This window comes from Planctomonas deserti (assembly GCF_003067705.1).
GTDB classification, from domain to species: domain Bacteria; phylum Actinomycetota; class Actinomycetes; order Actinomycetales; family Microbacteriaceae; genus Planctomonas; species Planctomonas deserti.
The window spans coordinates 628,927-686,134 of record NZ_QANL01000002.1; the positions used below are offsets into that span (position 1 = coordinate 628,927).

At 70.7% G+C, this 57,208-nt stretch carries 51 protein-coding genes and 2 riboswitches (2 of these 53 running past the window's edge); of the genes, 31 read left to right on the forward strand and 20 right to left on the reverse strand.

Features of this window, described 5'->3' with window-relative positions; all coding sequences use genetic code 11:
• The 4 genes from DAI20_RS09100 to DAI20_RS09115 all read left to right on the forward strand — a co-directional run.
• Positions 1-372, forward strand: the 3' portion of a protein-coding gene (locus DAI20_RS09100; protein ID WP_108250238.1) for a hypothetical protein. It extends 186 nt beyond the left edge of the window; the window shows 372 of its 558 coding nt (coding positions 187-558); the start codon falls outside the window, past its left edge; it ends in the stop codon at positions 370-372.
• Between the two features lie 2 nt (positions 373-374).
• Entirely contained in the window at positions 375-980 is a 606-nt protein-coding gene (locus DAI20_RS09105) for a TetR/AcrR family transcriptional regulator (RefSeq protein WP_108250239.1), read from the forward strand.
• A 44-nt stretch (positions 981-1,024) separates the two neighbouring features.
• Entirely contained in the window at positions 1,025-1,768 is a 744-nt protein-coding gene (locus tag DAI20_RS09110; protein ID WP_205781401.1) for a formylglycine-generating enzyme family protein, read from the forward strand.
• Between the two features lie 92 nt (positions 1,769-1,860).
• Complete coding sequence (locus DAI20_RS09115) at positions 1,861-2,361, forward strand: cupin domain-containing protein (RefSeq protein ID WP_108250240.1); 501 nt, start codon at positions 1,861-1,863, stop codon at positions 2,359-2,361.
• 82 nt (positions 2,362-2,443) lie between these two features.
• On the opposite strand, the gene DAI20_RS09120 is transcribed toward DAI20_RS09115, so the two are convergent.
• The gene (locus DAI20_RS09120; RefSeq protein ID WP_108250241.1) at positions 2,444-2,785 is read right to left on the reverse strand and encodes a biopolymer transporter Tol; all 342 of its coding nucleotides are present in this window, start codon (positions 2,783-2,785) and stop codon (positions 2,444-2,446) included.
• 110 nt (positions 2,786-2,895) lie between these two features.
• On the opposite strand from DAI20_RS09120, the gene DAI20_RS09125 reads away from it, so the two are divergent.
• Both DAI20_RS09125 and DAI20_RS09130 read left to right on the forward strand, forming a co-directional pair.
• Positions 2,896-3,552 (forward strand): hypothetical protein, encoded by a 657-nt coding sequence (locus DAI20_RS09125; protein WP_159084982.1) that lies wholly within the window; start codon positions 2,896-2,898, stop codon positions 3,550-3,552.
• 91 nt (positions 3,553-3,643) lie between these two features.
• Positions 3,644-4,297: a putative glycolipid-binding domain-containing protein gene (locus DAI20_RS09130; RefSeq protein ID WP_205781402.1), complete on the forward strand. Its 654-nt coding sequence runs from the start codon at positions 3,644-3,646 to the stop codon at positions 4,295-4,297.
• A 255-nt stretch (positions 4,298-4,552) separates the two neighbouring features.
• Here the strand turns inward: DAI20_RS09130 and DAI20_RS09135 are convergent, their stop codons facing one another.
• The 3 genes from DAI20_RS09135 to DAI20_RS09145 form a co-directional block, all read right to left on the reverse strand.
• The gene (locus DAI20_RS09135) at positions 4,553-5,281 is read right to left on the reverse strand and encodes an alpha/beta hydrolase family protein (protein WP_108250619.1); all 729 of its coding nucleotides are present in this window, start codon (positions 5,279-5,281) and stop codon (positions 4,553-4,555) included.
• A gap of 81 nt (positions 5,282-5,362) precedes the next feature.
• Positions 5,363-6,118 (reverse strand): GntR family transcriptional regulator, encoded by a 756-nt coding sequence (locus tag DAI20_RS09140; RefSeq protein ID WP_108250243.1) that lies wholly within the window; start codon positions 6,116-6,118, stop codon positions 5,363-5,365.
• Between the two features lie 279 nt (positions 6,119-6,397).
• Positions 6,398-6,970 carry a GNAT family N-acetyltransferase gene (locus DAI20_RS09145; RefSeq protein ID WP_108250621.1) on the reverse strand — a complete coding sequence of 191 codons (573 nt, stop codon included), beginning with the start codon at positions 6,968-6,970 and terminating at the stop codon, positions 6,398-6,400.
• A 136-nt stretch (positions 6,971-7,106) separates the two neighbouring features.
• Between DAI20_RS09145 and DAI20_RS09150 the strand changes: the two genes are divergently transcribed.
• The 7 genes from DAI20_RS09150 to DAI20_RS09180 all read left to right on the forward strand — a co-directional run bounded on the left by DAI20_RS09150 (position 7,107) and on the right by DAI20_RS09180 (position 16,458).
• Entirely contained in the window at positions 7,107-7,367 is a 261-nt protein-coding gene (locus tag DAI20_RS09150; protein WP_159084983.1) for a hypothetical protein, read from the forward strand.
• A gap of 84 nt (positions 7,368-7,451) precedes the next feature.
• Positions 7,452-8,462, forward strand: coding sequence for a LacI family DNA-binding transcriptional regulator (locus tag DAI20_RS09155; RefSeq protein WP_108250245.1), 1,011 nt, complete (start codon positions 7,452-7,454; stop codon positions 8,460-8,462).
• A 255-nt stretch (positions 8,463-8,717) separates the two neighbouring features.
• A complete protein-coding gene (gene yicI / locus DAI20_RS09160) occupies positions 8,718-11,063 on the forward strand; it encodes an alpha-xylosidase (protein WP_108250246.1) in 2,346 nt (781 codons plus the stop codon).
• Positions 11,064-11,176: 113 nt separating this feature from the next.
• Entirely contained in the window at positions 11,177-12,469 is a 1,293-nt protein-coding gene (locus DAI20_RS09165; RefSeq protein WP_108250247.1) for an ABC transporter substrate-binding protein, read from the forward strand.
• A gap of 130 nt (positions 12,470-12,599) precedes the next feature.
• Positions 12,600-13,577 carry a carbohydrate ABC transporter permease gene (locus tag DAI20_RS09170; protein ID WP_240605992.1) on the forward strand — a complete coding sequence of 326 codons (978 nt, stop codon included), beginning with the start codon at positions 12,600-12,602 and terminating at the stop codon, positions 13,575-13,577.
• Positions 13,574-14,461, forward strand: a complete 888-nt coding sequence (locus DAI20_RS09175; RefSeq protein WP_108250248.1) for a carbohydrate ABC transporter permease — start codon at positions 13,574-13,576, stop codon at positions 14,459-14,461. Before DAI20_RS09170 ends, DAI20_RS09175 begins: the two co-directional genes overlap by 4 nt.
• Entirely contained in the window at positions 14,458-16,458 is a 2,001-nt protein-coding gene (locus DAI20_RS09180) for a beta-galactosidase (protein ID WP_108250249.1), read from the forward strand. Before DAI20_RS09175 ends, DAI20_RS09180 begins: the two co-directional genes overlap by 4 nt.
• A 30-nt stretch (positions 16,459-16,488) precedes the next feature.
• Here DAI20_RS09180 and DAI20_RS09185 read toward each other — a convergent pair whose 3' ends face one another.
• Both DAI20_RS09185 and DAI20_RS09190 read right to left on the reverse strand, forming a co-directional pair.
• A complete protein-coding gene (locus tag DAI20_RS09185; protein WP_306766470.1) occupies positions 16,489-16,890 on the reverse strand; it encodes a hypothetical protein in 402 nt (133 codons plus the stop codon).
• Entirely contained in the window at positions 16,887-17,477 is a 591-nt protein-coding gene (locus DAI20_RS09190; protein ID WP_108250251.1) for a PadR family transcriptional regulator, read from the reverse strand. Before DAI20_RS09190 ends, DAI20_RS09185 begins: the two co-directional genes overlap by 4 nt.
• A gap of 112 nt (positions 17,478-17,589) precedes the next feature.
• Between DAI20_RS09190 and DAI20_RS09195 the strand changes: the two genes are divergently transcribed.
• Positions 17,590-18,681 carry a S1C family serine protease gene (locus tag DAI20_RS09195; RefSeq protein WP_240605993.1) on the forward strand — a complete coding sequence of 364 codons (1,092 nt, stop codon included), beginning with the start codon at positions 17,590-17,592 and terminating at the stop codon, positions 18,679-18,681.
• Between the two features lie 79 nt (positions 18,682-18,760).
• Here DAI20_RS09195 and DAI20_RS09200 read toward each other — a convergent pair whose 3' ends face one another.
• Both DAI20_RS09200 and DAI20_RS09205 read right to left on the reverse strand, forming a co-directional pair.
• Complete coding sequence (locus DAI20_RS09200) at positions 18,761-19,642, reverse strand: SGNH/GDSL hydrolase family protein (protein WP_108250253.1); 882 nt, start codon at positions 19,640-19,642, stop codon at positions 18,761-18,763.
• A 262-nt stretch (positions 19,643-19,904) separates the two neighbouring features.
• Positions 19,905-20,903, reverse strand: coding sequence for a LacI family DNA-binding transcriptional regulator (locus DAI20_RS09205; protein WP_108250254.1), 999 nt, complete (start codon positions 20,901-20,903; stop codon positions 19,905-19,907).
• A gap of 230 nt (positions 20,904-21,133) precedes the next feature.
• Between DAI20_RS09205 and DAI20_RS09210 the strand changes: the two genes are divergently transcribed.
• Both DAI20_RS09210 and DAI20_RS09215 read left to right on the forward strand, forming a co-directional pair.
• Positions 21,134-21,898, forward strand: a complete 765-nt coding sequence (locus tag DAI20_RS09210) for an HAD family hydrolase (protein ID WP_240605994.1) — start codon at positions 21,134-21,136, stop codon at positions 21,896-21,898.
• Positions 21,895-24,426 (forward strand): glycoside hydrolase family 65 protein, encoded by a 2,532-nt coding sequence (locus tag DAI20_RS09215; RefSeq protein ID WP_108250256.1) that lies wholly within the window; start codon positions 21,895-21,897, stop codon positions 24,424-24,426. The genes DAI20_RS09210 and DAI20_RS09215 overlap by 4 nt, the downstream gene beginning before the upstream one ends.
• A 204-nt stretch (positions 24,427-24,630) precedes the next feature.
• Here the strand turns inward: DAI20_RS09215 and DAI20_RS09220 are convergent, their stop codons facing one another.
• Complete coding sequence (locus tag DAI20_RS09220) at positions 24,631-24,822, reverse strand: hypothetical protein (RefSeq protein WP_108250257.1); 192 nt, start codon at positions 24,820-24,822, stop codon at positions 24,631-24,633.
• 311 nt (positions 24,823-25,133) lie between these two features.
• Here DAI20_RS09220 and DAI20_RS09225 point away from each other — a divergent pair, with 311 nt between their 5' ends.
• From DAI20_RS09225 to gcvP, 5 genes are all read left to right on the forward strand, one after another.
• Positions 25,134-25,613 (forward strand): MarR family winged helix-turn-helix transcriptional regulator, encoded by a 480-nt coding sequence (locus DAI20_RS09225; RefSeq protein WP_108250258.1) that lies wholly within the window; start codon positions 25,134-25,136, stop codon positions 25,611-25,613.
• 148 nt (positions 25,614-25,761) lie between these two features.
• Positions 25,762-26,505, forward strand: coding sequence for a copper resistance CopC family protein (locus tag DAI20_RS09230; protein ID WP_108250259.1), 744 nt, complete (start codon positions 25,762-25,764; stop codon positions 26,503-26,505).
• Positions 26,506-26,609: 104 nt separating this feature from the next.
• Positions 26,610-26,698, forward strand: a riboswitch (glycine riboswitch).
• Position 26,699: 1 nt separating this feature from the next.
• Positions 26,700-26,800, forward strand: a riboswitch (glycine riboswitch).
• Positions 26,801-26,855: 55 nt separating this feature from the next.
• Positions 26,856-28,031 carry a glycine cleavage system aminomethyltransferase GcvT gene (gene gcvT / locus DAI20_RS09235; RefSeq protein WP_240605995.1) on the forward strand — a complete coding sequence of 392 codons (1,176 nt, stop codon included), beginning with the start codon at positions 26,856-26,858 and terminating at the stop codon, positions 28,029-28,031.
• 70 nt (positions 28,032-28,101) lie between these two features.
• Positions 28,102-28,473, forward strand: coding sequence for a glycine cleavage system protein GcvH (gcvH, locus tag DAI20_RS09240; RefSeq protein ID WP_108250261.1), 372 nt, complete (start codon positions 28,102-28,104; stop codon positions 28,471-28,473).
• Positions 28,473-31,436, forward strand: a complete 2,964-nt coding sequence (gene gcvP / locus DAI20_RS09245; protein WP_108250262.1) for an aminomethyl-transferring glycine dehydrogenase — start codon at positions 28,473-28,475, stop codon at positions 31,434-31,436. The genes gcvH and gcvP overlap by 1 nt, the downstream gene beginning before the upstream one ends.
• A 105-nt stretch (positions 31,437-31,541) precedes the next feature.
• On the opposite strand, the gene DAI20_RS09250 is transcribed toward gcvP, so the two are convergent.
• The 3 genes from DAI20_RS09250 to DAI20_RS09260 form a co-directional block, all read right to left on the reverse strand.
• On the reverse strand, positions 31,542-33,131 hold the full coding sequence (locus DAI20_RS09250) for a monocarboxylic acid transporter (protein ID WP_108250263.1): 1,590 nt from the start codon (positions 33,129-33,131) through the stop codon (positions 31,542-31,544).
• A complete protein-coding gene (locus tag DAI20_RS09255; RefSeq protein WP_108250264.1) occupies positions 33,128-33,583 on the reverse strand; it encodes a DUF485 domain-containing protein in 456 nt (151 codons plus the stop codon). The genes DAI20_RS09250 and DAI20_RS09255 overlap by 4 nt, the downstream gene beginning before the upstream one ends.
• A 141-nt stretch (positions 33,584-33,724) precedes the next feature.
• Positions 33,725-34,600, reverse strand: coding sequence for a CPBP family intramembrane glutamic endopeptidase (locus DAI20_RS09260; protein WP_108250265.1), 876 nt, complete (start codon positions 34,598-34,600; stop codon positions 33,725-33,727).
• A 331-nt stretch (positions 34,601-34,931) separates the two neighbouring features.
• Here DAI20_RS09260 and DAI20_RS09265 point away from each other — a divergent pair, with 331 nt between their 5' ends.
• The 4 genes from DAI20_RS09265 to DAI20_RS09280 all read left to right on the forward strand — a co-directional run bounded on the left by DAI20_RS09265 (position 34,932) and on the right by DAI20_RS09280 (position 40,340).
• Positions 34,932-36,566, forward strand: coding sequence for a peptide ABC transporter substrate-binding protein (locus DAI20_RS09265; protein ID WP_108250266.1), 1,635 nt, complete (start codon positions 34,932-34,934; stop codon positions 36,564-36,566).
• 156 nt (positions 36,567-36,722) lie between these two features.
• The gene (locus DAI20_RS09270; RefSeq protein ID WP_108250267.1) at positions 36,723-37,652 is read left to right on the forward strand and encodes an ABC transporter permease; all 930 of its coding nucleotides are present in this window, start codon (positions 36,723-36,725) and stop codon (positions 37,650-37,652) included.
• Complete coding sequence (locus tag DAI20_RS09275; protein ID WP_108250268.1) at positions 37,642-38,592, forward strand: ABC transporter permease; 951 nt, start codon at positions 37,642-37,644, stop codon at positions 38,590-38,592. The genes DAI20_RS09270 and DAI20_RS09275 overlap by 11 nt, the downstream gene beginning before the upstream one ends.
• Complete coding sequence (locus DAI20_RS09280) at positions 38,589-40,340, forward strand: dipeptide ABC transporter ATP-binding protein (protein ID WP_108250269.1); 1,752 nt, start codon at positions 38,589-38,591, stop codon at positions 40,338-40,340. The genes DAI20_RS09275 and DAI20_RS09280 overlap by 4 nt, the downstream gene beginning before the upstream one ends.
• A gap of 173 nt (positions 40,341-40,513) precedes the next feature.
• Here the strand turns inward: DAI20_RS09280 and DAI20_RS09285 are convergent, their stop codons facing one another.
• Positions 40,514-41,365 carry an ABC transporter permease gene (locus DAI20_RS09285; protein ID WP_108250270.1) on the reverse strand — a complete coding sequence of 284 codons (852 nt, stop codon included), beginning with the start codon at positions 41,363-41,365 and terminating at the stop codon, positions 40,514-40,516.
• Entirely contained in the window at positions 41,362-42,306 is a 945-nt protein-coding gene (locus tag DAI20_RS09290) for an ATP-binding cassette domain-containing protein (protein WP_108250271.1), read from the reverse strand. The genes DAI20_RS09285 and DAI20_RS09290 overlap by 4 nt, the downstream gene beginning before the upstream one ends.
• A gap of 361 nt (positions 42,307-42,667) precedes the next feature.
• Here DAI20_RS09290 and DAI20_RS09295 point away from each other — a divergent pair, with 361 nt between their 5' ends.
• Positions 42,668-44,050, forward strand: a complete 1,383-nt coding sequence (locus DAI20_RS09295; protein WP_108250272.1) for an HNH endonuclease signature motif containing protein — start codon at positions 42,668-42,670, stop codon at positions 44,048-44,050.
• 624 nt (positions 44,051-44,674) lie between these two features.
• Here the strand turns inward: DAI20_RS09295 and DAI20_RS09300 are convergent.
• The 4 genes from DAI20_RS09300 to DAI20_RS09315 all read right to left on the reverse strand — a co-directional run bounded on the left by DAI20_RS09300 (position 44,675) and on the right by DAI20_RS09315 (position 49,525).
• Positions 44,675-45,379 carry a PH domain-containing protein gene (locus tag DAI20_RS09300; RefSeq protein ID WP_108250273.1) on the reverse strand — a complete coding sequence of 235 codons (705 nt, stop codon included), beginning with the start codon at positions 45,377-45,379 and terminating at the stop codon, positions 44,675-44,677.
• A 161-nt stretch (positions 45,380-45,540) separates the two neighbouring features.
• Complete coding sequence (locus tag DAI20_RS09305) at positions 45,541-47,622, reverse strand: dipeptide ABC transporter ATP-binding protein (RefSeq protein ID WP_108250274.1); 2,082 nt, start codon at positions 47,620-47,622, stop codon at positions 45,541-45,543.
• A complete protein-coding gene (locus tag DAI20_RS09310) occupies positions 47,615-48,538 on the reverse strand; it encodes an ABC transporter permease (protein WP_108250275.1) in 924 nt (307 codons plus the stop codon). The genes DAI20_RS09305 and DAI20_RS09310 overlap by 8 nt, the downstream gene beginning before the upstream one ends.
• 3 nt (positions 48,539-48,541) lie before the next feature.
• Positions 48,542-49,525 carry an ABC transporter permease gene (locus DAI20_RS09315; protein ID WP_108250276.1) on the reverse strand — a complete coding sequence of 328 codons (984 nt, stop codon included), beginning with the start codon at positions 49,523-49,525 and terminating at the stop codon, positions 48,542-48,544.
• 353 nt (positions 49,526-49,878) lie between these two features.
• On the opposite strand from DAI20_RS09315, the gene DAI20_RS09320 reads away from it, so the two are divergent.
• Both DAI20_RS09320 and typA read left to right on the forward strand, forming a co-directional pair.
• A complete protein-coding gene (locus tag DAI20_RS09320; RefSeq protein ID WP_108250277.1) occupies positions 49,879-51,591 on the forward strand; it encodes an ABC transporter family substrate-binding protein in 1,713 nt (570 codons plus the stop codon).
• 266 nt (positions 51,592-51,857) lie between these two features.
• Positions 51,858-53,765: a translational GTPase TypA gene (typA, locus tag DAI20_RS09325; RefSeq protein WP_108250278.1), complete on the forward strand. Its 1,908-nt coding sequence runs from the start codon at positions 51,858-51,860 to the stop codon at positions 53,763-53,765.
• A gap of 164 nt (positions 53,766-53,929) precedes the next feature.
• Here typA and DAI20_RS09330 read toward each other — a convergent pair whose 3' ends face one another.
• Positions 53,930-54,226 (reverse strand): MmcQ/YjbR family DNA-binding protein, encoded by a 297-nt coding sequence (locus DAI20_RS09330; RefSeq protein ID WP_108250279.1) that lies wholly within the window; start codon positions 54,224-54,226, stop codon positions 53,930-53,932.
• A gap of 78 nt (positions 54,227-54,304) precedes the next feature.
• On the opposite strand from DAI20_RS09330, the gene DAI20_RS09335 reads away from it, so the two are divergent.
• The 3 genes from DAI20_RS09335 to DAI20_RS18950 all read left to right on the forward strand — a co-directional run bounded on the left by DAI20_RS09335 (position 54,305) and on the right by DAI20_RS18950 (position 56,874).
• Positions 54,305-56,332 carry a prolyl oligopeptidase family serine peptidase gene (locus tag DAI20_RS09335; protein ID WP_108250280.1) on the forward strand — a complete coding sequence of 676 codons (2,028 nt, stop codon included), beginning with the start codon at positions 54,305-54,307 and terminating at the stop codon, positions 56,330-56,332.
• Positions 56,329-56,649, forward strand: a complete 321-nt coding sequence (locus DAI20_RS18945; RefSeq protein WP_240605996.1) for a P-loop nucleotide/nucleoside kinase family protein — start codon at positions 56,329-56,331, stop codon at positions 56,647-56,649. Before DAI20_RS09335 ends, DAI20_RS18945 begins: the two co-directional genes overlap by 4 nt.
• A 75-nt stretch (positions 56,650-56,724) precedes the next feature.
• Positions 56,725-56,874 carry a hypothetical protein gene (locus tag DAI20_RS18950; RefSeq protein WP_240605997.1) on the forward strand — a complete coding sequence of 50 codons (150 nt, stop codon included), beginning with the start codon at positions 56,725-56,727 and terminating at the stop codon, positions 56,872-56,874.
• On the opposite strand, the gene DAI20_RS09345 is transcribed toward DAI20_RS18950, so the two are convergent.
• A protein-coding gene (locus DAI20_RS09345; RefSeq protein WP_108250281.1) for a VOC family protein crosses the window boundary here: on the reverse strand, positions 56,871-57,208 show its 3' portion. The gene runs 205 nt beyond the window's last position; the window shows 338 of its 543 coding nt (coding positions 206-543); the start codon falls outside the window, past its right edge; the stop codon is at positions 56,871-56,873. The two genes, DAI20_RS18950 and DAI20_RS09345, sit on opposite strands and share 4 nt — an antisense overlap.

Below are 57,208 nucleotides of genomic sequence, written 5' to 3' on the forward strand. Positions count from 1 at the left end.
GTGCATCACGGCATCGCCGCCCTCTACATCGGCGTCTCCGTCGCGTACGGGCACCGGATGATCGCGTGGGCCGACGCGCGCTTCCAGCATCGGTTCGGTGATGGTCCAGCACCCGAGGTGCTGACCGGGCGGGCCTACACGGCGAAGTGCTGGAAGGACGTGGCCCGCACGGCGCTCGCCGCGGTCATCGCGGCCGGAATTCTCGCGGCGCTCATCGCGCTCGTGAACAGCCCGGCTCGTACGCAGGACCTCACGGGCTTCTTCCCGATCCTCGGATTCATCGTGGCCATCGAGATCCTCTGGGCCGCGAGCTACACCGTCTGGCCGAAGAAGGGGCGGGTCCACGCCTACCGGGCCGCGGAGAGTCGATAGTCGTGCCGAAGCTCATCGACCATGACGAACGTAACCGGGAGATCGCCGAGGCGTCGCTCCGGGTGCTCGATCGGGACGGCCTCGAAGCCCTCTCGGTGCGGCGGGTCGCGGAGGAGGCGGGCATCGCCCCGGCCTCGCTGCGGCGCTCGTTCCCCACGCAGCACGCGCTGCGCGAGCACTGTCTCGCCCTCATCCAGGAGCGGGTGGCGAGGAGGATCATCGCGCAGACGTCCTCGGGGCGGGCCTGGGCTTCCGATGTGCTCGCGCAGTTGCTGCCGCTCGACGCCGACCGCCGGCTGGAGCTCGTCGCGCAGACGCAGCTCGGGGTTCTCGCGCTGACGGATCCGGCCCTCCGACCCGCCGCGGTGCAACTGACGGGCGGCGTCGCCCAGGTGTGCGCCGCCGCCATCGATGCGCTGGATTCCGCGGGAGAGCTCGGCGCCGGGCGTGACCGGGTACATGAGGCGAGGATCCTGCACGCGGTCCTGGACGGGGCGGCGCTGCACGCGCTGTGGAGCCCCGGCGAGTTCCCCCGTACGCAGGCTCAGGCGCTGATCGAGCGCCACCTCGACGGGCTGCGGGAGGACGCTGTCCCACATCGCGAGTGACCGGCCCGGGACTCTCGGGCGGCGGGATGTGGAACACTTCCGGAGTGATCGACGTCGAGCTTGCGAGCATCCCGGCCGGGACGGTGGCGATGCACGACGCCCGGCGGAAGCGGAAGTGGACCGTCGAGCTCGAGCCCTTCGAGATCGCGGTGTTCGCCGTCACGGAGGAGCTGTACGCGGAGCACGCGGATGCGCCATCGCGTCATCCCCGGCGGCCCGCGACGGACATGAGCTGGTTCGCCGCGATCCGCTTCTGCAACGCGCTGTCGGAGTGGGAGGGCTACGACCCGGCGTACCGGTTCGACGGGGTGGACGTCGTGTGGGACGTGACCTCCGACGGCTACCGACTGCCGACCGAGGCCGAGTGGGAGTACGCGTGCCGGGCGGGATCGACGAGCGCGACGTACGGGCCGCTCGGCGAGGTCGCCTGGACCTCCGCGGACGGGGTGAGCACGCCGCAGAACGTCGGCGGGAAGCTGCCCAACCTCAACGGGCTCTTCGACACCCTCGGCAACGCGTGGGAGTGGTGCTGGGACCTGCTCGACCCGGCCCGCTACGGCGAGTACCGGGTGTTCCGCGGCGGCGGCTTCGCGGACGACGCCTGGAGCGTGCGCGCCTCGACGCGCCGCGGGGGCGAGCCGCGCATGCACCACGATGACGTCGGGTTCCGCGTCGCACGGGGCGGCTTCGACGCCGAGGGGGAGGCTCAGGGCTGGTCCTTGCTCGCGGACCGAGAACGGGCCGCGTACGACGGACCTCTTCCGCCCGGCTGGACCCCGCGGCGGTGACGCCGGCCGCGGTCCCGTCCCATTGACGGCGTCGTTTCTGCCTCCGTACGGTGTGCAGCACGGCACCCGATCACCGGTGATGGAGGCGCGTCATGTCCGCAACAATCGTGGGACCGAAGGACGGCAAGTTCGGCGATCTCGGCACGCTCGGTGTCCGCTTCATGCTCTGGTCCGAGCAGTCCGGCGGCACGGTCTCGATCGTCGAGCATCCGATGCCGCCGAAGGCCCTGGCGGCCCCGCTACACCGCCACTCGCGGGAGGACGAGTACTCCTTCGTGCTCGAAGGATCCACGGGCGCGCAGTTGGGTTCGGACATCGTCACTGCGCACGTCGGCGACCTGGTCTTCTTGCCGCGCAACGAGTGGCACACGTTCTGGAACCCCGCCGACGAGCCGTGCCGCATCCTCGAGATCATCTCGCCAGGGGGGTTCGAGCTCTTCTTCGAGGAGCTCGTGGACTTCGAGGGCGTGCCGGATCCGGTGTTCCTGGCCGACCTCGGCACCCGGTACGGCATCGAGTTCGATTTCGAGAGCATCCCCGATCTGTGCGCGACGCACGGCCTCTGGTACCCCGAGGACGAGATGCTGGTGTAGCGAGGGGTGAGGGCGCCGACGGCCCTGTGCTCAGCCGAGCGGCGGATCAGTCTGGCCGCTACACGGGGATGCCCTGGCCGGCTTAGAGCGCGTCAAGCTGGCGGAGTGCCTCGTGAGCCCGAGCGAGGCGCACGTCCTCCGGGTCGTCCCACCAGTAGGGGCCGCGCTCGCCGAGACCGTGCTTCGCGAGGCCGACGCGGGTGCGCGCCGCGGCGACCGCGTCCTCGTCTCCGGCGCGCTTGGCCACCCGCACTCCCGACCGGCCCCGGCCGAGGTGCGACTTCAGTGCCTGGACGACGTCCTCGGGCAGTGAGGGATCCGTGCGGCGCCACCGGCGCCTGTCGACGATGAGCCACCGTTCGTCGTCTGACGCTTCGTCGTCCGGATCGGAGTCGCCGGGCGCGGTGTCGTCGGGCTCGGTCATCCCTCGACCGTACAACTGAGGGGCGCGGGGGAGTGGGTCCCGGTTCGGGCGCAGCGTGGGTCCACGACGGGGTGCACGGGCGGTCGCACCGCTGCTTCTAGGGTGGGTGCGTGAGCATCGCGCGTCCCCCGGAGCCGATCGAAAGCGCTCGTACCCGAGACCACATCCCCCTCAGCGCGACGTGGTGGGTGCTCGGAGGCGCCATCTCAGCGCTGATGATGGTCGTCACCATTGTGTTCCTGTTGCGGGAGGTGCTGCACAGCGGATGCAGCATGCCGCCGCCGGGCAGCGAGGGCGCGGGCACCTGGATCTGCGGGGACGGCCTCAGCCTCGTCCAGCCCGTCGTGGAGTCCGGCGCGATGACGATCGCGGTGGCCGTGATTGGGGTGCTGGTCGCTGCCCGGCTGCGCAATGACCGCGCGGCGCGGATCGCGCTGACCGCGCTCGCCGTGGGCGCGGTCACCTCGATGCTGCTGTGGACCTGGGATGCCGCGGCCCGGGTGTACGAGACGGTGCCGGTCGGTGTCCATCCGCAGCACTACTGGTTCTCGGCCGTCGGCCCGGCCGCGGTGGTCGCGGTGCCCGCGATGGTCGTCGCGGTCGTCGGCGCACTGCTTCCGGGCAGGGTCGCCCGCGTTCTGTTGCTGGTCGGGATCGCCGGACTGGGAGTCGCGACCGTGCTCCAGGTGGGGCTGGCCGCGTCGACGCTCCTCGCGATGGGCCTCCTCGCCAGCGCGAGGACGCGAATGGGACGCGGGGCTTCGTGATCGCCCTCGGGGGCTAGACAGATCTGCCCTCCTCGTTTGGCAGGGGACGGCATCCTTCACCGAGCGTCGTCGCGAGGCGCAGGATGGTGCCGTGTCCGATGCAGCCGACGCAACTCGTGAACCGCTGCCTGCGGTGCTGATGTGGCTGCGCACCGACGTTCCTGGCTGGGAGGTCGTCGTGGTGGACGACCGGAGCGGGTTGCGGGCGCGGGGGTCGCAGCACGCCGTCGATCCCGTGCCGTACGCGCTGAGCTACGAGCTGTGGACCGACGCCCGGTGGGCCACGACGCGGCTGGTTGCGCACGCGGAGGGCGCTGGCTGGACTCGGGACCTCGAGCTGACCCGGAACGGGAACGAGTGGACGTCGGTGTCGGCTGCGGCGGGCGAGGCCGATATCGCGTCCTTCGACGGCAGCGGCGTTCGAGCCCCCGCACCACCCGGCATCGCTGATCCGGAGGCGCTGCGTGGCGCGGTCGACGTGGACATCGGCGGCTCGCCCCTGACGAACGCGCTGCCGGTGCGGCGGCTTGGGCTGCTCGCCACGGAGCCGGGATCCGTGGTTCGGCTCGGCAGTGCGTGGGTGCTGCCACCGACGCTTGAGGTCGTCGCGTCGGCGCAGACCTACGAGGTCCTGTCGGGCGACCGCATCCGCTACGGGGATGCCGGGAACGGCGCCGTCATCGAGTACGACGCCGACGGCTGGGTGCGCGACTACGAGGGCCTCGCCCGGCGCGTGGCCGGCTGAGCGCGTTCAGGCCAGCCGGTCGGCGTCCTCGCCGGCGAAATACCAGCACCCGTTCCGCTGCCGCAGCTCCGCGGATCCCGTTCCGGATTCAGGCTGTGCTGCGACACGCCGCGTTTGGACCCCGTCGAAACGCGGCGTGTCGCAGCTGGGCCTGAATTGCGAACGGTGACGGGGAGGGGGGATCGGGACCGCGGCGCGGACGAGGAGGGGGAGCCGGAGTGCAGAGGGAGGCGGGCCGGCGAGCGGGGTCGGCGGCTATCGGACGAGGTCGAGCACGAACGCCGCCGTGGTCTCGACCACGAGGTCGGCGATGCCGCGGGCGGTGAGCGGCGAACCCTTCAGCGCCTTGAGGCCGTGGTCGGCGCCGGCCACCTCCACCACGCGAATCCGTTCGGTGGCGGATCCGCCAGCGTCGGCACCCTGCTCCGCCTGTTCCGCGGCGGCAGAGTACTCACGGGCGTGCGCGGCGGCCTCGGCCACCTCCGCCCGCACCATCGCGGCGGAGCCGAAGGCGTCGCGATCGCCCTGCAGCACGAGCACCGGCACCGCAGGCGACAGGAGCTCGCCGAGGCGGGACTTCTCCGGGCCGCTGCCCGGCGGGTGCAGCGGGAACGACAGGCAGACGACGGCGGACGCGCCGACCGCAGCCGCGGTGCGGCACGCCACGCGGGCACCGGCGCTGCGGCCGCCAATCACGAGGGGGAGCCCGGGCGTGAGCTCCGCGACGGCCGCGGCGGCCTCGAGCCAGGCGACGTCGAGCGTCGCGGGCCGCGCCGCCACCCTCTTGCCCGCCGTGCGCCACGGCTGCTCGTAGCGCAGCACCGTGATGCCGAGGGCGGGCAGGCGCGCCGCCAGTGCGGCGAGGTCGACCGCGTTCACGCCGCCGCCGGCGCCGTGACCCAGCCACAGCGCGGCGCGCGCGGCGGGCGCCTCGTCCACCACGAGGCGGGAGGGTCCGACGGACGTGGGAAGGGCGACATCCACGATCGGCACGCTACTCCGAGCCGCCGCCCTCGCCGAGACCGTCGCGCCGGGCGTCAGCGCTTGCTGCTCGCCGCGGCGGGATCACTTGTCTACGAGGGTGACCTCGAACGAGTACAGGTCTGGGCGGTAGCAGTGGTGCCCGAACTCGACCGCTCGGCCGGAGTTGTCGAACGCCGTCCGGTCCATGGTGAGCACGGCCCCATGCCCGATCTCGAGCAGGCGGCCCTCCTCGGCGGTGGCGGTGCGCGCCCCGATCTTCTGGTGGGCGACGCGGATCGTGACGTTGCGGGCCCGGAGCACCTGGTAGAGCCCCGACGTCTCGAGCTCGGCCGCGGTGATCGTGGTGAAGGTCTCGGGCAGGAAGTTCTCGAGCACGCCGATGGGCACGCCGTCCGCGTAGCGGAGCCGGCGCACGTGCAGCACGGGCGACTCGAGGGGCACGTCGAGGATCTCGGCCATCCGCTCGTCGGCACCGACGACCTGGTGGGTGAGGAGCTTCGTGGAGGGCTGCTTATTGCTGCGGGCGAGGTCCTCGTAGAGGCTCGTCAGCTCGACCTTGCGGCTGAGCTGGCCGTGCACGACCTGGGTGCCGACTCCGCGCCTGCGCACGAGGAGGCCTTTATCCACCACGTCCTGGATGGCGCGCCGGATCGTGGGCCGCGAGAGCCCCAGCCGCTGGCTGAGCGCGATCTCGTTCTCCAGCCGCGCGCCCGCGGGCAGGGAGCCGTTCAGGATCGCCGACTCGATGCGCGTCGCGACCTGGTGGTACAGGGGGATGGGGCCGGCTCGATCCATGTCCGAGAACAGGTCGGCGGGCAGCGTGCTCTCGTCGGGCATCCGGACTCACGCTCCTTCGTCGCAAACATCGCACTTCGTACGCTTGTTAGAACATTAGCAAGGCGGGATGCATACGGTCGCTGGGCTCGTCGAAGCGACGTGAGGGGTGGTGCGTCCCTTCGACAGGCTCAGGGACCGTGAGGGGAGCGACGTGAGGTGCGGTGCGTCCCTTCGACGGGCTCAGGGACCGTAAGGGGAGCGACGCGAGGTGCGGTGCGTCCCTCGACTGGCTCAGCGACCGTGATCACCGTGCCGCCCTCACCCCAGGCGCCGTGCTACCTACCCAAGGGGGAGCCGCATGAGGATGCGGGGGAAGCCGCCCGCGATGGAGTCCGTGTCCGCCGCCTTCGTGAAGCCCGCGCGCTCGAACATGGCGCGGGTCCCCACGAACGCCATCGTCTGATCAACGCGCTCGCCGCCGTTGTCCACCGGGTAGCTCTCGACGGCGGGCGCACCACAGGCCCGCGCGTACTCGACGGCGCCGTCGATGAGCGCGCCCGTGATGCCGTGCCTGCGGTACCCCGGGCGCACGCGGATGCACCAGATGGACCAGACCGGAAGGTCGTCGACGTGCGGGATCTTGCGGGAGTGGGCGAACGGATGCAGCTCGGAGCGCGGGGCGACCCCCGCCCACCCGGCGACCTCGCCGTCGAGGTGCGCCAGCACGCCCGGGGCGATGTCCCGGGCGCACAGCTCGCGCACGCGCTCCGCACGGGCGGTGCCGACGAGCGACCGGTTCTCCTTCGACGAGAGTCGCCAGGACAGACACCAGCACACCGACGACTCGGGTTTCTTCGGCGCGAACATCACCGCCATGTCGTCGAAGTCATGCGCCGGTCGCACCTCGATCATCCCGTTCCCGCCTCCGTCCGCTCCACCCAGAACCACCGCGCCGCCGACCGCCATCACGGATCCGGCGTCGGCGAACGGAACCATGGTGGCACCGGTCGCGCCCGCCCGGTAGGTCGGTAGCCTGAGTGGCGACGCGATGGCGACGCGACGAGGGGGAGAACCGGTGGCCGACGAGAAGATGGCGAAGGACGGGGGCGGCGGCGGCCAGCGTGCCTCGTACCAGGTGCTCGGCTATGTCTTCGGCCTTCTCGGGCTCGTGCTGCTGCTGGGCATCGACAGCCGCGCGGCCGGCCTGCCGTTCCTCGTTCTCGGGGTCACCTTCTTCCTCATCGGCCGGAACGGCGGACGGCGGAGGTCCTCCAGACCCGGCTCCGAGCCCGGCACCGGACGCGACTAGACCGGCCGACGGGCGACTCCAGAGCCCGTTCCTGGCCCCGTCGGCGCGTGGTTACACTGAGAGCCGTCGGACGACGGAGGACCAGTGGCGAGCATTCACGATGTCGCGAAGCTCGCGGGCGTCTCCATCTCCACCGTCTCCTACGCGCTCTCCGGCAAGCGCTCTATCGCCGAGGCCACGCGGATCCGGGTCAACGAGGCCGTCGAGACGCTCGGCTACCGCGCCCATGCCGGCGCGCGCATGCTCGCGGGTGACCGCACCAACATCTTCGCGCTGACCGCCCCGCTGCACTCCGAGACCTACGCGCCCGCCCACATGGCGTTCGTCCTCTCGGTCGTGCGGGCCGCGCGCGAGCACGACTACGACGTGCTGCTCCTCACCCAGGACGAGGGGGCTGGTGGTCTGCGCCGCGTCGTCACGAGCAGCCTCGTCGACGGGGTCATCGTGCTCGACGTGTCGGACGAGGACGAGCGCATCGACCTGCTCCGCACCCTCGACATCCCGGCGACGCTGGTCGGGGTGCCGCGAGACACCGAGGGGCTGGTGTGCGTCGACATGAACTTCGAGGCCGCCGCCGACCTGTCGCTCGAGCATCTCGCGGCCGCCGGTCACCGCTCCGTCGGGCTGATCGGCCACCCGCACGCCATCTACGACCGCGGCTCCAACTTCCCCCGCCGCTTCCGCGACGCGTTCCTCGCCGCCGGTGCCGATCGGGGGATGGACGTGGCGTTCGAGATGGCGGACCGGGACGGCCCGAGCGTGCGGGCAGCCCTCGACGGGCTGACCGACGCGCTGCCCGGGATGACAGGCCTGGTCATGCACTCCGACGAGTCGGTGCAGACGACGGCGCTCGGGATCCTCAGGGACCGCGGCATCTCGGTGCCGGGGGACATGTCGGTGCTCTCGGCGTGCTCCAGCTTCAGCACCGAGCACTTCGAGCCGCCCCTGGACACGATCCCGCTCGTGCCCGACGACACCTGCTTCCCCGCGGTCGCGCTCGCTCTCCGGCAGGTGGGCGGGAAGGTGCCGCCGCACGTCGAGCTCGTGCCGCCGCGGTACATCGAGCGCGGTTCCATCGCCGCACCGGTCGCCTGACCGACTCGCAGCCCGTGGAGTCGTCGGCTCCGAGGTCCGGCAGCCCCCTGAGCGCCGCGCGGGCCGCTCGCGGCTCTCGCGCGAATCCATAGCGTCGCGTCTTGCGCAACCCGGCACGGCCCGCCTATAGTCGTGCCTGCAATCGAAACGCTTCGACGGACTCTTCGGCCCACGAATCGAAACGCTTCGACAACAGGACGCCGTCGCCTCTCTGACCGGTGTCGCAACGATGCGAACGAAAGCAGGAGCGGCAGTATGAAGTTCACCGACGGTTTCTGGCAGACGCGCCCGGGCGTCTCCGCGCTGTACGCGCAGGAGGCCTACGACCTGGACGTGACGCCGTCGGCCGAGGGGGACACCGTCACGGCGTACGCGCCGACCAAAGTGATCGAGCGCCGCGGGGACACCCTTAACCGTCCCGTCCTGTCCGTGTCGCTGTCCGCGCCCCTCGAGGGTGTCATCCGCGTGCGCATCGAGCACCACTCCGGCGGGAGGCCGCACCAGGGCTTCGACCTGGTCGGCGCGAAGACCGGTGTCGGCTCGGCTGCTCGGGACGAGCTCGGCGCCGCCCTGACCTCCGGCCCGCTCACGGCCCGCATCCGCGAGGGCGCGCCCTGGGATCTCGTGTTCGAGTCCGAGGGCGGCGTGCTGACCTCGAGCGGACACAAGTCCATCGGCTACATCGGCCTCGACGCCGGCGCGCCGGTGGCGGCCGAGCCCGTGGGCTCGACCGGTGTCACGGAGACCGGCCTCGCCCCCCGCTCGGAGTACCTGCACGCGCAGTTGAGCCTCGGCGTCGGCGAGCTCGTGTACGGGCTGGGGGAGCGCTTCGGCCCGCTCGTGAAGAACGGCCAGACCATCGACATCTGGAACGCCGACGGCGGCACGTCGAGCGAGCAGTCCTACAAGAACATCCCGTTCTACCTGACCAACCGCGGCTACGGGGTGCTGGTGAACCACCCCGAGCACGTGTCCTTCGAGGTCGGCTCCGAGACCGTCGAGCGCGTGCAGTTCTCGGTCGCGGGCGAGGTGCTCGAGTACTTCGTGATCCTCGGCCCCACCCCCGCCGAGGTGCTCGAGCGCTACACGGAGCTCACCGGCCGGCCCGCCCGGGTGCCCGCCTGGTCCTACGGCCTGTGGGTGTCGACCTCGTTCACCACGGACTACGACGAGCAGACCGTGAACAGCTTCATCAACGGCATGCGCGAGCGCGAGCTGCCGCTCTCGGTGTTCCACTTCGACTGCTTCTGGATGCGCGAGTTCCACTGGACCGACTTCGAGTGGGACGCCCGGGTCTTCCCCGACCCCGCGGGCATGCTCGCCCGCCTGCACGGGAAGGACCTGCGCGTCAGCGCCTGGCTGAACCCGTACATCGCGCAGCGCTCGAAGCTGTTCGCCGAGGCGCGCGACGCGGGCTACCTCGTCCGCACCCGCTCGGGCGACGTCTGGCAGTGGGACATGTGGCAGGCGGGCATGGCGCTCGTCGACTTCACCAACCCGGATGCGGTCCGCTGGTTCCAGGACAAGATCCGCACCCTGCTCGACCTCGGCGTGGACGCGCTCAAGACCGACTTCGGCGAGCGGATCCCCACCGACGTCGTCTGGCACGACGGGTCCTCCCCGGACGCCATGCACAACTGGTACACGCAGCTGTACAACCAGGCCGTCTTCGACGTGCTCGAGGAGTACCGCGGCGAGGGCGAGGCGGTGCTGTTCGCCCGCTCCGCCACGACCGGTGGCCAGAAGATGCCCGTGCACTGGGGCGGCGACAACTCGTCGAGCTTCGAGTCGATGGCCGAGAGCCTCCGCGGCGGCCTGTCCCTGTCGTTCAGCGGCTTCGGCTTCTGGAGCCACGACATCGGCGGCTTCGAGGGCACGCCCGACCCCGCCGTGTTCAAGCGCTGGCTCGCGTTCGGCCTGCTCTCCAGCCACTCCCGCCTGCACGGCTCCACGAGCTACCGCGTTCCGTGGGCGTTCGACGAGGAGGCGGTGGACGTCACGAGGCGCTTCACGCGCCTCAAGCTCGAGCTGATGCCCCACCTGTACGCCGTCGGGCTCGAGGCGCACGAGACCGGGCGCCCGTTCATGCGGCCCATGCAGGTCGTCTTCCCGGACGACCCGGCCGTGAGCCACCTCGACCGCCAGTACATGATCGGCGACAGCCTGCTCGTCGCGCCCGTCTTCAGCGCGGCGGGTGACGTCGAGTACTACCTGCCCGCCGGCACCTGGACCAATCACCTCACCGGCGAGACCGCCGTCGGACCCGGCTGGCGCCGCGAGCGGCACGACTTCCTCAGCCTGCCGCTCTGGGTGCGCGAGGGGGCCGTGCTCGCGACCGGAGCCCGATCCGACCGGCCCGACTACGACTACCTCGACGGCCTCGCCCTCACGATCTTCCCCGGCGCCGACGGGGAGACGGAGACCACCGTGACCAGCCCGGAGACGGGCGCCGCGGCGGCCTTCCGGGTGACCCGGGGGGCCGGAACCGTCACCGTCACGGCGTCCGGTGCGGCTACCACCTTCACCGCCCGACTCGCCGGCCGCGAGCCGGTCGCCGCGACCGACGGCCGGGTCGTGCTCCAGCACGACGCCCCGGCCTGATCCCCGGCCTGACCCGCCTTTCCCGCCACCCCACCACCGACCGAACCCACCACCGCCACCACATCGCCATCTGCACCGCACACACTGCACCGCCCACATCAAAGGAGATATCCATGCGTTCACGGTTGCTCGCCACGGGGGCCACCCTCGTGCTTATCGGGGCGGGCCTCACCGCCTGCTCGTCCTCGTCGGGCTCCGGCTCCGACGGTCCCGTCACCCTCGACTTCTGGGGCTGGGGCGTCGGCTACGAGGACGTCATCAAGGAGTGGAACGACGCCAACCCCGACATCCAGGTCAAGCACACCGACGCGGGCGGCGGCGACGAGTCCTCCGCCAAGCTGCTGACCGCCAGCCGCGCGGGCAACGCGCCGGACCTCGCCCTGGTCGAGTTCACCACGCTCCCCGCCATGATCGTCGCGGACGTGCCCCTCGACATCACCGACTACGTCGGTGACATCGAGGACGCGTTCACGTCGGGCACCTGGGACCAGACCCGGTTCGACGGCGCCGTCTACGGCATCCCGCAGGACGTCGGGCCCATGGCGCTGACCTATCGCGAGGACCGGCTCGCCGAGCTCGGCATCCCCGTGCCCACCACCTGGGAGGAGTTCGGCGCCGCGGCCCGCGCGGTCAAGGAGAAGGACCCGAACAGCGTCCTCACCTCGCTGCCCGCGAGCGAGCTCGGCTTCTACGCCGGCGTCGCGGCCCAGGCCGGATCCCAGTGGTGGTCGATCGAGGACGGCGTCTGGACCGTCGGCATCGCCGACGAGGCGTCGCTCGAGGTCGCCGACTTCTTCGAGGGCCTCGTGCGCGACGGTGCGATCTCCACCGAGCCGCTGCTCACCCCCGAGTACAACGCGAAGCTCAACGAGGGCACCATGCTCTCCTGGCCCGCCGGCATCTGGGCGGGCGGCGTCTTCTACGGCGTCGCACCGGACACCGCGGGCAAGTGGGCCATGTCGCCGCTGCCGCAGTGGACCCCCGGCGACACCAAGGTCGCCTACCAGGGCGGCTCCGGGATGATCGTGACCAAAGGCAGTGAGCACCCGGAGGAGGCCGCCGAGTTCGCCAAGTGGTTCAACGCCAGCGAGCAGGGCAACAAGCTCCTGCTCGACTCGCGCCAGGTCTACCCGGCGTCGTCGGTCGGCCAGGAGATGGCCGCCGAGAGCGAGCCGCCCGCGCTCATGCCGCAGCAGACGGACTTCTACCAGACGGCCGCCGACATCTCCTCCGAGACGATCCCGGTCACCTGGGGACCGAACGTCAACCTCGCGAAGAGCGTCTTCGAGGACCAGCTGAACAAGGCCATCGCCGACGGCACGCCGTGGCGCGACGCCTTCGCGGCCACGCAGAAGGCGGTCGTGGACGACATGAAGAAGTCGGGCTACGAGGTCGCGAACGACTGATCAGCGTCGGATCCCGACCCGCACCGGGTCGGAACCCCGACGGACGCGGCCCGGCCTCCCGGACCGGGCCGCGTCACCCCCTCCAGCCGGGACATCGGCATCCCACACGGACAGGAAAGAAGCGTTCCCCGTGACAACAAGTGATCTCGCGCCCCTCGAGGCGTCGGTCGCGAGCGCTCCGCGCCGCGGCGGGCGCCCGGCGACCGGGCGGCGTTCCCGGGTGCGGCTCGCGCCGTACCTGTTCGCCGGCCCCGCCGTCGTCCTCTACGTCGTGTTCATGCTCATCCCCGTGCTGTACGCCATCTGGCTCAGCCTCCGCGCCTACCGCCTGCAGGCCGGCGGCACGTTCGGGCGCCGGGTCGAGGTGTTCGTCGGGCTCGAGAACTACATCGGCGTGCTCTCGGACCCCGAGCTCCTCGCCAGCTTCGGCCGCCTCGCGATCTACGGCCTCATCGCCGTGCCCCTGACCCTCGGGCTCGCGTTGCTCTTCGCGCTGCTGCTCGACGTGCCGGCCGTGCGCGCCAAGCGGTTCTCCCGCACCGCCATCTTCATCCCGTACGCCGTGCCGGGCGTCGTGGCCGCGCTCATGTGGGGCTTCATGTACCTGCCGAGCACGAGCCCGTTCTCCTACCTCACCGAGCAGGCCGGCTGGGGCCCGATCCCGTTCCTCACCGGATCCGGGCTGTTCGGCTCGCTCGCCAACATCGCCATCTGGGGCGGCGTCGGCTTCAACATGATCATCATCTACACGTCGCTGCGCGGCATCCCGGACGAGCTGTACGAGGCCGCCCGCCTCGACGGCGCGAACGAGCTGCAGATCGCGCTGCGCGTCAAGGTGCCGCTCGTCGGGCCCGCCATCCTTCTCACCACCGTGTTCGCCCTCATCGGCACCCTGCAGCTGTACGGCGAGCCCATGACGCTGAAGCCCATGACCAACGACATCAGCCAGACCTGGGCGCCGCTCATGACCATCTACCGCGACGCCTTCCTGACCGACAACCTGCCCGCCGCCGCGGCGTCATCGACGATCCTCGCGCTCGGCACGGTGGCCCTGTCGCTGCTCATCCTCGGCATCGTCAACCGCAAGAGATTCGGAGCCCGCTCATGACCGCAACGAGCGTCCGCGTGCCGCTGTCCGCGGAGCGGCGAGCAGCGAAGCCGCGCGCGTGGGGAGCCATCCTCCCGACCGTGATCCTGGTGATCGGCGCGATCTACTGCCTGATCCCGGTGATCTGGGTGTTCATCGCCTCCACCAAGTCGAGGGGCGAGCTCTTCACGACGTTCTCGTTCGCCCCCGGCACCGGCTTGTTCTCCAACCTCGCCGACCTGTTCTCGTACGGCGGCGGGCAGTTCGGCATGTGGGCGGCCAACTCCGTGCTCTACGCCGGGGTCGGCGGCGTGATCTCGACCCTCGTGTCGGCCGCCGCCGGGTACGCCCTCGCGAAGTTCGACTTCCGCGGCCGCGACCTCATCTTCTACTCGATCCTCGCCGGGGTCCTGATCCCGGGCATCACGCTCGCCGTGCCCCAGTACCTCCTGCTGTCCCAGTTCGGGCTGGCCGGCGGACCGCTGTCCGTGCTGCTGCCGAGCATCATCAGCCCTTTCGGCATCTACCTCTCCCGCGTCTTCGCCGCGTCGGCGATCCCGCAGGAGATCCTGGAGGCCGGCCGCATCGACGGCGCGTCCGAGTGGCGCATCTTCCGCCTGATCGTGCTGCCGATCATGCTGCCCGGCATGGTGACGGTGTTCCTGCTGCAGTTCGTCGGCATCTGGAACAACTTCCTGCTCCCGTTCGTCATGCTGTCGAACCAGGGCGACTACCCCCTCACGGTGGGCCTGTACACCCTCCTGGCCAAGGGTTCCGGCGCACCCGCGCTGTACTCGCTCGCGATCATCGGCGCGGCGGTGTCGATCATTCCGCTCATCTGCCTCGTGCTGTTCCTGCAGCGCTTCTGGCGTCTCGACCTGATCTCCGGAGGACTCAAGGGATGACCCGCACCACCTGGCCCACGACCGGACTCAGCTACGGCGGGGACTACAACCCCGACCAGTGGTCCCCGGAGACGTGGGAGGAGGACATCCGCCTCATGACGGAGGCGCGCGTGAACATCGTCACGCTCGGCGTGTTCTCCTGGGGCAACTACGAGCCCGAGGAGGGCCGCTTCGAGTTCGAGTGGCTCGACACGGTCTTCGACCTGCTGCACGCGGCGGGCATCGCGGTGGACCTCGCGACCCCCACGGCCGCGCCGCCCATCTGGCTGCACCAGAAGCACCCGGAGATCCTGCCCGTGACCCGCGAGGGGATGCGGTACTGGCAGGGCGGCCGCCTCGGCTGGTGCGCGAGCACCCCGATCTGGCGCGAGCAGGCGCTGCGCATCGTCGAGGTGCTTGCGAGGCGCTACGCCGCGCACCCCGCCCTGAAAATGTGGCACGTCAGCAACGAGCTGGGCGGCGGCAACCGGCTCTGCTACTGCGACGAGTCCGCCGCCCACTTCCGGCGCTGGCTGACCGAGAAGTACGGCACCGTCGACGCGCTCAACCAGGCGTGGGGCACGGCCTTCTGGGGCCACCGCTACGTCGACTTCGCCCAGGTGCTGCCGCCGCGCGACAGCGAGACCGTGCCGAACCCCGCCCTGAAGCTCGACTTCGAGCGCTTCGCGTCCGCCGCCCTGCTCGAGCACTTCGAGGCCGAGGCCGCTGTCCTGCGCAGCATCACGCCGGACCTGCCCATCACGACCAACTTCATGGTGAGCAGCAACCCGAGCGTCGTCGACTACGCCCGCTGGGCGCCGCGGATGGACGTGCTCGCGAACGACCACTACACGATCGGCAGGGACGACGCGCGCGAGCAGGAGCTCGCCATGAGCGCGGACCGGATGCGCGGCATGCGCCCCGACGCGCCGTGGCTGCTCATGGAGCACTCCACGAGCGCCGTCAACTGGCAGCAGCGCAACCGCGCGAAGCTGCCCGGCGAGCTCGTCCGCAACAGCCTCGGACACGTGGCTCGTGGGTCGGACGGTGCGCTGTTCTTCCAGTGGCGCGCGTCGACGGCGGGCGCGGAGCAGTTCCACTCCGCGATGGTGCCGCACGCGGGCACCCGGTCGAAGATCTGGGCCGACGTCTGCGAGCTCGGCCGTCACCTCGACGCGCTCGGCGACGTCGCGGGCACGCTCGTCGAGCCCGCGAGCGTCGCGATCCTCATGGACGACGAATCCCACTGGGCGTGGAAGGCGGGGCCGAAGCCGGTGAACGACGAGCCGGTGTGGAAGGCCGCCCGTGACGTGCACCGGGCCCTCTTCGACGCGAACGTCCTCGCCGACGTCGTTCCGCCCTGGGCCGACCTCTCCCGGTACCGCGTCGTCGTCGTGCCCGGCCTGTTCCTGGCCTCGGATGACACAGCGCGGTCCGTGCGCGCGTTCGCCGAGGGTGGTGGCCACGTGCTGGTGACCTTCCTGTCCGGCATCGTGGACGCCACGAACCGGGTCCGTGCGGGCGGCTACCCCGGCGCCTTCCGGCATCTGCTCGGCATCCTGTCCGAGGAGTTCTTCCCCCTGCTCGACGATGGCGGGCTCGCGCTCGACAACGGGTGGCGGGCCGGCCGCTGGAGCGAGCTCGTGCACGCGGACGAGGCGGAGATCGTGGCGCGGTACGCCGACGGTGACCTCGCCAGATCCCCGGCGGTCACCCGGCGGGCCCTGGAGGGCGGGGGATCGGCCTGGTACGTGTCCACCGAGCTGGACCGCGTCGCGCTCGCCGATCTGCTGTCCGGGCTCCTCGCCGATGCGGGAGTCTCGCCGTCGGCCGAGGTCCCGAGCGGCGTCGAGGCCGTGCGCCGCGTGGGGGACGACCGGTCGTTCCTGTTCCTGCTGAATCACGGGCCGGCCCGCGTGCATGTCCCGGGTTCGGGCCGCGAGCTGCTCACCGGCCGCGACGTGGAGGACGGCCTCGACCTCGACGCCGGGGGATACGCGGTGCTGCGCGAGCGGTGAGGTCGGGCGGCCGGCGACCCACGGGGACCGTCAGCCGCCGAGCGCCACGAGCAGGGTGAGCACCGCGAGCGCGAGCGACAGCGGGACCATCGTCCACCGCTCCGGACGCGACCTCGACGCGGCGTTGAGCGCGACGCCGAGCACGAAGTACGCCACGAGCACCCACGCGGCGACGGCCGCTACCGCGCCGGGAACCACGGCCACGAGGTCGGCGCGACTCAGGACGATCAGCGCGAACACCAGGTAGAGCGCGATCGACACGAGGCTGCCGATGCGCTTGCCGCGGGGGAGCACCCGGTCGCGGCCGCCCCAGGCGAGGTGACCGAGCGGCGCCCCCGCGATCAAAGCCGCCTGGAACGCGGCCAGTGCGGCCAGGAGGGCGCAGAAGGCGAGGGCCGCGGCCTGCGCGACGCCGCCGTCGACCGGCATCATTCCGCGCCGCCGTCCGCGACGCCCGCGCCCGCACGAGCCGGCGTCGCGCGGGTGGCGAGCCCGTCGAGGGCTGCGGTCGCCTCGTCGGCCCAGGCGACCGTCGCGCGGGCGCTGTGCTCGCCCGCGGACACGGTGAGCAGGATGTAGGGGGCCTGGTCCGCGAGCGACGCGTCCGCCTCCACCTCCGCTCGCGCCCGGGCGAGCTCGGCGAGCTGCCGCAGGGCGGACTCGCGGCGCTCCCGCACCAGCTCCCGGCATCGGTCCGGCCCGAGCTGGCGGCCGAAGAACAGCCGCAGCAGCACCCCGTTCCTCGGCTTGGCGATCTGCGGTGGCTCCGCCAGCAGCGTTCGCAGCTGTTCGGTTCCCACCCGCGTGATGGCGAACGTCGAGGAGCGGGAGCCGGCGTCCCGCCGCTCGACCAGTCCCTCGCCCTCCAGCCGGGCGAGCGCGGGGTAGATCTGGCCGAAGCTCTCGCTCCAGAAGTGCCCGAGCGTCGACACGATCTCCTCGCGCAACGCGTAGCCGGACATCGGCTGGATGCTCAGGGCGCCGAGAACGGCCGTCCGGGTCTGATCGGATCTGCTCATGTCTGCCGCCGTTCGTCGTCGTGCCCTTATATCTACTAGATATAAGGGCAATGGTCAACGCCCGGTTCGGAGCTCCCTATGCAGGAGTCCGCGGCGGGGGGAGGATTTTTGCGTGAGCACTCGCGTTGAGGAACCCGTCCGGACCCGTCGTCGCCGCCCGCGAGGCGGTGTGGGAGCCGTGATCGCCACGGCGTTCGCGACCCTCGCGCTCGCCGGTTGCGTCGGCCTCCCCGCGCCCACCCAGACCGAGTCCGCGGCGCCGTCGCCGGCCCCGTCGCCGGAGGGCACCTCCGCCGGAGAGGACGAGGCGATGAGCATCCCGGACATCGTGCGGTCCGTGCAGCCGTCGGTCGTGACGATCTTCACCGAGGGCGGCCTCGGCAGCGGTGTCGTCTATCACGAGGACGGCCTCATCCTCACGAACGAGCATGTCGTGCGCGGCAACACGCGGGTCGAGGTGGCGTTCGCTGACGGCCAGCGGGTGGACGGCACGGTCACGGCCACCGACCCGATCACCGACCTCGCGCTCGTCCAGGCCGATCGGGAGGACCTCCCGGCCGCCGAGTTCGCCTCGAGCCTGCCGGTGATCGGCGAGCTCGCCGTCGTCATCGGGTCCCCGCTCGGTTTCGAGAACACCGCCACGTCCGGCATCGTGTCCGGCCTGCATCGCGAGATCCCCGGCTCCGCGTCGAGCAGCCAGTCCCTCGTCGACCTCATCCAGACCGACGCCGCCATCAGCCCCGGCAACTCCGGGGGAGCGGTGGTCAACGGCCGGGGCCAGATCATCGGGATCAGCGAGGCGTACATCCCGCCGTCGGCGGGGGCGGTCGCGCTCGGTTTCGCCATTCCGTCCCCCACGGCGACCGAGGTCGCCGAGGAGCTCATCGAGGACGGCACCGCCGACCACGCGTTCATGGGACTCGTGCCTGGCGCCATCACGCCGCAGATCGCCGAGCAGCTCGGCCTGACGGACACCACGGGCGCGATCGTGCTCTCCGTGTCGAACGGCGGGCCGGCCGCGGCCGCCGGAATCCGCCCGGGCGACGTCGTGACCGCCATCGAGGGGAACGAGATCGGCTCGCCCGAGGACCTGCTCGCCGCCCTGCGGCAGCAGGACCCGGGCGACAGGGTCACCGTCGACGTGCGCCGTGGAGGCGACGAGGAGAGCTTCGACGTCACCCTGACCGACCGGCCCTCGGCCTAGTCGGCGCGCCCCAGAGGGGAACCGCCCGGGCCGGGGTTCCGGCCCGGGCGGCACTCTGCTCGTCGGGCCTGGCCTAGGCCTAGTCGGGCCTGCCTGCGGGTACGTGGTCCCCCTCCCAGTCGGCGGCTCGTCCCGGGCAGCGGATGCTCTCGCATCGCGGCTCGACGTCCGGCTCCCCGCCGGGCCACCTTCGGCTCGTGGCTCCGGTGCCCGTGCCCGCCGCGATGTGCTCGGCGAGGTGGGGGCCGAGCACCTCGGCCCACTGACGGAAGCCCGCGGGAGAGCGGTACCGCCCGTTGGCGGAGTCCGTCGGCGCGGGCATCGGGGTGTACACGGCCCGCGGCTCCCGCTCGCAGACCTCGCGCATCCCCTCGTTGAGCCGATGCCCATGGCGTTCCGCGATGCCGCCGAGGCCGGCCGAGCGGAACGCGACGATCGACCGGATCGGCTGCGTGCCTGCCAGGAGGAACCGCGTCGAGGGCGGGCAGGCGGCCTTCAGCCCGCGGAGAAGCGCGCGGACGTCGCGTCGCCAGGCGCGCGGAGCGCGAAGCGTGACCGCCTCGCGTGCTCCCGTCACGACGATCACGGCGTCGACCCGCAGGTCCCGGTCCGCGAGCGCCGTCAGCGCGTTCTCGAGGGCGAGCTCCCGGTCGGCAACGACGGTCACGTCGATGCCCCTGCCCGTGGCGGCCGCAAGGAACCGGGCGAGCTGACCCGGAAGAGCGAGGTCCTGGCGGCGCACACCCCAGCCGATGACGGGCCCGGCGCCGCCGAGGATCAGGATCCGGGCCGGTCGCGGGCCGCACGCGTGCGCCGAGGTGTCCTCCGGGCGGGGGAGGAAGTCGTTCGCCGCGAGGCCTCGGCGGTACCAGAGCCGCATGAGGGGGGACAGCGTCGCACGCCACAGGGACGCCGCCAGGTCGCCCGGCCGGTAGCCGTCGGCCGGGTCGACCAGCGCCATGTTAGCGCTCATCTGACCGAGGGCGGCAGGGCCGACCGGGCGCCCGGAGCAGGCGCCCGCGCGGGAGGGTGCCGCCACCGCTAGGCGCTCGGCCGGGACTGGAGTTCCACGATGGGTACGACATGGCGGGAGGCTTCTCCGAAGCTCGGCTGGTGACGTCTGGGAACGGGCGATAGTGCGCTAACATCCTAGGCGCGATCGAGGACCGGAGGGGACGCTCGGCGGGAGCCCCGAGGCGGTCGCGAGCCCGTCGCGGGCCGGGTCAGGACGCGGAACGGCGCGCGGCCGGGGGTGCCGTGCTGGCCCGAACGACGAGCGTGTGCGGCGGGAGCGCGGGGTCGGCCCGACGGTCGCCGGCGATGTTGGCGACGACCTCGCGGGCGCAGGCCCGGCCGACCTCGAAGAAGTCGAGCCGCACGGTGGTCAGCCCGGGCCGGAAGTACTCGGCGAACGGCACGTCATTGAAGCCCACGATGCTCACGTCCTCGGGCACGCGCACGCCGCGGTCGGCGAGCGCTTTGCAGGCGCCAAGCGCGACGTCGTCGTTCGAGGCGAACACGGCCGTGATCGCGGGATCCGCGGCGATCCGCTCGCCGGCCGCGTAGCCGGAGGCGGCCGTCCAGTCGCTGGGGAGCACCGGCGGCACGGTCCGCCCGGCCCGCCTCAGCTCGTTCTCCCAGCCCTCGCGGCGCCCGCCGTCGGCCGTCCAGTCGGATCGCCCGGCGATGTACCAGACGGTTTCGTGGCCGAGTTCGAGGAGGTGACGGGTGGCGAGCGCGGCGCCCGTGGCGTCGTCGAGCGAGATGACGCCCGCCCTGTCGTCCCCTCCCGGACCGAACAGGACCACGGGGACGGTCGGCGTGAGGTCACCGATGGCCTCGTCGGCGGCCGCGAGCGAGGTGAGCAGGACGATGCCCGCGACGCCCGCCGCGAGGTGGTGCTGCACCGCCTCGCGGAGCCGTGGGCCGCTCACCCTGTCGACGGTGATCACGCTCGTGCCGTAGCCGTGCGTCCAGTTCTCCTCGGTGATGCCGTAGAGCATCGCCGTGTTGGCGTACAGCGGGACGCCGAGGGCGACGACACCGATGTTCATGGCGCGATTTCCCGCAAGGGCTCGCGCGGCGACGTTGGGGTGGTAGCGCAGCTGCCCGATCGCGCGCTCGACCCGCTCCCGCACCTCGGGAGTCACGTTCGTCTTCCCGTTCACCACGCGCGAGACCATCTGCTGCGAGACGCCGGCGAGGCGGGCGACGTCCGCCATGCGCGGCGTCGGGGCGGCCTCGCCCCTAACCACGGAGCCCGGCGCCCGGTCGGACCGAGTTCTTCACCCGTCGATGCTAGCGAGATCGCGCCCTGTGCCGTGCCGCATCCTGCCCCTGCCGTGCCGTCACCGGGGGAGGCCCGATCCCGTCCAGGGGGCGCCGTGCGGCTTGAGCATGTATGCGCGCGTATTCTCATCCAAGCAGCACCGCTTTCTCGCCCGCTCGATCCTTGGAGTTCCCCCTGGACGCTTCCGCCAGCGCATCCGCCCTGCCCCCGCTCGAGTCGTATCGCGGGATCCTGTTCGACCTCGACGGCGTGCTCACGCCGACGGCCGACATCCACATGCTCGCGTGGCGGACGTTGTTCACCGAGGTGTTCGCCGAGAAGGCGGTGGACCTGCCCTACACGAACGACGACTACTACCGCTACCTCGACGGGAAGACCCGGTACGAGGGGGTCGCCGGGCTGCTGGCGTCGCGCGGCATCGACCTGCCCTGGGGTTCGCCGGACGACCCGTCGAGCGCCGACACGGTGAGCGGTGTGGGCAACCGCAAGAACGACGTTTTCACGCGCGTGCTCACGGAGCAGGGCATCGCCCCCTACCCGGGCTCGCTCGCGCTCGTGCGCAGGCTGCACGAGGAGGGCGTGCCCATGGGAGTCGTGTCGAGCTCCGCGAACGCGCGGTGGGTGCTGACCGCCGCCGGTCTCCTCGACTACTTCCCCGTGCTCGTCGACGGCGTGCTGGCCGCCGAGGAGCACCTCGCGAGCAAGCCCGCCGGCGACATGTTCGTGCGCGGTGCGCGCGGCATCGGCGTCGATCCCGCCGAGGCCGTGGTGTTCGAGGACGCCATCTCCGGCGTCGCCGCCGGCCGGGCCGGGGGCTTCGGTCTCGTCGTCGGCGTGAACCGCGGCGTGGGGGAGTCGGCTCTTCTCGAGTCCGGCGCCCACGTCGTCGTCGACGACCTCGCGGCCTTCCTGGGGAACGAGCGATGAGCCCGGTGGGCGACGGCGCGAGGACCGGCGGCGGATCCCCCCGCCAGCCCGAGCTCGACCGTGACCGATTCCCGGTCGACCCCTGGCGCCTCACCGAACTGCGCTACGAGCCGGACGACACGAGCGTCGCCGAGACCCTGTTCGCGGTGGGCAACGGCTTCCTCGGGCTCCGCGGCAACAACGCCGAGGGCCGCCGGGCGCACGAGCACGGCACGTTCGTGAACGGCCTGCACGAGACCTGGAAGATCCGCCACCCGGAGAGCGCCTACGGGTTCGCCGAGGTGGGCCAGACGATCGTCAACGCGCCCGACAGCAAGATCATGCGACTGTACGTCGACGACGAGCCGCTCGCGCTCGACGAGGCCGACCTGCTCGACTACTCGCGCACGCTCGACTTCCGCGACGGCGTGCTGCGGCGCGAGATCCTCTGGCTGACGCCGGCCGGCAAGCGGGTGCGCGTCACCTCGAGCCGCATGGTCTCCTTCCCCGAGCGGCACCTCGCGATGATGTCGATCGAGGTCACCATGCTCGACTCGGATGCGCCCATCACGATCTCCTGCCAGCTCCTCAATCGGCAGGACGGCGAGGACGAGTACGCCGGGAGCGGTGGCGACACCAAGGTCCTGAACGACCCGCGGAAGGCGCAGCGCGTGTCGGAGCGGGTGTTCGAGCCGCACGAGCACTGGCAGGACGACGGCCGCAGCGTGCTCAGCTACCGGATCGCCGAGTCCGGCATGACCCTGGCGGTCGCCGCGGACCACAGCATCGACACCGGGAACGAGTTCAGCGTCGCCTACTACTGCGACGAGGACATCGCCAAGACCGTCTACTCCGTAGCCGCGAAGCAGGGCGTGCCGGTGCGGGTGACCAAGACCGTGAGCTACCACAGCTCCCGGCGCACGCCGACGCGCGAGCTGATCGACCGGTGCCAGCGCACCCTCGACCGCACGCGCCTCGAGGGCGCGGAGGTGCAGTACACGAAGCAGCGGGAGTGGCTCGACGACTACTGGCGCCGCTCCGACGTCGAGATCCCGGGTCACGACGACGTGCAGCAGGCGGTGCGGTGGAACCTCTTCCACCTCGCGCAGGCCGCCGCCCGGGCCGACGGCCTCGGCATCCCGGCCAAGGGCCTCACCGGCAGCGGCTACAGCGGCCACTACTTCTGGGACACCGAGATCTACGTCGTCCCGTACCTCGCGTACACGAGCCCGCTGTGGGCGAGGAACGCGCTCCGCAGCCGCGCGACGATGCTCCCGCTGGCCCGCAAGCGCGCCCGCGCGCTCAACGAGGCGGGCGCCCTGTTCCCCTGGCGCACCATCAACGGCGAGGAGGCCTCCGCCTTCTATGCCGCAGGCACGGCGCAGTACCACATCAACGCCGACATCACGTATGCGCTCGCGAAGTACGTCGATGCGACGGGCGACGTCGACTTCCTCGCCGAGGGTGCCGTCGACATCGCCGTGGAGACGGCGCGCATGTGGATGACGCTCGGCTTCTGGCGCGACAACGGCGACTCGACCTTCGAGATCCACGGCGTCACGGGCCCGGACGAGTACACGACGGTCGTCAACAACAACCTCTACACGAACGTCATGGCGCGCTTCAATTTGCGCTACGCCCGCAAGGTGGTGCGGGCCATCGAGCGCGCGCGGCCCGACGCCTACGACCGCATGGTGGCGCGGCTGAACCTGCAGCGGGAGGAGCTCGACGAGTGGGAGCGGGCCGCCTCGACCATGGCGATCCCGTACTCGGAGGCGCTGGAGATCCACCCGCAGGACTCGCACTTCCTCGAGCGGGAGGTGTGGGATCTGGCCGCCACCCCCGAGGAGCAGAAGCCCCTCATGCTGCACTTCCACCCGCTGGTGATCTACCGCTTCCAGGTGCTGAAGCAGGCGGACGTCGTGCTCGCCCTGTTCCTGCAGGGGGACCAGTTCACCCGCCGGGAGAAGCTTGCGGACTTCGACTACTACGACCCGCTGACCACGAGCGACTCCTCGTTGTCGAACGTCGTGCAGTCGATCATCGCGGCGGAGATCGGCTACCGGGACCTCGCGCTCAAGTACTTCCTGCACACCGCGTTCATCGACCTCGCGGACCTGCACAACAACACGGCGGACGGCGTGCACGTGGCGTCGGCCGGCGGGGTGTGGAGCGCGCTCGTCAACGGGTTCGGCGGCATGCGGGACTACGACGGCACCCTGTCCTTCGACCCGCGTCTGCCGACGGACTGGCAGGAGCTCAGCTTCCGGCTCATCTGGCACGGCACGAGGATCCTGGTGACCCTGCGGGCAGAGTCGATGCGCGTCTCGGTGATCGAGGGTGAGGGCGGCGTCTCGTTCCGCGTCCGCGGCACGACCTATCGGGTGTCGAAGGACTCGGACATCGAGGTCAGGCTCGACGATCAGGGCCCCGTGCTCGAGGGCGCCCCGTCGCAGGACACGAACGCGCGGTACCGCCGCGAGGACGGGAGCATCATGCGGCCGTCGATGCCGGCGGTGACCGACTCGATCCCCGTCATCGGGGCGTAGCCGGGCCGGCCGCGCTGCCGCCGCGGCACGGGATGCCCGGCGGCGGCGGTGCGGTCGTGCAACGAGTGCGGCGCGATAGTGCTTCGTGCTTCGTGCTTCGTGCTTCGTGCTTCGTGCTGGTGCTGGTGACGCTGTGGTGCGGATGCGATGCGGTGGTGCGGTCGCGAGGACGGGCGTGCGGTGCCGTCCTCGCGACGGGTGGTCCTAGTCCTGGACGGCGTCCATGCGCTTGACGTACTCGGTGATGCGGGCGGCCCTGCGGACCATGCGCGGCGCGACCACCGCGCGGAACCACAGCGAGTTGGCGTTGTGGTTCGCGGCCTCGGCGCCGTACTCGGTGTAGAGGTAGGCGCCCGGCTTGCCGGTCGTCGCGGAGCGGCTGACCACCCAGCTCATGCCTTCAGGGGCCGCGGGAAGAGCGCGCGGCGCGGTGGCGCGGGGCGTCGAACGAACGCCGCGGGAGAGACGTGCGGGTGCGGCTTCCAGCAGAGGGAAGCTATCGATCGTGATCGCCATTTCGTTGTCCCGTTCCTTCTCGGGGGACCCACGACACAGCTTCGAGGAGTCCGCATCCCCCCGGCCGGACCCTCGAGTTGAGACTATCCCCGGGGCCGAGCCGCGTCAGGCCCCCAAACGGTGGTCATTTGGCGAACAACCGTCGCGGGGCCCGTTGGTTGACGATTCAAGCATCCCGGTATGCTTGCCGCATGGACGAGGAGCGCTGGCTGAGCGCGGAGCAACTGGCCGCCTGGAAGAAGCTCATCGCGGTCGTCTCGCTCGCGCCCGGCGTGCTCGACGCGCAGCTGCAGAGGGACGCCGACCTCACCCACTTCGAGTACTTCACGCTCGCCATGCTGTCCGAGGCGCCGGAGCGCACGTTGCGCATGACCGCGCTCGCCTCCCGCACCAACGCGACCCTGTCGCGCCTCTCCCACGTGGTGTCGAGACTGGAGGCGAGGGGCTACGTGACGCGCGCGCCGTGCCCGGCCGACCGCAGAGCCACCAACGCGAGCCTGACCGAGGAGGGCTGGCGCAAGGTCGTCGCGACCGCCCCGAGCCACGTGGAGACGGTGCGCGCCAGGATCCTGGACGCCCTCGACGAGCGGGACGTCGCCGACCTCGACCGGATCATGGCGCGCGTGCTCACGCGCCTCGACCCGGAGGGCCGGTTCCTCCCGGGCGACTGACCCGCCATGACGGAACCGAGGGCCTTCACCGGAGCGCAGGGGATGTCCGCCGAGGTGCAGGGGACGTCCGCCGGAGTGCAGGGGCGGCCGATCGGCGGTGGGTAGTCTGGCTCCGCGGCGCAACGGGTCGCCGGGGCAGGAGGGTCACATGACGAACACGGCTGCGGATCGATCGATGGCACGACGGGTGTCCGTCCGGCGCGCGCTGGGCGTGCTGGGCGCGCTCGGGGTGGCCCTGCCCCTCGCGCTCGGCTCGACGGCCCCCGCGTCGGCGCACGACGCCCTCTCGTCCGCCACCCCGGCCGCAGACTCCACGGTCACGGAGGCACTGACCACCGTGGCCCTCGGCTTCTCCGACGAGCTCCTGGCGCTGGGCGGGGACACCAACAGCTTCGCCATCCAGGTGCTCGACGAGGGCGACCGGCACTACGAGAGCGGCTGCGTCACCGTGGACGGAGCGACGGCGACCACTGAGGTCGCCTCCGGCCCCGCCGGTACGTACGAGGTCCTGTGGCAGGTCGTGTCCAGTGACGGTCACCCCACAAGCGGCTCTTACACGTTCACCTACCAGCCGTCCGAGCCCGGACCGCAGAGCGCGATGACGACGGCGCCGCAGTGCGGCGACGACTGGGCGGGCACCGCCGCGAGCGTCTCCGCGCCAGGTGAGGCGGTGGAGACCCCGGCACCGGACGCCTCCGCCGACGCGCCGGTTGCGGAGGAGACCCCCGCGCCGGGCGAGGACGGTGGCGATCCGGCATCCGACGGCACCGCGCTTCCGCTGTGGGCCATCGTGCTCGGCGGCATCGCCGGACTCGGCCTTCTCGCCGCGATCATCGCGCTCACGCTCCGCCGCACCCGCCGGTTCCCCGGAGAGGGCGACCCCGGGGCGTGACCGGCGGAGGTGCCGGCCTCCGTTCCGCCCGGCGCCGGCGCGATCACGACGGGCTGCGCGACGCGTGTCGCTAGGATGGTGCGCACAACCGAATACGAGACCACGAACGCGATGCGGGAGAGCCCGGACACCGGGCACCGAAGGAGCAAGCCTCCCCGCCAATCTCTCAGGTAACACGTACCGCATCGACCTGGTCGCTCTGAAAAGAAGGGCCTTACCGGCCCTCGCCCACGGTGAAAGCCGGCAGCGCTCCGGCGCCGCCGCGCGAAACTCTCAGGCAGATGACAGAGGGGGAGTTCTTTTCCGGGTCGCGTCCTCGCGCGTGCCCGCCGCCGTCGACGGGAGAACTCGTGTCCGATCCCCGCCCCACCGCTTCCCCCGCCCGCTTCTCGCCCCTGCACGACGTGCACGTGGCGGCGGGCGCCTCCTTCACCGACTTCGCCGGCTGGCAGATGCCGGTCCGCTACTCGAGCGACCTCGCCGAGCACCGGGCCGTGCGCACGGCCGCCGGGCTCTTCGATCTCTCCCACATGGCGGAGGTCAGCGTCACCGGTCCCGACGCCGGCGCCTTCCTCGACTACGCGCTCGCCGGGAAGCTCTCCGCGATCGCCCTCCTGCAGGCGAAGTACAGCCTGCTGCTCAACGAGCGGGGCGGCGTGATCGACGACCTGGTCGTCTACCGCACCGGCGAGCACGAGTTCCTCGTGGTCGCGAACGCTGGCAACCGGGACGCGGCCGTGCAGGCGCTCACCGAGCGCGCCGCCGCGTTCGAGGCGGTGACGGTCGAGGACATCAGCGACCGGGTCGCCCTCATCGCCGTGCAGGGCCCGGCGTCGCGCGCCATCCTCGAGGCGACCGAGGGGCTGGAGACGACGGATCCGCTCTCGTCCGTGCGGTACTACCGCACGACGGGTGCGACCTTCGGCGGCGGGACCGTCCTGATCGCGCGCACCGGCTACACCGGCGAGGACGGCTTCGAGCTGTACGTCGACGCGCCGGACGCGTCGGCGCTCTGGGCCGCGCTCGCCGCTGCGGGCCAGGACCACGGTCTGATCCCCGCCGGCCTCGCCGCCCGCGACACGCTGCGGCTCGAGGCGGGCATGCCGCTCTACGGTCACGAGCTCGGCCCGGACACGTTCCCTGCCCAGGCGGGCCTCGGCCGGGTCGTCGCGCTCGGCAAGGAGGGCGACTTCGTGGGCCGTCAGGCGAGCGAGCACGGCCCGGACCCCGCGGCCCGCGTGCTGGTGGGTCTCACCGCCGAGGGACGACGCGCGGGCCGTGAGGGCTACCCCGTGTATGCGACCGCCGACGCCGAGGCCGTCTTCGACGCGCTCGAGGGCATGGTCGAGCCGGCGGGCATCATCACGAGCGGTGCCCTGTCGCCGACGCTCGGACACCCGATCGCTATGGCCTACGTCGACCCGTCGCTCTCCGCGGTCGGCACCCGGCTGTTCGTCGACGTGCGCGGCACCCGGATCCCCGCGACCGTCGTGACGCTCCCCTTCTACAGGCGCGCCGCGGTCTGAGCGCGCGATCCCTCTCCTCCTCCTCCCTCTCCTCTTTCCACACGAATCCCAACGCACGAAGGATGCTGCCGTGACCGATCAGGACAACCTCAAGTACACCGCCGAGCACGAGTGGGTGAGCATCGACGGCGACATCGCGACCGTCGGGATCACCGCGTACGCGGCGGACAAGCTGGGCGACGTGGTCTACATCGACCTGCCCGCCGTGGGCGCCGAGCTCTCCGGCGGCACGGTGGTCGGCGAGATCGAGTCGACCAAATCGGTCGGCGAGCTGTTCGCCCCGATCGACGGCACGGTGACCGAGGTCAACGACGCCGTCGTCGACGCGCCCGACCTCGTGAACAGCGAGCCCTTCGGAGCGGGCTGGCTGCTCCGCGTGCGCTTCACGAACCTCCCCGAGCTGCTCTCCGCCGCTCAGTACCGCGAGCTGGTGGGCGAGTGATGGCGGAGTCCGCGACGTTCGACCTCGGTGCCTTCGGCAGCAGGCACATCGGCATCGACAGCGACGCGCGCGGCGTCATGCTCGCCGCCCTGGGCTACGACTCCGTCGACGCCCTCCTGGAGGCCGCCGTGCCGCCCGCGATCGCCGTCGGCAACTTCCGTTCCCCCGGCGAGTCGATCCTCCCGCCGGCCGCCACCGAGCGCGAGGCGCTGCGCGAGCTGCGCGGGCTTGCGAGCCGGAACACCGTCCGCGCCTCGCTCATCGGGCTCGGCTACTACGACACCATCACGCCGGCCGTGATCAAGCGCAACGTGCTCGAGAACCCGAGCTGGTACACGGCCTACACGCCCTACCAGCCGGAGATCTCGCAGGGGCGCCTCGAGGCCCTGCTGAACTTTCAGACCATGGTGTGCGACCTCACGGGACTCGCGACCGCCAACGCGTCCATGCTCGACGAGGGCACCGCCGTGGTCGAGGCCATGCTGCTCGCCCGCCGCGCGTCCAAGTCGCCGTCGAACCGCTTCCTCGTCGACCGGGACACGCTCCCGCAGACCAAGGCGCTGCTCGCGAACCGGGCCGAGGCGGTGGGCATCGAGCTCGTCGAGTTCACCGTCCCCGACGTCCACGCCGGTCCCGACGCGGACGCGGAAAACGCCGAGAACGCCGTGGCGCTGCCCGAGCTGGCCGACGGCTCGTTCGGCATCCTGGTGCAGTACCCCGGTGCCTCCGGCCGCATCGCCGATCCCGCCCGGATCTTCGCGGCCGCCAAGGCGCAGGGTGCGCTCGCCGTCGCGGCGGCCGACCTGCTCGCGCTCACGCTGCTGACCTCGCCCGGCGAGCTCGGCGCGGACATCGCCGCGGGCACCACCCAGCGCTTCGGCGTGCCCATGGGCTTCGGCGGTCCGCACGCGGGCTACCTGGCCGTGCGCGCCGGGCTCGAGCGCCAGCTGCCCGGTCGCCTCGTCGGTGTCAGCCAGGCGGCCGACGGCCGCCCCGCCTACCGCCTCTCGCTGCAGACCCGCGAGCAGCACATCCGCCGCGAGAAGGCCACCTCGAACATCTGCACCGCGCAGGTGCTCCTCGCCGTCATGGCGAGCATGTACGCGGTGTACCACGGTCCGGACGGCCTCCGCCGGATCGCGAGCGACGTCGCGTCCCGCGCCCAGCGGCTCGCTGCCGCGCTGCGCACCCTCGGCCACGAGCCGCTCTCGAGCGCGTTCTTCGACACCCTGCGCTACCGGGTGCCGGGGGAGGCCGCCGAGGTCGCCGGCCGCGCCCACGACCTCGGCGTGAACCTGCACGTCGTGGACGCCGACACCATCGGCATCTCGGTGGACGAGGCGACGGAGGACGTCACGCTCGCCGCCGTGCTGCGCGCCTTCGGGGGCGGAGAGGACGGCTCGATCGACCCGGCGCCGCACCGCGAGACCCTGCCCGACGTGCCCGTCGAGCTGCTCCGCTCCAGCCCCTACCTCACCCACCCGGTGTTCAACACACACCGCTCGGAGACGGCCATGATGCGGTACCTCAAGTACCTGGCCGACAAGGACTACGCGCTCGACCGCGGCATGATCCCGCTGGGCTCGTGCACCATGAAGCTCAACTCCGCCACGGAGATGGAGGCGGTCACCTGGAGCGAGTTCGCCAACATCCACCCGTTCGCGCCCGCCGAGGACGTCGCCGGCTACCTCGAGCTGATCACGCAGCTCGAGCGCTGGCTCGCAGACGTCACCGGTTACGACACCGTCTCGCTGCAGCCCAACGCGGGCAGCCAGGGCGAGCTCGCGGGGCTGCTCGCGATCCGCGGCTACCACCGCGCCAACGGCGACCACGCGCGCACCGTGTGCCTCATCCCGTCGAGCGCGCACGGCACGAACGCCGCCAGCGCTGTCCTCGCCGGGCTGCGCGTCGTCGTCGTCGCGTGCGACGAACTCGGCAACGTCGACCTCGACGACCTGCGGGCCAAGGTCGCCGCCCACGCGGACACGCTCGCGGCGCTCATGATCACCTACCCGTCCACGCACGGCGTGTACGAGCACGAGGTGAGCGCGATCTGCGACGCGGTGCACGAGGCCGGCGGCCAGGTGTACGTGGACGGCGCGAACCTCAACGCGCTGCTCGGCTTCGCCCGGTTCGGCGACTTCGGCGGCGACGTGTCGCACCTCAACCTGCACAAGACGTTCTGCATCCCGCACGGCGGCGGCGGGCCGGGCGTCGGCCCCGTCGCGGCCAAAGCGCACCTCGCCCCGCACCTGCCCGGCCACGCGTTCGCGCAGCGCGCCGAGCACGCCCGGGTCGGCGAGGGCCAGGCCGCGGACGCGACCATCGAGCACGGCGGCGCGCCCGTCTCGGCGGCGCCGTACGGCAGCCCGAGCATCCTGCCCATCAGCTGGGCGTACGTGCGAATGATGGGCGCGGAGGGGCTCAAGCAGTCCACGGCGACGGCCGTGCTGTCCGCGAACTACATCGCGGCCCGCCTGCGCGAGTCCTACCCCGTGCTCTACGCGGGCGACAACGGACTGGTCGCGCACGAGTGCATCCTCGACCTGCGGCCGCTCACCGCGGCGACCGGCGTGACGGTCGACGACGTGGCGAAGCGCCTCATCGACTACGGCTTCCACGCGCCGACCATGAGCTTCCCCGTGCCGGGGACCCTCATGGTGGAGCCGACGGAGAGCGAGGACCTCGGGGAGATCGAGCGCTTCATCGAGGCCATGATCGCGATCCGGGTCGAGGCGGACGCCGTGAACGGCGAGGAGGACAACCCGCTGCGCGGGGCCCCGCACACGGCGGAGTCCGTGATTGCGGGGGAGTGGACCCACCCGTACAGCCGCGAGCAGGCGGTGTACCCGGTGCGGGCGCTCCGCCGGAGCAAGTACTGGCCGCCCGTGCGCCGCATCGACCAGGCGTACGGCGACCGCAACCTGTTCTGCGCGTGCCCGCCGCCGGAGGCGTTCGCCTGACCAACCCCGTGAGGTGCCCGAATCGGTCGTGTTTTCGCTAGAAACGCGACCGAATCGGGCACCTCACCGGGGTGGTGCTGGGTGCGGGGGGTGCGGTGCCGGGAGCTAGTGCTCCACGGCCTTCTCGGCGCCGTGGCCCGTCAGGGAGCGCACCTCCATCTCGGCGGCCAGCTCCGGCGACTCGAGCCTGCGGGTCGTCACGGTGCCGATCCAGCCGAGCAGGAAGCCCACCGGGATGGACACGATGCCGGGGTTGTTGAGCGGGAAGATCGAGAAGTCCGCGTTCGGGAACATCGACGTCTCCGCCCCGGACACCACGGGTGACAGCAGGATGAGCACTAGTGCGGTGCCGAGGCCCCCGTACATCGACAGCACGGCCCCGCGCGTGGTGAACCGCCGCCAGAACAGCGAGTAGAGGATCGTCGGCAGGTTCGCGCTCGCGGCGACCGCGAACGCGAGCGCGACGAGGAACGCGATGTTCTGGCCGTTCGCGAAGATGCCCGCGACGATCGACACGACGCCGATGACCACGACGGTGATCCGGGCGACCCGCACCTCTCCGTTCGGCGGCACGGCACCCTTGCGGATCACGCTCGCGTAGACGTCGTGGGCGAAGGACGCCGCCGCGGTGATCGTGAGGCCCGCGACGACCGCGAGGATGGTCGCGAACGCCACGGCCGCGATGATGCCGAGCAGGATCGGTCCGCCGAGCTCGAGCGCGAGCAGCGGGGCGGCGGAGTTGACGCCACCCGGAGCGGCGAGGATCCGCTCCGACCCGATCAGGGCGCCGGCGCCGTAGCCGAGCACGAGCGTGAACAGGTAGAAGATGCCGATGAGCCAGATGGCCCAGACGACGCTGCGCCTGGCCTCCTTCGCGGTGGGAACCGTGTAGAAGCGCATGAGCACGTGAGGGAGCCCCGCGGTGCCCAGCACCAGCGCGAGCGCGAGCGACAGGAAGTCGAGCCGGGTGACCCCGGTGAGCCCGTACTGGTTGCCGGGCGAGAGCACATCGGTCGTCGCGGCGTCCGCCGCGGCACCGAGCAGCGTCGACAGGTTGAAGCCGTGCAGCGCGAGCACCCACACGGTCATGACCGCCGCACCCGCGATGAGCAGGCAGGCCTTGATGATCTGCACCCAGGTGGTGCCCTTCATGCCGCCGACGAGCACATAGATGATCATGAGCACGCCGACCACCGCGATCACGACCGACTGCCCGACCCGGTCGTCGATGCCGAGCAGCAGGGAGACGAGGCCGCCCGCTCCCGCCATCTGGGCGAGCAGATAGAAGAAGCAGACCGCGAGCGTCGTGGTCGCCGCGGCCAGGCGCACGGGCCGCTGCTGCAGCCGGAACGACAGCACGTCGGCCATCGTGAACTTGCCGGTGTTCCGCATCAGCTCGGCGACGAGCAGCAGGGCGACGAGCCACGCGACGAGGAAGCCGATCGAGTAGAGGAATCCGTCGTAGCCGTTGACCGCGATGGCGCCGCAGATGCCGAGGAAGGATGCGGCCGAGAGGTAGTCGCCCGCGATGGCCGTGCCGTTCTGCGGCCCCGTGAAGGAGCGGCCGGCGGCGTAGTAGTCCGCCGCCGTCTTGTTGTTGCGGCTCGCGCGGAACACGATCACGAGGGTGATCGCGACGAACACCCCGAAGATCGTGATGTTGAGGATCGGGTTCCCGGTCTCCGTGGGGGTCATGCCCGTCCCTCCCGTCCTGCGCGCTGCTCGCGGCCCTCGAGGTCGGCGCGGATCTCCGCGGCGATGGGGTCGAAGCGGGCGTTGGCGCGGTGCACGTACCAGGTGGTGATGGCGAACGTGGTGACGAACTGCCCGAGCCCGAGCAGAATGCCGACGTTCACGTTGCCGAACACGGGCGTCGACATGAACTCGTGCGCGTAGTCGGCGAGCAGCACGTAGGCGAAGTACCAGACGAGGAACGCGACCGCGACGGGGAAAACGAAGCTGCGGTGCTCGCGCTTCAGCTCGCGGAATCGCGGCGAGTCCTCCACCGCGATGTAGTCGATCGCGGCAGTGCCGCCGGGTGTTGCGCCCACGGGATGCGCGTCGCCCCTGTTCGCGCTGCCCCTGTTCGCGTTGCCGCGGTACGCGTCGCCCGGCGAAGCGCCGGCCGGATGAGCGTCGTTGCTCATGGTCCTCCTTGTGTCGAGGTCGCCGACGGCAGGCGCACGCCGGCGTGCGAGCCCCACTCTATTGACGGCCCGGCGCCCGGGCGCTCGGCCACACCGCGTCGCCGCATCGGGCGGGGAGATCTCTCCCGGGGGCGGCGTGCGTCAGGAGGCCGGCGGGAACAGGTCGGGCAGGAGCGCGACGGCGAGGGCGTAGCCGCAGAAGCTGGCGATGTCGAGGATCCAGTGCGCCACGATCAGCGGCGTCGTGCGGCCGAAGCGGTGGTAGAACCAGCCGAAGACGACGCCCATGATGACGTTGCCGACGAAGCCGCCGAAGCCCTGGTAGAGGTGGTAGCTGCCGCGGAGCAGGGCGCTCGCCGCGATGGTCGGCCAGGGCCCACAGCCGAGCTCCCGGAGCCGCGTGAAGAGGTAGCCGACAACGATTACCTCCTCGACGAGCGCGGCCCGCAGCGCCGAGAGCACGAGCACCGGCACCGTCCACCAGTGCGCGTCGAGCGCGGTGGGCACGACGGTGAGCGAGAAACCGAGGCCGCGCGCCACGAGGTAGAGGCCGAGCCCGGGGATGCCGATGAGCGCCGCGAGCGCGACGCCACTGCCGACGTCCCAGCCGGGGCGCCTGCGGTCGATGCCGAGCCGGCTGAGCGCCGAGCGGCCCGGCAGCCAGAGCAGGTAGAGCGCCAGCACCACGGGCACGAGGTCGAAGAAGATGCCGAGCAGCTGGTAGGTGAGGTCGAAGATCGGCCGCGGGCTGAGCGACTGATTGAGGGTCGTCGTCTGCGAGGAGAGCGGCGTCTCCCGGGTCAGGCTGTTGAGCAGCGAGACGATGGAGTAGACCGCGGACGCGCCGAGCGACAGGCCGAGCACGATCGCGATCTCGATCCAGATGCGCCGGGCCCGCGGATCCTCCACTGCGCCGGCGCCGGCACCGGCACCGGCACGCGCCGTCGCCGTCGCGAGTGCGTCACCGTCGGCTGCGGCACGCGTTGCGCTGCCGCGCCGGCCGACGGTCCACCTCATGGCTGGAATCCTACGCAGGGGGCGTCACCGCTCCCTGGAGGGCCGTCGAGAGCCCGAAGAGGGCTCGAGAGGGCAGGAGAGCTTCGCTTCCTCAGTGAGGAATAGCGGAAACCTACAATCGGCCGACGGGGCGCCGCGAGGGAAAAAGTGCGCGGGGGAGCGCTCACCTGCAGCATTCCTGCGGGGTTCATCCCCGCGAAAGTCGTGGGTTACCGGTATGTAACGTTTCCGGTGTCGTTTTTGTACCGGCCGAGAGCACAACCTAAGGTCTACGTATCCCGCGGTCGCATGCCATGACGCATGCCCGCAGTTCACCTGCACAGGAGGATACGTGAACATCAATCGCAAGGGCCTGAGCGCCATTGCCCTTATCGGGGCCGGCGCGCTGGTCCTGTCGGGCTGCGCTTCCGGCGGCAACGGAGGCGACTCCGGAAGCAACGGCGGCAACAGTGGCGGATCCGCCATCATCACGACGAATGGCAGCGAGCCCCAGAACCCGCTGATCCCGACGAACACCACCGAGGTGGGTGGCGGCAAGATCATCGACTCCATCTTCGCCGGCCTGGTGTCCTACACGGCCGAGGGCGAGATCGAGAACGACGTGGCCGAGTCGATCGAGTCCGAGGACTCGCAGAACTGGACCGTGAAGATCCGCGAGGGCCTCACGTTCAGCGACGGTTCCCCCGTCACGGCTCAGTCGTTCGTGGACGCGTGGAACTACGGCGCGAACCCCACCAACGCCCAGGGCTCGTCCTACTTCTTCGACAACATCCAGGGCTTCGCGCTCGAGGGTGACGTGCCGGAGCTGTCCGGCCTCAAGGTCGTCGACGACACCACCTTCACCGTCGCGCTCAGCGCCCCCGAGGCCGACTGGCCGCTGCGACTCGGCTACTCGGCCTACTCGCCGCTGCCCGAGTCCGCGTTCGAGGACATGGACGCCTTCGGTGAGAACCCGATCGGCAACGGTCCGTACATGCTGGACGGCGAGGGTGCCTGGGAGCACGACGTGGCGATCGACCTCGTCGCGAACCCCGAGTACGACGGCCCCCGCGAGCCCGCCAACGACGGTCTGAAGATCACCTTCTACGCCACCCAGGACGCCGCATACGCGGACGTGCAGGGCGGCAACCTCGACGTGCTCGACGCCGTCCCGGACGCCGCGTTCGAGACCTTCGAGGACGAGTTCGGCGACCGCGCTGTGAACCAGCCCGCCGCCGTCTTCCAGGCGATCAACATCCCGCAGTACCTCGAGCACTGGGGTGGCGAGGAGGGCAAGCTCCGCCGCGCCGCCATCTCCCGCTCGATCAACCGCGACGAGATCACCGACGTCATCTTCCAGGGCACGCGCACGCCGGCCACCGACTTCACCTCCCCGGTGATCGACGGGTACTCCGACGAGCTCGAGGGTGCCGAGGTGCTCGAGTACGACGCCGACGAGGCCAAGCGCCTGTGGGCCGAGGCCGACGCGATCGCTCCCTACGGTGACACCGTGTTCGACATCGCCTACAACGCCGACGGTGGCCACCAGGCCTGGGTCGACGCCGCGACGCAGAGCATCAGCAACACGCTCGGCATCACCGCGCAGGGCAAGCCGTACCCGACCTTCGCCGAGGCTCTCGAGGACCGCGAGGCTCAGCGCCTCACCGGTGCCACCCGCGCCGGATGGCAGGCGGACTACCCGTCGCTGTACAACTTCCTCGCGCCGAACTACCTCACGGGCGCGGGCTCGAACTACGAGGGCTACTCCAGCCCCGAGTTCGACAACCTGATCCGCGAGGGCAGCACGGCCGGCGACATCGACGCCGCGACCGCGAAGTACCAGGAGGCCCAGGAGCTGCTGCTCAAGGACCTGCCCGCCATCCCGCTGTGGTACTCCAACGTGACCGGCGTCTCCGCCGAGACCGTGGACAACGTGGTGTTCGGCTGGAACTCCGTGCCGCTGTACTACCAGATCACGAAGGAGTAACGAGGGGGCGTACCCTGGTTACTCGTTCGACCCGATGCCGGGGCGCGCTTCGCGCCCCGGCATCGCGGTGAAATCCCGCAGTTCCCACAAGGAAAAAACCTTCACTCCACACAAGAATGTGATCCCCATGCTTCCGATCTTCGGTGCCGGCATCTGATGCTCTGGTACATCGGGCGGCGTCTGCTCCAGCTCATCCCTGTCTTCTTCGGCGCGACGTTCCTCATCTACTTCATGGTCTTCTCGCTGCCGGGCGACCCGATCGCCGCCCTGTTCGGCGACCGTCCCCCGGCCCCCGGCGTCATCGAGGCCATCCGCGAGCAGTACCACCTGAACGAGCCGTTCATCGTGCAGTACCTGTACTACATCGGCGGAATCTTCACCGGTGACCTCGGCACGACCTACTCCGGACGCCCCGTCACCGCACTGCTCGCCCAGGCCTTCCCGGTGACCTTCCGGCTGGCGATGCTCGCCCTCGCGTTCGAGGCGATCGCCGGCATCCTCGTCGGTCTCGTCGCCGGCCTCCGCAAGGGCAAGCTGTTCGACGCGAGCGCCCTCGTGGTGAGCCTCCTGCTCATCTCGGTGCCCACGTTCGTGCTGGGATTCGTGCTGCAGTACTTCCTCGCCGTCGAGCTCGGGCTGTTCCGCACCACGGCGGGACCGGGCGCACCCATCCAGGACCTGATCCTCCCCGCCCTCGTGCTGGCCAGCGTCACATTCGCCTACATCGTGCGCCTCACCCGCGCGAGCGTCGCGGACAACGCCAGCGCCGACTTCGTGCGCACCGCGACGGCGAAGGGCCTGCCCCGCCGCCGCGTCGTGACCGTGCACATCCTGCGCAACTCGCTGATCCCCGTGGTGACCTTCCTCGGTGTCGACATCGGCAACCTCATGGTCGGCGCCATCGTCACCGAGGGCATCTTCAACATCAACGGCGTCGGCGGGGCGGTCTTCCAGGCGGTCATCCGCGGCGAGGGACCGACCGTCGTGTCGTTCGTCGCCGTGATGGTCATCATCTACATGCTCGCGAACCTGCTCGTTGACATGATCTACGCACTGCTCGACCCGAGGATCCGCTATGCCAAGTAACACCGCCCCCTCGGCCGGCCACTACGTCGCCGACCTCGAAGAGACGCCGGTCGGAGCGATCGACCAGGTCGACTCCAGCCAGAAGGCCCGCAGCACCTGGTCGGACGCCTGGGACTCGATGCGCGGGCGTCCCCTGTTCTGGATCTCGGCGGTGCTCATCGTGATCATCGTCGCCGTGGCGGCATTCCCGAACCTGTTCTCGCACACGGATCCGGCGCGCGGCTGCCTCCTCCCGGACAGCAACGGCGGCCCCGAGGCCGGGCACATCTTCGGCTTCACCCGCCAGGGCTGCGACGTGTACGCGCGCGTCGTGTACGGCGCCCAGGCGTCCCTGACCGTCGGGCTGCTCGCCACGGTGATCGCGACGCTCGTCGGGCTCGTCATCGGCGCCCTCTCCGGGTACTACGGCGGGGCGTTCGACGCGATCGCCTCGCGCATCGGCGACATCTTCCTCGCCATCCCGACCGTGCTCGGCGCCATCGTGCTCATGTCGGTGCTGCCGGTCCGGGACCCCTGGACCGTCGCGCTCGTGCTCTCCGTGTTCGCCTGGCCGCAGGTCGCCCGCATCACCCGCGGAGCGGTCCTCTCGGCACGGAACGCCGACTACGTGACCGCGTCCATCGCCCTCGGCGTATCGCGGTTCCGCATCCTGGTGCGGCACGTCGTGCCGAACGCGATCGCTCCCGTGATCGTCGTCGCCACGACCTCGCTCGGCACGTTCATCGTCGCCGAGGCCACCCTCTCGTTCCTCGGCATCGGCCTCCCGCCGAGCGTCATGTCCTGGGGCAACGACATCGGACAGGCCCGGGTCTCCGTCGCCACCGCGCCGATGGTTCTCTTCTACCCGGCGGCCGCGCTGTCGCTCACCGTGCTGTCGTTCCTGATGCTCGGTGACGTCGTGCGTGACGCCCTCGACCCGAAGGCGAGGGCCCGCCGATGAGCCAGGAGTACACCCTGTCCAGCACCGCAACCGCAGACACCAGCGCGAACGCGCCGCTGCTGCAGATCCGCGACCTCGAGGTCGGCTTCAAGACCCAGCGCGGCCTCGTGCCGGCCGTCCGCGGCGTCGATCTCACGCTGCACGCCGGTCAGACCCTCGCCATCGTGGGGGAGTCCGGTTCGGGCAAGTCCACGACCGCGCAGGCGATCATCAACCTTCTGCCCGGCGCGGGCCAGGTCACCGGCGGTCAGATCCTGTTCGAGGGCAAGGACCTGACCAAGCTGTCCTCGGCCGCGATGCAGGACGTGCGCGGCCGGGAGATCGGCTACGTGCCGCAGGACCCTATGTCGAACCTGAACCCGGTGTGGAGCATCGGCTTCCAGGTCGAGGAGGCCATCAAGGCCAACGGGATCGCCCAGGGTCGCGACGCCCGGAAGCGGACGATCGAGGTGCTGAAGGAAGCCGGCCTGAGCGACGCGGAGGACCGGCTCAAGCAGTTCCCGCACCAGTTCTCCGGCGGCATGCGCCAGCGCGTGCTCATCGGCATCGGACTCTCCTCGCGCCCGAAGCTGCTCATCGCGGACGAGCCGACCTCGGCGCTCGACGTGACCGTGCAGCGCACGATCCTCGACCACCTCGAGACGCTGACCCGCGACTACGGCACCTCCGTGCTCTTCATCACGCACGACCTCGGCCTCGCCGTGGAGCGCGCGGAGCAGCTCGTGGTCATGTACAAGGGCAAGGTCGTCGAGGCCGGTCCCTCCGCTGAGATCCTCGCCAACCCGCTGCACCCGTACACGCAGCGGCTCGTGGCCGCGGCGCCGAGCCTCGCGTCGCGTCGCATCCAGTCGGCGCGCCGACCGGAGACGACCGACCAGCTCGACATCTCGTCGGTGGGCTCCGCGGACGACCGGCTGATCGCGCGGGCCGACGCCCGCGAGAGCGGGACGCACCAGGACCTGATCCAGGTGACCAACGTCTCGAAGGTCTACAACATCCGCAAGGGCGGCTTCAAGACGGACCAGCTGAAGGCCGTGGACGACGTGTCGTTCGCCATCCCCAAGGGCACCACCATGGCGCTCGTGGGGGAGTCCGGATCCGGCAAGTCGACCGTCGCGAAGCTCGTGCTGCAGCTGGAGTCGATCACCTCCGGGTCGATCACGTTCGACAACCGGGACGTCGCGGGGCTCCGCGGCAAGGAGCTGCTCAACTTCCGCCGCCGTGTGCAGCCGGTGTTCCAGGATCCGTACGGCTCGCTCGACCCCATGTACAGCGTGGGCAAAACGATCGCCGAGCCGCTCGTCGCGCACGGCGTGGGCGACCGGGCGTCTCGCCAGGCCCGCGTGCGGGAGCTGCTCGACCAGGTCGCGCTGCCCGCGTCGACGGTCAACCGTTACCCGAACGAGCTGTCCGGCGGACAGCGCCAGCGCATCGCCATCGCGCGTGCGCTCGCGCTGAAGCCCGACGTGATCGTGCTCGACGAGGCGGTGTCCGCGCTCGACGTGCTTGTGCAGGGGCAGATCCTCAACCTGATCACCGATCTGCAGGCGGAGCTGGGGCTCACGTACCTCTTCATCACGCACGACCTCGCGGTCGTGCGGCTCGTCGCGGACTCGGTCTGCGTCATGCAGAAGGGGCGCATCGTGGAGTCGGCGAGCACGGACGACGTGTTCGACAACCCGCGCGAGGCCTACACGCAGAAGCTGCTCGAGGCCATCCCGGGGGCGCACTTCCAGTTCGGCCGCTGACCCCGGCCAGCCGCTGCCCCCGGTCACCCCACCTGCCCCTGCCCAGGCAGAAGGTTCCTGCCCAGCTTTCAGCTGCGCACGATCCTTCTGCCTGGGCAGGGGCTTGTTCGTGGGTTGGGGGTTCCGGGCTGGGTTCGGGCGAGGGGGCCCCGGGTGGCGATGGGGGCGCGTCCTCAGCGCACGGACTTCCGCTCGTAGATCGCCACGGACCAGACGTAGCCGCCGATGGCGAGCACGATGCACCAGCCGATCGCGAACGGCGGGTACCAGCCGAGCGGCGTGCCGAGCAGGAGTCCGCGCGTGGTCTCGATGAAGGGTGTGAACGGCTGGTACTGGGCGAAGCCCTGCAGCCAGCCCGGCATGGACTCCGTCGGCACGAAGCCGCTGCCGATGAAGGGCAGCAGGAGGAAGAGGAGAGGCTGGTTGCTGGCCGTCTCGACCGACTTGGCTTGCATCCCCATGCCGATGGCGACCCAGCTGATCGCGAACGCGATGAGCGCGATCAGGCCCACGGCGGCCAGCCACTCGCCGGGCCCGGCCGACGGGCGGAAGCCGACGAGCAGGGCGACGCCCAGCACCACCGCGACCGCGAGAAAGGCCTGGATGGTGTTGCCGAGCACGTGCCCGGTGAGCACGGCGGCGCGCGAGATCGCCATGGTGCGGAAGCGCGCCGTGATGCCCTCCGTCATGTCCATGGCGACGGTGGTTGCGGCGCCGCCCGCGGTGCCCGCGATGGTCATCACCAGGATGCCGGGCATCACGTACGCGAGGTATGCCTCGCGTCCGCCAGCGGGGTCCACGCCCGGCAGGCCGGCGCCGAGCGTGCCGCCGAACACGAACACGAACAGCAGCAGGAAGACGACGGGCGCCCCGATCACGAAGATCGTGAGGCCGGGGTAGCGCACGATGTGCAGCAGGTTGCGGCGCAGCATCGTGATGGAGTCCGCAACGATGTGCGACTGCCGGCGGCCGCGGGCCGCCACTCGACCGGGCGCGGTCGGTGACTGCGTGTTGAGGGTGGTCATGACTCGGTTCCCTTCGTGTCGACCCGGCCGGTGAGCGCGAAGAACACGTCGTCGAGGTCCGGGGTGTGGATGCTGAGGTCATCGACCTCGAGGTGTGCTCGGTCGAGGCTGTCGAGCAGGGCGCGCAGGGCGCCGACACCGGCGTCTGTGGGCACCGTGAGCGCGAGCCCGGCGTCATCCCGGGCCGAGGCCGCGAAGAGGTGGGCGGCGGCGTCGAGTGCCGCGGCGTCCGCGAACCGCAGCCGCACGTGGCCGCCGGGGACGCGCCGCTTGAGCTCGTCGGGCCTGCCCTCGGCAACGATGCGGCCACCGTCGAGCACCGCGATGCGGTCAGCGAGCTCGTCGGCCTCCTCGAGGTACTGCGTCGTCAGGAGCACGGTCGTGCCGTCCGCGACGAGGCCCCGCACGATGTCCCACATGGTGTGGCGGCTGCGCGGGTCGAGTCCGGTGGTCGGTTCGTCGAGGAAGATCACGCTCGGCGTCGAGACGAGGGTCATCGCGAGGTCGAGCCGCCGCTGCATGCCGCCGGAATAGGTGGAGAGCGGCTTGCGGGCCGCCTCGGTGAGGTCGAACTGCTCGAGGAGCTCCGCCACCCGGGTCTTCGAGCGCTTCGGGCCGAGGTGCCGCAGCCGGGCCATGAGCAGGAGGTTCTCCTCGCCCGTAAGGAGGCCGTCGACCGCCGAGAACTGACCCGTCAGGCCGATGGCGGCCCGCACGCCGTCGGGGTTGCGCGCCACGTCCGACCCGGCCACGACAGCGGAGCCGGCGTCGGCCCGCACGAGGGTCGAGAGGATGGTCATGATCGTCGTCTTCCCAGCGCCGTTGGGGCCGAGCAGGGCGGTCACGGTGCCCGTCGCCACCGTGAGGCCGAGGTCGTCGAGCACGACCTTGGGGCCGTAGGACTTCCTCAGCCCGCGGGCGTCGATCGCTGCAGTGCTCATAATGCAGTGCTCCTTCCTTTGTGACGTCACTATGACACCACGGATGGCGTCACGGCAAGGGGGAGTGGTGTCATCGAGAAAGAAGGTGGGAAGGAGGGGGTTCTCATGACGGTCGCTCGCGGCGACTCCCACGGTCCCTGAGCTCGTCGAAGGGACGTGACGCGGCGTGCTTCGCGTATACCCCTTACGGTCCCGGAGCTTGTCGAAGGGACGGAACGTGGCGGGCTTCGAGGGCGCCCCATACGGTCCCTGAGCTAGTCGAAGGGACGCGGGGAGCTCGCCCGCCGGAGTTCTCCACACCCCCCACGATCCCGACATCCGCGGCAGAGGCGATGTCGGTGGTGCCTGGTTCTATGTCGGCATGGAAACACCGACGTTCCCACACGACCCCGTCCCACCCGACACACCGCAGGACGCCGCGGAGACCTTCGCCGCGATGATCGACGCGGTGAAGATGTTCGAGGGCTTCTCCCGCTGGGCCGCTGCGTGCCGCGCCGAGGCCATCGATCGAGCTCGCCTATGGACGGAATCCGCCAACCTCTCCGTTCCCACGACGGGCGGGCCGCGCTGGTCCGCGAAGGTGGCCGGACACCGCGTCCTGGTCACCGAACTTGCCTGCGCCTTGCGCATCTCAGAGCGCGCTGCGGAGAACCTCATTGCCGAGAGCCAGGCGCTCGTGCATGACCTGCCCGCCACCCGAGAGGCGTTGCAGGACGGTCGGATCGGCTACCGCCACGCCCAAGTCTTGATCGACCACACCGCCACCCTCCCGCCCGCAGGAGTGGTGGCGGTGGAGGAGGCGGTGCTGCCCAGGGCGGAGTCGCTCACGGTTCCGAAGCTCGACCGAGCCACTCGGGATCTGCGCGAGCGGCTGCACCCGGAGTCGATCACGGAGCGGCACACGAAGTCGGTCACCGACCGGCATGTGGAGACGTGCCCGGCGAAGGACGGGATGGCGTGGCTGAACGCCTTCCTCCCGGCACCCGAGGTAACGGGCATTGCCAACCGTCTGCGCGACATCGCGGAGCAGCTCAAGGGTGAGCCGGGGGAGGAGAGGACGCGGACACAGCTTATGGCCGACGCGTTCACAGACCTCCTTATCGACGGCACCACCGCGGCGGGGATCACAGACACCGATGCCGCTGGTGAGGCGACGGAGGACACTTCAACCCGGCGCATCGACGCGCCGATTGGGACCGGCATCCGCCCACGGGTGCTGGTGACCGTCCCGGTGCTGACGCTCCTCGGCCGCTCGGAGGAGCCGGGCACGCTCGAGGGCTACGGGCCGATCGACGCGGACACCGCCCGAAGGATCGCGGCGAAGGCGCCGAGCTTCACCCGCATCCTCACCCACCCCGAGACTGGCGCCGTGCTCTCCGTCGGCCGGGACCGGTACGCGGTGCCGAGAGACCTCCGGACGTGGTTGCGGGTCCGCGACGAGACCTGCCGCTTCCCCGGCTGCAACCGGAGTGCCGCCCGCGCGGACGTGGATCACGTGACGGACTGGCAGTACGGCGGCGGCACCGACTACGGGAACCTGGTGCACCTGTGCCGATCGCATCACCGGGTGAAGCACCACACCGCCTGGTCGTCGACGTCGGCAGGCGGCGGACGGGTGCGCTGGCTCTCGCCGAGCGGACACGAGTACGAGACGGAGCCGGCGGCGCACATCCGGCAACCGAAGCGAAAGCGGATGCAGACTCAGGGCAGTGCGTCACCAACCCCGGACGACCCGCCGTTCTAGGAGAAGCCGCGAGAGATACCCGAGGAACGTCACGTCGCTTCGACAGGCTCAGCGACCGTGGGGTCGGCTCCTGCGTGCCCGGCGCCACTAGACGGTCCCTGAGCTTGTCGAAGGGACGGCATGTGTTTTGAAGACGGGAGGTGGGGCGCCGGGAGAGCGGGCTGCAGCGTCGCTTCGTCAGGCTCAGCGACCGTGGGGCTGGCTCCTGCGCGTCCGGCACCATTACACGGTCCCTGAGCTTGTCGAAGGGACGGCACGTGTTTCGAAGACGAGAGGCGGGGCGCCGGGAGAGCAGGCCTGCAGCGTCGCTTCGTCAGGCTCGGCGACCGTGGGGCGGGCTCCTGCGCGACCGGCACCGTTACACGGTCCCTGAGCTTGTCGAAGGGACGGCATGTGTTTCGAAGGCGGGAGGTGGGGCGCCGGGAGAGCAGGGCGGCAGCGTCGCTTCGTCAGGCTCGGCGACCGTGGGGCGGGCTCCTGCGCGTCCGGCACCGTTACACGGTCCCTGAGCTTGTCGAAGGGACGGTACGTGTTTCGCACACGAAGGTGGGGCGTCGTCGGCAAGTAGGAACGTCACATCGCTCCGACGAGCTCAGCGACCGTGCGAGCGGAGCGTGCCCGCACTCACGCGAGGGTGAGGGCGCAGGCGGCGACGAGGACGAGGGTCACCGCCATCGACCACCACTCCCACCGCGACACCCGCTGCCTGCCCGCCGACGATGACTCAGGGGACCCGGCGCCAACACCCTCGCCGGTACCAGTACCAGGACCAGTACCAGTACCAGTTCCAGCACCAGCACCGGACGTAATCGCAGACTCACGCGCCGCGGGCTCGGTGTCCCAGCGGTCGCGGGCGCCCTCGATGATGCTGCCGATCGTGGGCTCGGAGCGGCGGGCCGGGCGCCCGAGTCCTCCGGCACCGGTGCGCCGCACCCCGGCTGCTCGAGGCTGCTCGGGCGCGGCGAAGCGCGCGTCCGACGATCCGGTCTGGAAGGGCCGGTCGATGCCGGTCGACGGCGCGCCCCAGCTCCGGATCGCCCGGCCGTCCTTCAGGCGAACCAGAAGCGAAAAGCGCGTCGTGAAGTCATCGACGAGCGCCCACGCGATGCGGTGCCTGCGGAACACGTTGACGATCGTGATGCCGTCCGGCCCGAGGGCGACGCACGGCCGCAGCATCACGACGTAGACGGTCCACAGCACGAGCAGCAGCCAGGGCAGCGCCGTCAGGGCGAACTCCGTCGCGCCGCGGAGAACGGCGTCGACGAAGAGCCAGAGCACGAACGCGGCCACGATCCCGAAGGTCCACAGCGACGACGCGGGCCGCAGCACGATCCGCTCCGCCGATTCACGACCCGGGCCGGAACCGCGACCAGAACCGGACCCAGGACCGCTAGACCCAGCACCGCCGGACCCAGTACCAGCACCAGACCCAGACCCAGACCCAGACCCAGACCCAGACCCAGTACCGCCGGGCCCTCCCGATGCGGCGCTCACGCGACCAGCTGCTCGCTCACCTCCGCCCAGTGGCAGGCGACGTCGCGGCCCGCCACCGGGCGCTGCGCCGGGTCGTCCGTCTCGCAGCGCACCCGCTGGGCCTCCGGCAGCATCGCGTACAGCGGGCATCGGGTGCGGAAGTTGCAGCCGGTGATCTCCTCGGTGGGGGAGGGCAGGTCGCCCGCGAGCAGGATGCGGCTGCGGGAGCGCTCGATCTCCGGGTCCGGCACGGGCACCGCGGACAGCAGCGCCCGCGTGTAGGGGTGCCGCGGGTCGGAGAAGATCAGGTCGGCGTCCCCCGACTCGACGATGCGGCCCAGGTACATCACGGCTACTCTGTCCGCGATGTGCCGGATCACCGCGAGGTCGTGCGCGACGAACAGGTAGGAGAGCCCGAGCCGGTCCTTCAGGTCCTCGAGCAGGTTGATCACGCCGGCCTGCACGGACACGTCGAGGGCAGACACGGGCTCGTCGAGCACGAGGATCTTCGGCTCCACGATGAGGGCACGCGCGATGCCGATGCGCTGGCGCTGGCCGCCCGAGAACTCGTGCGCGTAGCGGCCGGCGAACGAGGGCTCGAGCCCCACGAGCTGGAGGATCTCGGCGACTTTGCGCCGGATCTCCGCGGGCTTCACGTCGTGCACGGTCAGCGGCTCGCCGATGATGTCCTCGACCGTCATGCGCGGGTCGAGCGAGGCCATCGGGTCCTGGAACACGACCTGGATGTCGCGCCGCAGCGCCCGCCGGTCCGTGCGGTTGAGCGTCGCGGTGTCGATCCCGTTCACCGAGATCGTGCCCTGCTGGGCGCCGGCGAGCTCGAGGATCTCCATGATCGTGGTCGTCTTGCCGCAGCCGGACTCGCCGACGAGGCCGAGCGTCTGCCCCGCCTCGAGTTGCAGCGACACGCCGTCGACGGCGCGCACCGTGCCGACCCGGCGCTTGAACACCGCGCCTCGGGTGAGCGGGAAGTGCCGCTGCATGTCGCGCAGCTCGAGCACGGTCTCGCGCTTCTGCGGAGCGCGCAGCTCGACGGGCACCGGCTCGGGCCGCGGAAAGATCTCGTCGCGCGCGAGCGTGCCGTCCTCGATCTCCTCGTGCCGGATGCAGGCGACGGCCCGCGTCGGGTCCGGCACCCCGGCGCCGTTCTTCACCAGCTCGAGCGGCGGCTCGCCGTCCAGGCACTCCGCGATCGCGGCGGGACAGCGCGGCGCGAAGGGGCACCCGGTGGGCACGACGGTGAGGATGGGCGGGCGGCCCTCGAGGGGCACCAGGCGCTCCGAGGCCGCGGACGCCATGTTCGGCATGGAGCGCAGCAGGCCGATCGTGTACGGCATCACCGGGCGACGGAACAGGTCGAGCACCGGCGCCTTCTCCACGATGCGGCCGGCGTACATGACCGCGACGTCGTCCGCGTTGCCCGCCACGACGCCGAGGTCGTGCGTGATGAGCACGACGGCCGCGCCGGTCAGGTCCTTGGCGCTCTGGAGCACCTCGAGGATCTGGGCCTGGATCGTCACGTCGAGCGCCGTCGTCGGCTCGTCGGCGATGATCAGTTGCGGGTCGTTCGCGATCGAGATCGCGATCATGGCGCGCTGGCGCATGCCGCCGGAGAACTCGTGCGGGAAGGACTTGGCCCTCCGCTCGGGGTGCGGGATGCCGACGATCTTCAGCAGCTCGATCGAGCGCTTTTCCGCGGCCTGCTGGGACAGCGCCCGGTCGTGCAGGCGGAGCGCCTCGACGATCTGCTGGCCCACCGTGTAGACGGGCGTGAGGGCGGACAGCGGGTCCTGGAAGATCATCGAGATGCCGCGGCCGCGGATGCCGGACAGCTCGCGGTCGTTCAGGTCGAGCAGCGACCGGCCGTTGAAGAGGATCTCGCCCTCGACGGTCGCGCTCGACGGGAGCAGGCCCATGACGGCGAGCGAGGACACCGACTTGCCCGAGCCCGACTCGCCCACGATGCCGAGGAACTCGCCGCGCTGCACGTCGTAGGACACGCCGCGCACGGCGTGCACCCGCCGTCCGTTCGCGTTGAAGGTGACGGACAGGTTCCGCACGCTGAGGACGGGGTCAGTCACGTGTTGCTCCCGAGGTCGGGTCGACGGCGTCGCGCAGGGCGTCGCCGATGAGGCTGGTGGCGAGCACGGTCAGGATGAGGACCGCGGAGGGGAAGACGAAGAGCCAGGGCCGGGTCACCGCAGCGCTGCTGCCCGCGGAGAGCAGGGTGCCGAGGGACACGTCCGGCGGCTGGATGCCGAAGCCGAAGAAGCTGAGCGCCGTCTCGGACAGGATCGCGGCGCCGACGCCGAGGGTCGCGTCGATAATGAGCAGCGATGCGACGTTCGGGATGATGTGCCGGCGCACGATCGTGAGGCCGCCGACGCCCATGTAGCGGGCCGCCTTCACGTACTCGCGCTCGCGCAGCGACATGGTCTGGCCGCGGACGACGCGGGCGAGCACCATCCAGCCGAACAGGGCGAGGAACAGGATGAGCGCGACGATGGAGGCGTTCTTGAAGGTTGGGCTGAGCAGCACGAGGATGTAGAAGCTCGGCAGCACGAGCAGCAGGTCGATGAACCAGACGATGACCCTGTCCCACACCCCGCCGACGTAGCCGCTGATCGCGCCGACGAAGCCGGCGATGAGGGCAGCGGCCGGGCCGACGATGAGGCCGACGAGCAGCGACTTCTGCAGCCCGATGATCGTCTGCGCGTACAGGTCCTGGCCGATGCCGTTGGTGCCGAACCAGTGGCTCGCCGACGGGCCCTGGCTGAACGCGAGCCCGTCCTGGTCGGTCGCGCTCCACGGGTAGAGGGCGAGGCCGAACAGTGCCCAGAGGCAGATGAGCAGCAGGGCGATCGCGCCGACCCAGAATCGTGGCGTGCTGCGCAGCCGGCGCCAGATCTGGGCGAGCCGCGAGTTGACCGCGTCCGTCTGGTGGGCGCCCTCGACGTGCTCGGAGGACTCGACGAGCTCGGGGTTGAGGAGGGACATGCGTTACACCCTTACTCTCGGGTCGAGGGCCGCGTACACGACATCCGACAGCGTCCCGGCAATGAGCACGAGGATCGACGTGAACAGGATCGTGCCCGCCACGGCGTTGATGTCCGACGAGGTGACGCTCTGCAGCAGGTACTCGCCCATGCCGTGCCAGCTGAACACGTTCTCGGTGATGGTCGCACCCGTGAGGATCGTGCCGAACGAGTAGGCGAAGAACGTCGACATGGGGATGAGCGCGACGCGCACGCCGTGGCGCACGATGGCGGATCCGCGCGTGCGCCCCTTCGCGCGCGCCGTGCGGATGTAGTCGGCGGACAGCACGTCGAGCATCGCACTGCGCTGGTAGCGGCTGTAGAGCGCGACGGCGCCGATGGTGAGCGAGATGGTCGGCAGGATGAGGTGCACGAGGCGGTCGCCGAAGATCACCCAGAATCCGCCGTCGAGCCCGGCCGTGTACTCGCCGGTGAAGTTGATGATCTGCTGGCCCGACGCCCGGTTCACGTTGGTCGCGCCGATCATGAGCAGCACGGCGACGACGAACGGGGGAGTAGCGAGCACCGCGAAGGAGCTATAGGTGATGACCTGGTCCGACGCCCGGTACTGCCGCACGGCGCCCCAGACGCCGAGCGCGACGCCGATGACCGCGCCGAGGATGCTGCCGATGATGAGCAGTCGGAGGCTGGTGCCCGCACGGCTCACGATGTCGGCGGTGACCTCGTTGCCGGTCACGCTCTGCCCGAGCGACCCGCGCGTGATGAGGCCGGTGATCCAGATGCCGAGCCGCTCGAGGATCGGCGTGTCCGGGTTGATGTTCAGGTCGTTGAGGATCGAGTTGATGCTCGCCTCGGGGATGGGCGGGTTACGGCCCAGATAGCGCGCAGCCGGGTTGAGCGTCGCGCTCGCCAGCACGTAGCCGAGGACCGTGGCGATCGACGCGAGGATGACGTAGTTGACGATCCGCCTGGCGATGAATCCGAGCACTGCTTACCCCACTTCGGTGATCGGAGGGCGGCTCGAGGACGCGCACTCCGGTGTGCGAGACCCGCCGGACTCGCGGCTCGCGGAGGGTGTCGACTCGAACAACTTACCCCCGAAGATTGCGTCCCCCGGCACTGCGCCCGATCGGCACCGCACGGGGGAGCGGACCTCGAACACTGTCCTCCCGATATGTTTCGGCGCTGTGACGACTTTGATTCAACTTCATAACGAAGGGGTCACGGGCGACGCCATCCGGTGCACCGCGTGAAACTCTGTTGCCCATTGGCTTGGGGGCACCGTGCCTCGGCAACGCGCGCCCCACTCGGTCGAGAACCCCACGAAAGGTAACGAAATCTATGCTGAAGCTGCGTAAGGCGGGGGTCGTGCTCACGGGCATCACCGCCGCCGCTCTCGTGCTCACCGGATGCACCGGCGGAGGAGGCGGGGGCGCACAGACGTCCGGTGGCGGTGGCGAGGACGCCGTCGAAGAGGCGAACCTCCCGGGCACCGGTTGGGACCGGGCCGAGCGCGACGGGATCCAGGACGGCGGGACGCTGACGATCCCCGTCGACCAGCCCACCACGAACTTCAACATCAACCACGTCGACTCCGGCACGGTTGATGACAACATCATCTCCGGCCTCTTCTACCCGAACTTCCTGAAGTTCAACGAGGACGGCACCTGGGAGCCCAACACCGACTACGTCCAGTCGATGGAGCTCACCAGCGAGGACCCGCAGGTCGTGGAGATCAAGATCAACCCCGACGCCGTCTGGAATGACGGGACCCCGCTCACCGTCGCCGACATCGCCGCCAACTGGCAGGCGCTGAACGGCACGAACGAGGCGTACCAGGTCGTGTCGACGAACGTCTGGAAGGACATCGCGTCCGTCGAGCAGGGCACGGACGACCGCCACGCGATCATCACGTTCGCCGCGAAGAACGCCGACTGGCCGTCCATCTTCGGCGCTCTGCTGCCCGCATCCGTCGCCTCGACCCCCGAGGCCTTCAACACCGCGTGGGCGACCGCCCCGACGATGTCGGCGGGCCCCTTCCAGATCGCGGAGAACGACGTCGCCGGCCAGGTGCTCACCTTCGAGCGCAACCCGGAGTGGTGGGGCGAGCCCGCCAAGCTCGACTCGGTGATCTTCAAGGTCGTGTCCCGCGCCGGTCTCGCCCAGGCCTTCGGCAACGCCGAGATCGACCTGACGAACCTGTACGGCAGCGCCGACAACTTCGAGACCGCGCAGGGACGCGATGACGCGAAGATCGAGCGCTCGCTCGGCACGGTCTACCGCCACGTCACCCTCAACGGCACGGGCCCCGTGCTCAGCGACGTCAACGTGCGCAAGGCGTTCGCGATGTCGCTGAACCGTGAGGTCATCGCGCAGTCCCGGCTCGCGCCGGTGGAGTCGCCCGTCAACACCCTCGGCAACCTCGTCTACCTGCCCGGTCAGCCCGGCTACGAGGACCACGCTAGCGACGTGTACGGCTACGACGTCGAGGGCGCCAAGGAGATGCTCGAGGAGGCCGGCTGGACCGGCGAGGGCGTCCGCGAGAAGGACGGCCAGCCGCTCACCGTGCGCTTCGTGATCCCCTCGGACAACCCGGCATCGGCCGAGGTCGCCCAGCAGGTGCAGGCGCAGACCGCCGAGACCGGCTTCGACGTGAAGATCGACACCGTTCCCACGGACGACTTCTTCACGGAGTACATCACGCAGGAGGCCAAGGACTTCGACGCGACGTACTTCGCCTGGCAGGGCACCGCGTTCCCGGTCTCCAGCGTCGAGTCGATCTACTACCCGGTCGACTCCGGCCAGAACTACAGCGGCATCACGGACGAGAGCCTCGGTGAGGACTTCCTCGCCGCGAACGCCGAGCTCGACCCCGAGAAGCGCATCGAGCTGGCCAACGAGATCGACAAGAAGCTGATCAACCTCGCCGGGACGATCCCGCTGTTCTTCGAGCCCTACGCCTGGGCCGTCAAGGACGGGCTGGTCAACTACGGACCCAGCCAGTTCGAGTACGGCTCCGTGCAGTGGCAGAACGTGGGCTGGGCCACGGAGTAACCGCGCGGTTCGATCCGTTTCCACCTGGAGGGGTGCATGGTCCGCCCGGACCGTGCACCCCTTCGTCGTTCCACCGTGGTCTGCGCGCGGGAGGGGAACAAAACGCCGGGCGCGGCGGTTGCACCTGGGGACGGCGGCACCCCGCCGGGGGAATTCCGCGCGTGCGGGTAGACTGAACACGCCGGGTCCGTGCTCACGGACGCCCGCCCACTCTCGTCCAGACGGACCACCGCTCCGCAGGACCACCATCTTCTAAGGAAAAAACTATGGCGCTTGCCACGCGCGAGAACTTGAGGAACGTCGCCATCGTCGCGCACGTCGACCACGGGAAGACCACCCTGGTCGACGCGATGCTGAAGCAGACCAACTCGTTCGACGCCCACTTCGAGGGCGAGGACCGCATGATGGACTCGAACGACCTCGAGCGCGAAAAGGGCATCACGATCCTCGCCAAGAACACGGCGATCCTCTACAACGGCAAGTTCGCCGAGCACGGCCCCGTCACGATCAACGTGATCGACACCCCCGGCCACGCCGACTTCGGTGGCGAGGTGGAGCGCGGTCTGTCCATGGTCGACGGCGTCGTGTTGCTCGTCGACGCGAGCGAGGGCCCGCTGCCGCAGACCCGCTTCGTGCTCCGCAAGGCCCTCGAGGCCAAGCTGCCCGTCATCCTGCTCGTCAACAAGACGGACCGCCCCGACGCGCGCATCGACGAGGTCGTGGCCGAGAGCCAGGACCTCCTGCTCGGTCTTGCGAGCGACATGTCCGACGATGTGCCGGACCTCGACCTCGACGCGATCCTGGATGTCCCCGTCGTGTACGCGTCCGGCCGCAACGGCGCCGCGAGCGACAACAAGCCCGAGAACGGCACGCTGCCGGACAACGACGACCTCGAGCCGCTGTTCCACGCCATCCTCACCCACGTGCCCGCGCCGAAGTACGACGACGAGCACCCGCTGCAGGCTCACGTCACCAACCTCGACGCGTCGCCGTTCCTCGGCCGCCTCGCCCTGCTGCGCGTATTCCACGGCACGCTGAACAAGGGTCAGACCGTCGCCTGGGTCAAGCACGACGGAAGCGTGCACAGCGCACGCATCACCGAGCTGCTCGCGACCAAGGCGCTCACCCGCTATCCCACGGACTCCGCGGGCCCCGGTGACATCGTCGCCGTCGCCGGCTTCCCGGACATCACCATCGGTGAGACCCTTGCCGACCCGGAGGACGTGCGCCCGCTCCCGACCATCACGGTCGACGACCCAGCCATCTCGATGACCGTCGGCACCAACACCTCGCCGCTGGTCGGCAAGGTGAAGGGCTCGAAGGTCACCGCCCGCATGGTGAAGGACCGCCTCGACCGCGAACTCGTCGGAAACGTGTCCATCAAGCTGGTCGACATCGGCCGCCCCGACGCGTGGGAGGTGCAGGGCCGCGGCGAGCTCGCGCTCGCCATCCTGGTCGAGCAGATGCGCCGCGAGGGCTACGAGCTGACCGTGGGCAAGCCGCAGGTGGTCACGAAGACCATCGACGGCAAGACGCACGAGCCGTTCGAGCACCTGACCGTCGACGCCCCCGAGGAGCACCTCGGCGCCATCACGCAGCTCCTCGCCGCCCGCAAGGGTCGCATGGAGAGCATGAGCAACCACGGCACCGGCTGGGTGCGCATGGAGTTCATCGTGCCGTCGCGCGGCCTCATCGGCTTCCGCACCGAGTTCCTCACCATCACCCGCGGCACCGGCATCGCCAACGCGATCTCGCACGGCTACGAGCCGTGGGCCGGCGCCATCGAGACCCGCAGCAACGGCTCGATCGTGGCCGACCGCAGCGGCGTCGCGACGCCGTTCGCCATGGTCGCCCTGCAGGAGCGCATGTCGTTCTTCGTGGAGCCGACGCAGGAGGTCTACGAGGGCATGGTCGTGGGCGAGAACTCGCGCGCCGACGACATGGACGTGAACATCACCAAGGAGAAGCAGCTGACCAACATGCGTCAGTCCACCTCCGACACGTTCGAGCGCATGACCCCGTCGCGCCGGCTCACCCTCGAGGAGTGCCTCGAGTTCGCCCGCGAGGACGAGTGCGTCGAGGTCACGCCGACGGCCATCCGCATCCGCAAGGTGGAGCTGGACCAGAACGCCCGCGCCCGCTCGGCGTCGCGCCTGAAGAAGCAGAACGCGTAAGGCTCTCCGCCTTCCGCGCACAGGGCCCGCCCCGTCTCCGGACGGCGGCGGGCCCTGTGTTTGTTTGTATGCACGGTCGCTGAGCCGCTACGGTCGCCGAGCCGCTTCGGTCGCTGAGCCTGTCGAAGCGACGTGACGTCCCTTCGACAGGCTCAGGGACCGTGTCACTCGGCGAGGCGGTGGGAGTCTCGGAGGAGCGCCTCCAGCTCGTCCAGCGGTACCGCGGGCAGCCGCACCAGCACGAGCAGCGGCGAGCGATCGTGGTGCGCCGTCCAGTAGTAGAGCTCCGGATAGAGCGCGGCCAGGGCCTCCCGGTCCTCCGTCTTCACCGTCAGGACGTCGTCGTCCCACATCCGGGCGACGAGCGTCCGCGCGAACCAGGCCGGCCGGTTCCAGCTGAGCCGCTCGGTGACGCCGGGCAGGGTCGAGCAGATCCGCCGCACGTCGTCCTCGGTCGCCATGCCTCATGCTGGCACCGGCAGCGCGTTGTGGGCCAGGGTGCGCCGGGAACCCGGAGGGGTGCGTCCTAGGCTGGCGGGATGACGGACGGCACGCTCGACGACCCGAACCTGTGGCTCGAGGACATCCACGGGACGGAACAGCTCGCGTGGGCGGCCGAGCGGACGAAGCGCACGACCGACTGGCTCGCGTCCGACCGCTACACGGACACCGTGGAGCGGCTGCTCGAGGTGTACGACTCCGAGGAGCGGATCCCGGTCGTGCACCGCCGTGGCGAGCACTACTACAACTTCTGGCGCGACGCCGAGCATCCGCGCGGGCTCTGGCGACGCGCGACGCTCGAGAGCTACCTGACCCCCGAGCCCGAGTGGGACGTGCTCCTCGACGTCGACGCCCTCGGCCGGGAGGAGGGCACCTCCTGGGTCTACGCGGGCTCGGCGCTGCTACGTCCCACGCTGGACCGCGCCCTGGTGTCGCTCTCGCCGGACGGTGGCGACGCGGTGACCGTGCGGGAGTTCGACCTTTCGTCGCGCGCGTTCGTGCCCGGAGGCTTCGAGATCCCCACGGCCAAGAGCAGCGTCGGCTGGATCGACCGCGACACCGTCTTCGTGGCGACGGACTTCGGCCCCGGCAGCATGACCGAGTCGAGCTACCCGCGCACCGTCCGCCGGCTGCGGCGCGGACAGCCGCTCGCCGAGGCGGAGCTCGTGCACGAGGTGCGGCCGAGCGACATGATCGTATACGCCCGCCACGACCACACGCCGGGCTTCGAGCGCGACCTCGTGACCGAGGTGTACGACTTCCACCGCAGCCGCACCTTCCTTCTGCGGGACGGCTCGCTGGTGCCGATCGACGTGCCGGAGGACGCGGATGTCGACGTGCACCGCGAGTGGCTCCTGGTGCGCTCGCGCGCCGACACCGTGCTGGGGAGCCGGACCTACCCACCGGGTTACCTGCTCGCCGCCCGCCTCGACGACTTCCTGGCGGGCGACCGCAGCCTGCGCGTGCTCTTCGAGCCCGACGAGCACACCGCCCTCGAGCACTGGGCCTGGACCAGCAGTGGGCTGATGCTCACCCTGCTGCAAGACGTCTCGTCGCGCATCCGCGTGCTGTCGCCCGCGCACGACTGGGCGGCGAGCGACCTCGAGGGCGTGCCCGCCCTCGGGTCGGTCTCCGTTGTCGACACCGACCCCGACGAGTCGGACGAGTACTGGCTGCACGTCTCGGGATTCCTCACACCCCCGACCCTGCGCCGCGGCGTGCTCGGGATGGAGCCGCACCGGCAGGCGAAGGCGGCCGCATCCTTCTTCGACGAGGACGCGTTCGAGGTCGAGCAGCACTGGGTGACGTCGGACGACGGAACCCGCGTGCCCTACTTCCAGGTGGCGCCGAGGGGGCTCGTCCTCGACGGCTCGAACGCCACTGTGCTCTCCGGGTACGGCGGCTTCGAGCACGCGCGCGTGCCCGCCTACAGCGGTGTCGTGGGCCGGGGGTGGCTCGAGGGCGGCGGGGTGTACGTGGTCGCGAACATCCGCGGCGGTAGCGAGTACGGGCCGGCCTGGCACCGCGCGGCCCTCAAGGAGAACCGTCCGCGGGCATACGAGGACTTCGCGGCGGTGGCGCGCGACCTCGTCGCCCGCGGCGTGACGTCTCCGAAGCACCTGGGTTGCGAGGGGCGCAGCAACGGCGGCCTCCTCGTGGGCAATATGCTCACCCGGTACCCGGAGCTGTTCGGCGCGATCGTCTGCGGGGTGCCCCTGCTCGACATGCGGCGCTACACCCGGCTGTCCGCGGGGGCGTCCTGGATCGCCGAGTACGGTGACCCGGACGATCCCGAGCAGTGGGAGTACATCCGCGGGTTCTCGCCGTACCACAACGTCTCCGCGGGGGTGGAGTACCCGGCGCTCCTGCTGTACGCGGCGACGAGCGACGACCGCGTCGGGCCCGTGCAGGCACGGAAGATGGCCGCCCGCATGGAGCAGCTCGGCATCCCCGACGTCTGGTACTACGAGAACGCGGACGGCGGCCACGGCGGCGCGGTGGACAACCGCAGCACCGCCCAGCTGCAGGCGGCGGTGTGGAAGTTCTTCCGGCGGACGCTCGCGTGAGCCCCGGCCCGCGCCGACCCACCCTGTACCTCATGGTCGGGCTGCCGGGGGCGGGCAAGACGACCCGCGCCCGCGAGCTGGAGCGCGAGCGTAGGACCCTGCGACTCACGCCCGACGAGTGGATGCTGCCCCTGTTCGGTGAATCGGACCGGAACGGCGCGCGCGACGTGCTCGAGGGGCGCTTCGTGTGGCTCGCCCGCCGGGCGCTCGCCGCGGGCACGGACGTCGTGCTGGACTTCGGCCTCTGGGGTCGCGACGAGCGGTCGGCCCTCCGCGCCCTCGCGACGGAGGCGGGCGCGGCCTGCGTCCTGGTCTAGCTCCCGATCGACGAGCGGACCCAGCGGCAGCGCGTGCTCGCCCGGTTCGACCGTGAGCCGGAGGAGACGTTCGCGATGACCGACGACGATCTCGTCCGCTACCGGGAGGTGTTCGAGCCGCCGACGGACGACGAGTTCGGCGACGCCATCGACGCGCCGCCGCCGGGCTTCGAGGGATGGCCGCAGTGGATCGCGGACCGGTGGCCATCCGCGGGAACGGACTAGGGCCGGGGCTCCTGCGTCCCGTGCACGGGGCCGTTCTCCGTCGCGTTCTCTCGCCTGTTTCCGGCCGTGGACGCAGTCCCGTTCCCCGGCTCGTCCTCGTTCTCGTCCTCGGCTGCGGACGCGGGCCCGAGCTCCTGGAACAGGGTCAGCTGCAGTCCGGCCGGAGCTTCCAGGCGCGAGTTGAGCGACCGCCACGGCGTCTGCCGCGGCGACGCGACGAGCTCGGCGCCGCCGCGCACCAGGTCGTGGGTCACGGCCGCGGAGTCGTCGACCTCGAACGCGACCCGGATGCGCGCGCTCGGTGAGCCCTCCGCCTCCACGGCGTCGATCATCC

Bases quoted from the DNA above. Each gene is read 5' to 3' on its own strand.
- DAI20_RS18950 (WP_240605997.1), top strand. From the start codon at position 56,725: ATGACCGACGACGATCTCGTCCGCTACCGGGAGGTGTTCGAGCCGCCG.
- DAI20_RS09295 (WP_108250272.1), top strand. From the start codon at position 42,668: ATGGAAACACCGACGTTCCCACACGACCCCGTCCCACCCGACACACCG.
- DAI20_RS09120 (WP_108250241.1), bottom strand. From the start codon at position 2,785: ATGACCGAGCCCGACGACACCGCGCCCGGCGACTCCGATCCGGACGAC.
- DAI20_RS09310 (WP_108250275.1), bottom strand. From the start codon at position 48,538: ATGTCCCTCCTCAACCCCGAGCTCGTCGAGTCCTCCGAGCACGTCGAG.
- yicI (WP_108250246.1), top strand. From the start codon at position 8,718: ATGAAGTTCACCGACGGTTTCTGGCAGACGCGCCCGGGCGTCTCCGCG.
- DAI20_RS09145 (WP_108250621.1), bottom strand. From the start codon at position 6,970: ATGATCGAGGTGCGACCGGCGCATGACTTCGACGACATGGCGGTGATG.
- DAI20_RS09225 (WP_108250258.1), top strand. From the start codon at position 25,134: ATGGACGAGGAGCGCTGGCTGAGCGCGGAGCAACTGGCCGCCTGGAAG.
- DAI20_RS09330 (WP_108250279.1), bottom strand. From the start codon at position 54,226: ATGGCGACCGAGGACGACGTGCGGCGGATCTGCTCGACCCTGCCCGGC.
- DAI20_RS09140 (WP_108250243.1), bottom strand. From the start codon at position 6,118: ATGCCCGACGAGAGCACGCTGCCCGCCGACCTGTTCTCGGACATGGAT.
- DAI20_RS09205 (WP_108250254.1), bottom strand. From the start codon at position 20,903: ATGGCGGACGTCGCCCGCCTCGCCGGCGTCTCGCAGCAGATGGTCTCG.
- DAI20_RS09200 (WP_108250253.1), bottom strand. From the start codon at position 19,642: ATGGCGCTGGTCGACCCGGCCGACGGCTACCGGCCGGGCGACCTGGCG.
- DAI20_RS09165 (WP_108250247.1), top strand. From the start codon at position 11,177: ATGCGTTCACGGTTGCTCGCCACGGGGGCCACCCTCGTGCTTATCGGG.
- gcvP (WP_108250262.1), top strand. From the start codon at position 28,473: ATGGCGGAGTCCGCGACGTTCGACCTCGGTGCCTTCGGCAGCAGGCAC.
- DAI20_RS09270 (WP_108250267.1), top strand. From the start codon at position 36,723: ATGCTCTGGTACATCGGGCGGCGTCTGCTCCAGCTCATCCCTGTCTTC.
- DAI20_RS09185 (WP_306766470.1), bottom strand. From the start codon at position 16,890: ATGATGCCGGTCGACGGCGGCGTCGCGCAGGCCGCGGCCCTCGCCTTC.
- DAI20_RS09335 (WP_108250280.1), top strand. From the start codon at position 54,305: ATGACGGACGGCACGCTCGACGACCCGAACCTGTGGCTCGAGGACATC.
- DAI20_RS09260 (WP_108250265.1), bottom strand. From the start codon at position 34,600: ATGAGGTGGACCGTCGGCCGGCGCGGCAGCGCAACGCGTGCCGCAGCC.
- DAI20_RS09280 (WP_108250269.1), top strand. From the start codon at position 38,589: ATGAGCCAGGAGTACACCCTGTCCAGCACCGCAACCGCAGACACCAGC.
- DAI20_RS09320 (WP_108250277.1), top strand. From the start codon at position 49,879: ATGCTGAAGCTGCGTAAGGCGGGGGTCGTGCTCACGGGCATCACCGCC.
- DAI20_RS09190 (WP_108250251.1), bottom strand. From the start codon at position 17,477: ATGAGCAGATCCGATCAGACCCGGACGGCCGTTCTCGGCGCCCTGAGC.
- DAI20_RS09215 (WP_108250256.1), top strand. From the start codon at position 21,895: ATGAGCCCGGTGGGCGACGGCGCGAGGACCGGCGGCGGATCCCCCCGC.
- DAI20_RS09255 (WP_108250264.1), bottom strand. From the start codon at position 33,583: ATGAGCAACGACGCTCATCCGGCCGGCGCTTCGCCGGGCGACGCGTAC.
- DAI20_RS09285 (WP_108250270.1), bottom strand. From the start codon at position 41,365: ATGACCACCCTCAACACGCAGTCACCGACCGCGCCCGGTCGAGTGGCG.
- DAI20_RS09250 (WP_108250263.1), bottom strand. From the start codon at position 33,131: ATGACCCCCACGGAGACCGGGAACCCGATCCTCAACATCACGATCTTC.
- typA (WP_108250278.1), top strand. From the start codon at position 51,858: ATGGCGCTTGCCACGCGCGAGAACTTGAGGAACGTCGCCATCGTCGCG.
- DAI20_RS09180 (WP_108250249.1), top strand. From the start codon at position 14,458: ATGACCCGCACCACCTGGCCCACGACCGGACTCAGCTACGGCGGGGAC.
- DAI20_RS09290 (WP_108250271.1), bottom strand. From the start codon at position 42,306: ATGAGCACTGCAGCGATCGACGCCCGCGGGCTGAGGAAGTCCTACGGC.
- DAI20_RS09230 (WP_108250259.1), top strand. From the start codon at position 25,762: ATGACGAACACGGCTGCGGATCGATCGATGGCACGACGGGTGTCCGTC.
- DAI20_RS09150 (WP_159084983.1), top strand. From the start codon at position 7,107: ATGGCGACGCGACGAGGGGGAGAACCGGTGGCCGACGAGAAGATGGCG.
- DAI20_RS09275 (WP_108250268.1), top strand. From the start codon at position 37,642: ATGCCAAGTAACACCGCCCCCTCGGCCGGCCACTACGTCGCCGACCTC.
- DAI20_RS09115 (WP_108250240.1), top strand. From the start codon at position 1,861: ATGTCCGCAACAATCGTGGGACCGAAGGACGGCAAGTTCGGCGATCTC.
- DAI20_RS09220 (WP_108250257.1), bottom strand. From the start codon at position 24,822: ATGAGCTGGGTGGTCAGCCGCTCCGCGACGACCGGCAAGCCGGGCGCC.
- DAI20_RS09175 (WP_108250248.1), top strand. From the start codon at position 13,574: ATGACCGCAACGAGCGTCCGCGTGCCGCTGTCCGCGGAGCGGCGAGCA.